Consider the following 54,232-nt stretch of genomic DNA (forward strand, 5'->3'; position numbering starts at 1 on the left):
TTCGCCAAGGGCCGCGATCTCGGCATCCGTCGCCTCGGGTTCGAAGGCGACGATCATGTGGTCGAAACGGCGCAGGAAATGATGGGCCGCGTCGCGAAAGATCGGGTCCTGTTTCATGCGGCCCGAAGCCAGGGCCAGCGACGAGCGGTCGCGAATGCCGCCCAGACCAGCCACTGCGCGGCCACGGGCACCCTGGGCGAACTGGCGCCAGATTTCGGGGCGTGCCATATCCGGTTTGAGGTCATCCATATAGATGCCTTCCTGACTGAGCAGGGTCAGCACGTCCTGCGCGGCCTGAATGAGCTGCGCGGCCTTGCGGTCTTTCAATGCGCGGCGCAGCGCGGCGAACCCGTCGGTGTCTTCGGCGGTTTCCGGGAAATTGAGGGCGCGAATGAAATCCTCGGTCGCAAGCGGCGGTGCGAGCGCTTCGGCAGGGGTGCCAAGTTCCAGCGTGGTCTGGCCGTTGGATGATCCGGACTTGACCTGCGTCGCCGGTTTGACCTTTTCGGCTGCCCGCGAGGTCGAGAAGGTTGCCAGCGTGGTTTCGGCCTTTTTCGCCGCTGCGACGATCTGGTCGAGCTTTTTGGTGACAGTCGGTTCCTGAATGATCGCGGCGCGCTGCTGTTGCAGGACATAGGCGTTGCGAATCGCGTCGATCGCGGTTTGCAGGCGCTGGCTTTCCTCGCGCATGATGCGGCTGGCGCGCATGGCGGTTGCCGCGACCCATATCATTGCCACCGGCAGAAAGACCGCCAGCATGACGACCAGCGGCCCGCTGGCGGCTTCGTTGCGGGGCATGACGATGAAGACCACGGCGAAGGCCAGCCAAAGTACACTGAGCACGATGGCCGCAATCTCGATCCCGGTGATGGACTGCTTTTGCGGGCGGTCGTAGATGCCAAGCGAAGTCGGGCGGTCCGATTCCTTTTCCGGTGGGGTGCCCGACATGGCCGTGCCCCCCGTCAGGAATACTGGATGGTCAGAATTTCGTAAGACCTCAGGCCGCCGGGCGTATGGACCTCGACGCTGTCGCCTTCGTCCTTGCCAATCAAGGCACGGGCGATGGGCGATTTGATGTTGAGCAGACCACTTTCGATATTGGCCTCGTGCTCACCCACGATCTGCCAGGTCTTTTCTTCGTCCGTGTCCTCGTCGACCAGCGTGACGCGGGCGCCGAACTTGATGGCGCCGGACAGTCTTTTGGGGTCGATCACGTCGGCCAGAGACAGGACGCCTTCGAGTTCCTTGATGCGGCCCTCGATGAAGGACTGCTTTTCGCGCGCCGAGTGGTATTCGGCGTTTTCGGACAGATCGCCATGCTCGCGGGCTTCGGCAATGGCCTTGATGATGGCGGGACGCTCTTCGGATTTGAGTTTTTTCAACTCGGCCTCAAGCGCGGCGAAGCCCGCAGGCGTCATCGGAATCTTTTCCATCGTTACTGTTCCACGCATAAATTGCGTCGCCCCGCCGCGCAATGCGTCGGGGCGACTGGTAGGTTCAGTCAATACCTGAACCAAATGGACGGCAGAATGCAAGGGGTCAGCACGCGCCGACGCGCGGATTACGGCCTAATCGTAGGCGACCACCTCGAATTCGATGCCGTTGTCATCGTCAAAGTAGAACCGCCGTCCGGGTTCGTAATCGGCGTGGTTGTGGGGTTCGAATCCGGCGGCGCGGACCTTTTGTTCGGTGGCGTCCAGGTCTTCGACAACGACGCCCACGTGATTCAGGCCGCCAACGATGTCATAGCTGCTTTCGCCTGATGGCCTGGGGGATTGGGGTGCATATAGCGCCAGATAGGTATGCGTGTTGCCGACATGAACCGTGTAACCGCCCGCCTTGGCCGAGCCTTCCCAGCGGGTTTTCCAGCCGAACACATCCTGCATCCAGGCGGCGGTCGATTTGGGGTCGCTGACGGTGAAATTCGTGTGTTCCAGTGTTGCAGGCATGATTGCTCCCTTTCGAATTCGGGTCTTGTCACGACTCACCCTAATTTCTAAACCTAACTTTAGGTCAAGGAATTTTTCCGGAGTTGAGAGATGGCGGTGTCAGAGGGGCTTTCCATCGGCGCATTGGCGCGGCGGACCGGTCTGGCGGTGTCGGCGATCCGCTATTACGAAGCGCAGAACCTGATTTCGCCCTGGCGCAATGCGGGTGGGCAGCGGCGGTATCAGCGTGCCGATATCCGGAGGCTGAGTTTCGTGATGATCGCACAGCAATTCGGCCTGTCGTTGCCGGAGATCCGCGAGGTTCTGGCCGACCTGCCGGGAAACCGGACGCCAACACCGCAGGACTGGAAACGGATCAGCAAGGGGTTGCGGGCACATCTGGACAGCCGAATCGATACCCTGATCCGGTTGCGCGACAACCTGGACGGATGCATCGGGTGCGGCTGTCTGAGCTTGCCGAAATGCAGGCTGTACAACCCCGATGACAGGGCAAAATCCCGTGGTAGCGGTCCCAGATACCTCATGGGCGACGCACCAGAGGGCTGAACTGCCGCATTGCAGCGATTTTACGCCGTGTTTCGATTGACCAAGGTCTTTCACAACGGGTAATCACGCGTGAAACAAAATTGCGCAGATCACGCGTTGAGAGCGCCAATTCGGAAAGTCAGCGAAGGAGCCCACGATGGCCGAAATTGAACGCGAAGCGATGGAATATGACGTGGTGATCGTGGGCGCGGGTCCTGCGGGCCTGTCGGCGGCCATCCGTCTGAAGCAGCTGGATGCGGACCTGAACGTCGTCGTTCTGGAAAAAGGCTCGGAAGTGGGCGCTCATATCCTGTCGGGCGCGGTTCTTGACCCTTGCGGTCTGGATGCGCTGATCCCCGACTGGAAGGAAAAGGGTGCGCCGCTGAACACACCGGTGCACGAAGACAACTTCTATATGCTGGGTGAAGCTGGTCAGATCCGCATTCCGAACTTCCCGATGCCGCCGCTGATGAACAACCACGGCAACTACATCGTCTCGATGGGCAATGTCTGTCGCTGGATGGCCGAGCAGGCCGAGGAACTGGGCGTCGAGATCTTCCCCGGCATGTCCTGTTCCGAGCTGGTTTATGGCGACAATGGCGAAGTCAAAGGCGTCGTGGCCGGTGTCTTTGGTCTTGAGGCTGATGGATCTTACGGGCCGAATACCGAGCCGGGCATGGAGCTGCACGGCAAATACGTCTTCCTGTCGGAAGGTGTGCGCGGCTCGCTGTCCAAGGAGGTGATCGCCAAGTACGACCTGCAGGCCGGGAAAGAGCCGCAGAAATACGGCGTCGGCATGAAGGAGATATGGGAGATCGATCCGGCCAAGCACAAGGAAGGCACCGTGACCCACACGATGGGCTGGCCTCTGGGGGGCAACGCAGGCGGTGGGTCGTTCATCTATCACCTTGAAAACAATCAGGTCTATGTCGGTTTCGTGGTTCATCTGAACTACAAGAACCCGCACTTGTACCCCTATATGGAATTCCAGCGCTTCAAGCATCACCCGATGGTGGCCGAGCTGCTGAAGGGCGGCAAGCGCGTGGCCTATGGCGCGCGGGCGATCACCGAAGGCGGTCTGCAATCGATGCCGAAGCTGGTCGCGCCTGGTGTGGCGCTGCTGGGCTGTTCGGCGGGCATGGTCAACGTGCCGCGCATCAAGGGCAACCACAACGCGATGCTGTCGGGCAAGGCAGCCGCCGAGGCGGCCTATGACGCGATCAAGGCAGAGCGTTCGGGCGATGAACTGACCGCTTACGAGGCCGATGTGCGCAATGGCGCGATTGGCAAGGACCTGAAGAAGGTGCGCAACGTCAAGCCGATGTGGTCCAAGTGGGGGATGATCCCCTCGCTGGTGCTGGGTGGTCTGGACATGTGGACCAACACATTGGGCTTTTCGTTCTTTGGTACGCTGGGGCATGGCAAGAACGATGCCCAGTCGACCGAAGAAGCTAGCAAGCACAAGCCCATCGATTATCCCAAGCCCGATGGCACGCTGTCCTTTGACCGGCTGACCAACGTGTCCTTTGCCATGACCAACCACGAGGAAAGCCAGCCCTGCCACCTGCGGCTGGCCGATCCGGATATCCCGGTCAAGGTCAACCTGCCGAAATTCGCCGAACCGGCGCAGCGGTATTGCCCGGCGGGCGTTTACGAGATGGTCGAGGAAGACGGCAAGGAGCCTCGGTTCGTGATCAACTTTCAGAACTGTGTCCACTGTAAGACCTGCGACATCAAGGATCCCAGCCAGAACATCACCTGGACCACGCCGCAGGGCGGGGATGGCCCGAACTATCCCAATATGTAAGCAAGAAACCGGGCAATGGCGGGGACGTGAAAGCTCTGCCATTGCCTCTTTACCGCCGAGGCCCTAGCTTGTGTCCGGAATAACGACAAAAGGCAGGATTGCGGTGTTCTCCTTGGTACGACATGCGGCAGGTGCCGCACTTGCGGTTGCGATGGCCCTACCAACGACGGCATTGGCCGACTCGGGGGCCGGGGCGTATCTGGCAGGGCGCCAATCGGTGTATCGCAACGATTATGAAGCGGCGGCGCGGTATTTTGTTCAGGCGCTTGCCATCGATCCGGCCAATCCCGCTTTGATGGAAAACGTGGTTCTGGCGCAGTTGTCGCTGGGGGACCTGAAACGCGCCTATGCCGTTGCGCAAGAAATGGAGGCGCAGGGTTTGCGCAGCCAGGTCGCGCATATGGTGGTCGTGGCCAACCTGATCTCGGAAGGGCGGTACAAGGAGATACTGGAGCGGGACCCCGAAACCATGGGGATCGGACCGCTGGTCGATGGCCTGGTGACGGCCTGGGCATATATGGGCGACGGGGCCGTATCCAAGGCGCTGGAACAGTTCGACAAGGTTTCAGAACAGAACGGATTGCGGGACTTTGCCCGTTATCACAAGGCTTTGGCGCTGGCTTCGGTCGGTGATTATGAAGGCGCGGAAGCGATCTTTGCCGCCGATGAGGGACGGGTATCGCGGATGTCGCGCCGCGCGGTTCTGGCGCGCGCCGAAGTTCTTTCGCAACTGGACCGCAATGAGCAGGCACTGGCAAATCTGGCCGAGGTGTTCGCGGGGCGTGCCGACCCTGCGTTGCAAGCCGTGTCGGAACAGCTTGAGGCCGGTGAGAAGCTGCCATTCACCCATGCGCGCTCAGCGGCTGACGGGATGGCCGAGGTATTCTTTTCCATCGGTACGGCGCTCAATAACGAGGCGGCGCATGATTACGTTCTGGTCTATTCCCGCACCGCAACTTTCCTGCGCCCCGATCACATCGATGCGCTGCTGTTGAGTGCCGAGTTGCTGGATGGGTTGGGTCAGTATGATCTGGCGGTTGCGACCTATAAGATGGTGCCACCCGACGGGCCGGATTATCATGCGGCGGAACTGGGGCGGGCCGAGGCCTTGCGCCGGTCGGCCAAGCCCGATGCCGCCATCGAGGTGCTGGAGCAACTGGCGCAGCACTATCCCAACCTTCCGGTTGTCCACAGCGCGCTGGGTGATTTGCAGCGGCAGCAGGAAAAGTACTCCGAAGCCGTGGCCGCGTATGACAAGGCGCTTGAACTGTTGGAAGAGGGGTCGGGCGGTCAATGGTTCCTGCACTATGCGCGCGGAATAAGCCATGAGCGCCTGAAACATTGGGATGCGGCCGAAGCCGATTTCCGCGCGGCGCTGGAGCTAAGCCCGGATCAGCCGCAAGTGTTGAACTATCTGGGCTATTCGCTGGTCGAGCGGCGGGAAAAGCTGGACGAAGCGCTGGAGATGATCCAGCGCGCGGTGCTGGCGCAGCCTGACAGCGGCTATATCGTGGACAGTCTGGGCTGGGTCCTGTTCCGGCTTGGGCGCTATGACGAGGCGGTCGGGCATATGGAGCGCGCGGTTGAGTTGATGCCCATCGACCCGGTCGTGAACGACCACCTGGGTGATGTGTACTGGGCCGTCAGCCGCGCGCGCGAGGCCGAGTTCCAGTGGAAACGCGCCCTGTCGTTCATAGATCCCGAAGACACCGATGGCGAGGCCGACCCCGAACGCATTCGCCGCAAGCTGGATATCGGTCTGGATGCGGTGTTGCAGGAAGAGGGCGCGGACCCCTTGCAGGTGGCCAATGATGGTTGAGGCCTTTGCGCCCGCCAAGATCAACCTGACCCTTCATGTCACCGGCCGACGCGACGATGGCTATCACCTGCTGGATTCGCTGGTGGTGTTTGCCGATATCGGAGATCGCCTGGAGTTTTCCGCTGGGTCTGACTTGTCGATGGACGTCACTGGCGAACATGCAGAGGGCGTCCCGGTCGACAGTCGCAATCTGGTCTGGCAAGCGGCCGAGGCGATGGGATGGCGCGGCCATGTTCGCCTGAACAAGGTTCTGCCGCACGGTGCCGGGATCGGGGGCGGTTCGTCGGATGCGGCGGCGACGCTTTGGGCCTTGTCCGGACAGGGTATCGAAATCCCCGAGGGACTGGCGCTGTCATTGGGGGCTGACGTGCCTGTTTGCTTGTCCGCGCGCGCGGCACGGATGCAGGGGATTGGCGAGCAGGTTTCACCGGTCGACCTGCCCCACCTGCCGGCGCTTTTGGTCAATCCCGGTGTGGCGGTGCCGACCGGTGCGGTGTTTGGTGCGCTTGCCTGGCGCGACAATGCCGCGATGCCGGATGACATCCCGGATTTCGGTGAAACCGCCGATTGCGCGGATTGGTTAAGTCAGCAACGGAATGATCTGGAAATTCCGGCCATGGGTGTGGCGCGAGAGATCGAGCGCGTTCTTGACGAACTGAGGATGACGTCACGGGCGCTGCTGGCCCGCATGTCGGGGTCAGGGTCAACCTGTTTTGCGTTGTACCCCACGATGAAGGACGCGCATTTCGCGGCCTACGAGATCGGCGTGGCCTATCCCGATTGGTGGTGCCGCGCGGTGCAGCTTAATTGAGGCGCGAAACCACGTAATCGGCCAGATCGTGCAGCAGGCCGCGAAGTTCGTGATCGGGAAGCACGCCCAGCGCCGCCTTGGCCTTGGCCGCCCAACGGAGGGCATCGGCGCGGGTTTCGTCCAGCGTCCGGTATTTGTGCATGAGCTTCAGGGCGTGTTCCAGATCGCCGTCCTGCTGGCGACCCTTTTCGATCGTGCGCTGCCAGAAGGCGTGTTCGTCCGTCGTCGCCTGCGCTACCGCCTTGATGACCGGCAGCGTCAGCTTGCGTTCGCGGAAATCGTCGCCCACGTTCTTGCCTGTGGCCGCGCTGTCGCCTTGATAATCGAGCAGGTCGTCGGCGATCTGAAAGGCGATGCCCAGTGCATCGCCATAATCGTAAAGCGCGCGCACCTGTTCCTCGGTCGCGCCTGCGATGACGCCGCCGACCTCGGTTGCCGCCGAAAACAGGGCCGCCGTCTTGCCGCGCGCCACTTGCAGATACACGCTTTCGTCGGTGCGCAGGTCGGTCGCGGCGGTCATTTGCAGCACCTCGCCCTCGGCAATCGTGGCCGAGGCATTGGCGAGAATGTCCAGCACCCGAAGCGAGCCGGTTTCGACCATCAGCTGGAAACTGCGGGAAAACAGGTAGTCGCCGACCAGAACAGAGCTTTTGTTGTCCCACAGCAGGTTGGCTGTGGGGCGCCCACGCCGCTGGGCGCTTTCGTCGACCACGTCGTCATGCAGAAGAGTGGCGGTGTGGATGAATTCGACCGTGGCGGCGAGGCGGATGTGATGGTCGCCGGAATATCCGAACAGCCGTGCCGCAGCCAGCGTCAGCATCGGGCGCAGGCGCTTGCCGCCTGCTTCGACCAGATGGGCGGTCACCTCGGGGATGCGCGGCGCGTGTTTCGAGGCCATGCGAACGCGGATCAACTCGTTCACGGCGTCCATCTCGGCGGCCAGCAGCTCCGCCAGCCTTTCATGCGGTTTCGAAACTGTGCTGATGTCCATCACACTCCTGATACAAGGCTCGACTTTCGCCCTACCTTGCCCTTACATCCATCCCCATGAAAGAACTTCTGCGCACCACCGATCCGACCATCATGGCTTTTGCTTCCGCTCTTCTTAGGGGCGAGGATATAGACTGCTTTGAGATGGACGTAAATATGAGCGTACTTGAAGGCGGGATCGGGATATTCCCGCGCCGACTGATGGTGCGGGTCGATGATTTCGACCGGGCCGTCCGGGCGATGAAAGACAACGAGATCCCGTTGGGCCGATGACGGGGTTCGCGGAACACGATCTGACCCGCAACGATTTTCTTGGCGGACGTGTCCGCCTGTGGCAGCCGCACAAGGGATATCGGGCCGGTGTCGATCCGGTTTATCTGGCGGCATCGGTTCCGGCGCGGGCGGGCCAATCGGTGCTGGAGCTTGGGTGCGGAGCAGGGGCGGCTATCCTGTGCCTGGCAGCACGGGTGGGCGGGATGACCCTGACCGGTGTGGAGCTGCAACCAGCTTATGCGGAACTGGCGCATCGCAATGGCGAGGAGAACGGCGTCGGCCTGGACGTCGTGGAGGCGGATCTTGCCGAGTTGCCCATTGATCTGCGCCAGCGCCAGTTCGACCATGTCATTGCGAACCCCCCGTATTTCCGTGCTGGCGCGCACAGCCCTTCGAAAGATGCGGGGCGGCATGTCGCCATGGGTGAGCGGACGCCGTTGGATACGTGGATCGCGGTTGCGGCAAAACGTCTGGCGCCGCGCGGCTATTTGCACATGATCCAGCGTGCCGACCGCCTGCCGGAAATGCTGGCCGCCTGTACGGGGCGGTTGGGGTCGGTCGAGGTCCTGCCCCTGTCGCCACGTCTGGGCAGGGCACCGGAGTTGTTGATCCTGCGGGCGCAAAAGGGTGGTCGGGCGGCGTTTGTTCTGCACGCGCCGGTGATTCTTCACATGGGTGAGAAACACCTGCGCGACGAGGATCATTACACGCCCGAAATCGCTGCGGTTCAGCGCGAAGGGGCACCTATGCAATGGCCCAAGACACGATAAGCGGCCAATGGCCGAAATTGAAGAATTTGTGACAGATTCGGTGCTGATCCCGCGTGACAGTCAGAATACGATATGCTCAACTTGAATTGTACAAATCACTGACAAGGAGGATCGCCATGAGCGTGAGCGCACATCTGACCGAACTGAAACGGAAGCATGCTAACCTCAGTGTCGAAGTAGAAGAAGCCCAGCGCTCCCCAGGTATCGATGATCTTCACATCGCTCAACTCAAGAAGCAGAAACTCAAACTGAAAGAAGAGATCGAACGTCTTTCAAGCTAAGATTTGAGGCTGGCGCGTGCCGCGATGGCGGCACCGCTGGTTATCAGCAGAGCTGCGATCGCCAGCACCCAGGAGGGTGCGGCGATACCGGCCAGAACCAGCACTAAGGTAGATAACAGCGGCGCAGCATAAGAACTGGTGCCGAGCATCTGAATGTCGCCGTGTTTTACCCCGATATCCCAGACATAGAAGGCCAGCCCGACGGGGCCGATACCGAGTGCCACAGACGAGGCCCAGGCCAGTGTCGTTTGCGGCCAGACCGTTTCTTCGACCGCGAAATGCAGACCCCATGACGCAAACGCAGTCAGAACGCAGAAAACCGCAACCGAACTTGTGGGCACCTTGCCCAATCGCCTGGACAGAACCGAATAGCCCGACCAGGTGAGTGCGCAGAGCAGGGCCAGCAGATAGCCGGGAAGGTACTGAGCCTGAAACCCGGCGCTTCCACCGCCGGTGATGATCAGCGCCGCGCCGGAAAAGCCAAGAACGGCGCCGATCAGGTGACCAGCGTGCAGGCGCTCTCCGGGCAGCAATCCCGAAAACAGGACGATGAGCAGGGGCCAGAGATAGGCAATCAGACCAGCCTCGGCGGCTGGGGCCATGCGCAGCGCCGAAAAATACAGTGCGTGATAGCCGAACAACCCCATCGCGCCGAACAGAAAAACCGTCCAGCGTACATCCTTCAGTTGCGACAGCCCGCCGGTCCGTGCCGTCCAGATCAGGCCCAGCGTGCCGCCGATGCTGAAACAGATCGCGTTGAGCAGCAGCGGCGGCGTCGGGGTCGAACCCACGGTGAACAGGGCGAGCAGTGCCCAAAGGAGGACAGCGACAAAGCCGATTGTCGTGGCGCGATTGCGGGTCATTTCGGGGGAATATCCTCGACCGGTATGATTTCGAATTCGTCCGAGATATGCGCGGTCTTTTCGATCTCTGCAAGAAACCAGTCCCGGAATGCTGCGATTTGAGGGCGGGTTTCGGCGCCTTTGAGGCATAGGAACCGAAATCGGGCTCTGGTCTCGATGGCAATCTTGAAAGGGGCGACCAACCGGCCCTCGAGCATGTCCTTGAGGATCATTGGCCGCCGCCCCAGCGCGACACCGACACCCGCCACAGCCGCGTCTATGGCGTGATCGGCGTGCGAAAAATGGGCGCCATGGGTCGGGGTGAAATCGATTCCGACGGCGCGAAACCATGTGGGCCAGTCGCAGGGCGGTTTCAGAAAGCCGATCGAATCGTCATGGATCAGCGGTGCCTGCGTCAGGCTTTGTGGTGTCGGGAACCGTTCGGCCAGATCAGGGGTCATGACCGGTGTCAGCCACTCCTTTCTGACCGGAACCGAGTACAGCTCGTCGTCTTGTACATAGCCAAAGCGGATCGCGACGTCGACGTCGTCCCGGTTCAGGTCCAGATTGCGCAGGGTGGCCGAAAACCGCAGATCGATTTCGGGATGCGCGCGGGCGAATTCGTATAGGCGGGGCGCGAGCCATTTGGCGGTCAGGGCTGGCCCTGCGGTCACCGTGAGCGTCGTGTTGTCCAGCAGGCGGCGGGTGGATGTCCACGCGGATTGCAGGGTGGCGAACCCATCGGCCGCGCCGGGGGCCAGCGCCTTGCCCGCGTTGGTCAGTTCGACGGCACGGTTGAGGCGGCGAAACAGCGGCCGGCCCAAGTGGTCTTCGAGCGATTTTATCTGAAAGGACAGGGCGGCCGGGGTGACATTCAACTCGTCTGCGGCCTTGGCGAAAGACATGTGACGCGCGGCGGCATCAAAGGCGCGCAAGGCGGTCAGAGGGGGAAGGCGGTCACTCATACTCAGTTAAGTAAAACTAAATCGAAGAGTTGAAAAGTCTCGTTTGTGGAAGATGAAACAGTGCCGCATGCTGATAGCAAGTCAAAGTATAATGAATCGAAAGGATGCCAGACATGATCGAGATGACAGCTATGGCCGCGACCCGGTGTGCGTTTCGACGCGCGCATGAAGAGCGAGGCAAAACGGTCAGACGGGTTATTGCATGGTTCATGGGTTCCCGCTGAACGCAGCGCGCGCGTTCTTACGGGATAAAAAAGGGCCGGTCCGTTGGGACCGGCCCGATTTCATTTCCGGTGCTCGTGTTCAGACGAAGAACTGCGCGCCGTTGGCCGAGATGGTCGAGCCATTGATGAACTGCGAATCGTCGGATGCCAGGAACGTCACGCAGCGTGCGATTTCTTCGGGTTCACCCAGACGGCCTGCGGGGATCTGGCCGATGATCGCCTCGCGCACCTTCTCTGGCACGGCCATCACCATTTCGGTGGCGATATAGCCGGGGCAGATCGCGTTGGCGGTGATGCCTGCGCGTGCGCCTTCCTGAGCCAGAGATTTGACGATACCCAGATCGCCGGCCTTGGTGGCGGCATAGTTCACCTGTGCGAACTGACCTTTTTGACCGTTGATCGAGCTGATCACGATGATGCGGCCGAACTTGCGTTCGCGCATGCCGGGCCAGATCGGGTGCACGGTGTTGAACACGCCGGTCAGGTTCGTGTCGATCACCTGGTGCCACTGTTCCGGGGTCATCTTGTGGAACGGCGCATCGCGGGTAATGCCGGCGTTGGCGACCACGATGTCGATCGGGCCGACCTCGGCCTCGACCTTGGCGATGCCCGCCTTGGATTCATCGTAATCGGCGACATTCCACTTGTAGGTGGCGATGCCGGTTTCTTCGGTGAACTTTGCCGCAGCTTCGTCATTGCCTGCATAGGTGGCTGCGACGTTGTACCCTTCGGCTTTGAGCGCCTTGGAAATTGCTGCGCCGATACCGCGGGAGCCGCCGGTGACGAGTGCTGTACGTGCCATAGAGAATTCCTCCGATTAGAGTTGTCTTGGTAATCTTGCTACAAACTATGCCGCAGATGCGCAATATTGTTTCGCGAAGAAATTCAGGGCTTTCGTGCAAATATTGTCGCAGGTGCAGCAAAAAATCGCGGTGTCAAAGAAAAAGGCGCCCGAAAGCGCCTTTGACTATTTGCGGTGACAGAGCACTCAGTCGCGCTCCACGCACAGGGCAACGCCCATGCCGCCGCCGATGCAGAGGGTCGCAAGACCTTTCTTGGCGTCGCGGCGCTTCATCTCGAACAGCAGCGTATTCAGAACGCGACAGCCCGAAGCGCCGATCGGGTGGCCGATGGCAATTGCGCCGCCGTTGACATTCACGATGGCCGGATCCCAGCCCATGTCCTTGTTCACGGCGCAGGCCTGCGCGGCAAAGGCTTCGTTCGCCTCGACCAGATCCAGATCGTCAACCGACCAGCCGGCTTTCTCCAGCGCCTTGCGCGAGGCATAGATCGGGCCGACGCCCATGATCGACGGGTCCAGTCCGGCGGTCGCATAAGAGGCGATACGGGCCAGAGGCTGGATGCCGCGCTTTTCGGCGTTTTCAGCCGACATCAGCAGCGTGGCCGCAGCGCCGTCGTTCAGACCCGAAGCGTTTGCGGCTGTGACCGAGCCGTCCTTGGTAAAGGCGGGGCGCAGCTTTGCCATGGCTTCCATCGTTGCGCCGTGACGAATGTATTCGTCGCTGTCCATCACGATGTCGCCCTTGCGGGTCTTGATGGTAAACGGCGTGATTTCGTCCTTGAATTTGCCTGCCTTCTGCGCCGCTTCGGCCTTGTTTTGCGAGGCGACGGCGAACTCGTCCTGCATGTCGCGGCTGATCTGCCATTTTTCCGCAACATTCTCGGCGGTCTGGCCCATGTGATAGCCGTTGAAGGCATCCCACAGACCATCGCGGATCATGGTGTCGATGTATTTCATGTCGCCCATCTTGTGACCGGCGCGCAGAGCGGCGGCGTGAGGCGAAAGGGTCATGTTTTCCTGGCCGCCTGCACAGACGATTTCGGCATCGCCCAGCATGATGTGCTGCGCGCCCAGCGCCACGGCGCGCAGACCCGAGCCGCACACCTGGTTGATGCCCCAGGCGGCGCTTTCCTGTGGCAGGCCAGCGTTGATGTGGGCCTGGCGGGCAGGGTTCTGGCCTTGGGCGGCGGTCAGGACCTGACCCATGATGGTTTCGCTGATTTCGCCCTTGTCGACACCGGCGCGTTCAACGACCGCTTCGAGAACGGCTGCGCCAAGGTCATGTGCGGGGGTGTTCGCAAATGAGCCGCCAAAACTGCCGACGCCGGTCCGTGCGGCGGATGCGATTACTACGTTGGTCATTCAGTCAATCCTTTACCGTCATAGTCTTTCGGGAAATTTGACGGCGCAGGTCATCGGGACGGCATCCCTCAGAATGCAGAGCGCCTCGTTATCCCCCGCTCTAACACCCATTGCCATAGCGCAATGCTGCAGTTGCAGCAACGGTCAGCTTGTCTCAGTTCGATATTTCAGGCGGTGTTTCGCTGTTGCGGCAAGGCCTTAAGCGCTGGCCCGTTCATCATTTTTTGTCTTCCAGGGCGGTGCGACGGAGGGGGCGCCATACAGGAATCCCTGCAGGCAATCGACACCGTGGCGCACCAGAAACTCGGCCTCTTCCCGGGTTTCGACCGATTCGGCCGTGACGAGTATGTCGAATTCGCGGGCGACGGCGATCAAAGCCCGGATCAGGGTTTGATTGTCAGGATTCTGGTCGACGCCGCGAACGAATTGGCCATCGATTTTGGCCGCGTCGAACAGGAAGTCGCGGAAATGGCGAAAGCTGAAAGTGCTGGACCCGTAGTCGTCCAGTGCAAAGGCAATCCCACGGGCCTGCAACCGATCCATGAAATCGATGACCAGTTCGGGAACCTGCATGGCTGATTTTTCCGTGATTTCCAGAATCAGCCGCTCACCCAGCGTCGGGTTCTTGGTCAGGAATCTATCCAGCACCGCAGACCAACGGGAATACCCGATTGAGCGGGCCGACATGTTGATCGACAGCCGAATATCGGGATTGTGCGCCATCTGGCGCAGCCCGATTTCCAGCGCGATACAGTCCAGTTCCCGGCCAACTTCGGTGTCTTCGACCTGTGGCATGAACTCCTTTGCCGGGATGATCCGGCCGGTTTCGTCCAGAACCCTTATGAATGCTTCGTAAAACGCCGGTGTATTGGGCGGCGTGGCCTGAACGGCGGGCTGATAGGCGAGCATGCATTGCTTGTGCTTGACCGCCTCGGTCACCATTTGCAGAACCGACCGGTCCCGACCCGCCACCGCTGCACTCAGGGGGGTTTCCGTCCCGTCGGATACCGCCTTTTTGAACCTGCGTTTTTGCATTCCGCCAACCGAATCCTGCCAACACACGGCAGCAGTCTCGGGGCCGAGTGGTGAAGTATCGGTTAACTTTCGCTTTTTATGAAAATGTTGTGGAGGTTCAGCGCGTCGACAGGTGCGCCAGAACCGCGCTCGTCACCGCTCCGAGGGTTCCGAGGCTTATCAGGCCGTACCCGGCGAGGATAATTGCGGCAGGGAAAGCGCCCAGAGCGGCGATCATTGTCAGGGCCAGCCCGATCAGCCCGATTGCGACCGAAAAAACCAATACTCTGCTCATACTCGACTCCGACGGGCACCTGAACTGCATCGCCTTCATATGGGGGTTTGGCGGTCCGGATTTCAAGCACGGCCGCAAGCGACCCCCGGTCAGGAAGCCTGCTGTGAGCCGGAAATGGCTGGGTCGCCGGACCCTTCAAATCCCGGCGTGCCCTGCAAGTGGGGATGGCGGGCAAGGTGCTTTGCCTTGATCCGGTCCGAGGTGTCGCGGCTGCCGTCATGGCTGTAGCCCGGGGGGCCAAAGGCATAGGCCAGGCGTTGCCGCAGATTCAGCCCAGGTTGTGCGATGTCCCGGAATATGGCCACCCATTCGTGAAAGGCCACGCGAAGGGGATTGAAGGTGCCAATGTTGTGGACCAGCCCATAGTCCACCTTTTCGCTCGCCTGTTCGGGGACAAAGGTGCCGAACATCCGGTCCCATATGATGAACACGCCGGCATAGTTGCAATCCAGATAGCGCGCGTTGCGCCCGTGATGCACCCGGTGATGGCTGGGGGTGTTCATCACCGCCTCGAACCAGCGGGGCATCTTGCCGATGGCCTCGGTGTGGATCCAGAACTGATAGATCAGGTTCAGGCCGCCGCAGAACAGCACCATCGCCGGGTGAAAGCCCAGCAGGATGAGCGGCGCGCGTACCACCATCATGAAGGTGAACGTATAGGTCCAGGTCTGTCGCAGGGCGGTGGTGAGATTGTAGTGCTGCGAGCTGTGGTGGTTCACATGGCTGGCCCAGACCCATCGGATGCGGTGGCCGAAGCGGTGCACCCAATAGTAGCGCAGGTCGTCGAGGACAAAGCACAATAGAACAACAGGGAGGGAGGCACCCAGATCAAGCGGGGTCAGGCGCCACAGCCACATGAAGAAAGCCCAGGCGATGAAGCCCAGCAAAAGCCCCGAGGCGACATTGCCCGCCCCCATGATCAGCGAGGTCACGGCGTCGCGGGTTTCATACCGCCCGCCCCGGCCTTTGAGGGCGGTCCACAGAAACTCGACCATGATCGCGGCGATGAAGAACGGCACCGCCCATTGGACGACATCGGGATAGGTGATCTGGTCTGTCATGGCTGTCTCAACAGGTTTTTCCAGTGCGGGCGTTCGGTTTCGTCCAGCCGGACGAGGGTCTGTGGCGCGCCGAAATCGTGGAAGAAGAAATGCACCCCTTGCGGATGATCCAGCCAGTCAAAGTCAAAAAGGCGCCGGCCCACCGTGTCGGCCCCGAAGGACCACAGCAGCCCGGGGCCCGTGTCGGTGCGCACCAGCGCGGCGTGGCCGCAATGGTTGAGCGTTGCGTCGATGATGCGGTCTTCGGGAAAGTGGCGCGCCCATTCCGCGCGTACGCTGTCGGGTGTCAGAACGCGCAGGTTCGAGCGACCCGACAGGTGCAGAACCACGGCGATCCCTGCGATGCCGCCAACGACCAAGAGTAACAGTATTTCCAGCGGCATCGGTGCCTCCCGGCGACAATCTGCAAAGGCGGCGGGAAACTGTCAAAGGTGGCGTGGCGTCAGCTTGGCTGCATCCGGTTCAGAACCTCGTGCCGGACGACGCGTTCGACGAACGGCCCGAGCCCGCTTGGCCCCGAGGCACGGTCCTTGAGGTGGATGGAGATGTCGGGACGCCGCGATGCGATGATCCCGACAAGGGCACCGCGTGTGGCATCGTCAAGCCCGGCCCCCATGATTGCGCAGGCAATGCGGGGTTCGGTTTCCAACTGACGGATCACTTCGGCCTGATCATGGGCGCCCAGCCATTCGATGGGCAGATGTTCCAGTTGACGCGCCACGTCGCCGATCACGTTCGGCAGGCGTCCTATCAGCAAAACCACGGGTTTCATCGCTACCTCCTTTCCCCGGCTGCACGCAAAAACCGGCTCGGATGGAGCCGGTTTCAGTTTAGCACAAAACAGGAAAGAAGTGTTCTTAGTTGGAAATTGTGAAGGTTCCCGATTCACCCTTGCCCTTGTTGCGCGTAAAAGTGACCTGATTGCCGTCGATTGAAACCTTTTGGCAATCCTCGGGAAGGGCCTTGTCGCCAACCACTACATTTCGGCACCAGTAGCGTTTGTTCCACACCCAGGCACCCACGACCTTGGCATTGTCTTTGCCAACGCCCGAGATCTTTCCGTCTGCCGATACCATTACCCAAGTGTTCCCGCTGACAAGTTTCTTGCCAACGACCGCATCCATGAATTGTTGCTTCTTTTTGATCTCCTTGGCGTTGGCGCCAGTCGCCGCAAACAGAACGATGCTGGCCGCAACGGCCAAGTGCGAAACAATTCTCATAGCTATTCTCCTTTAAAAAAACGCTCGGAGAATAAAACGATTCGGTCGTTTTTGGCCTGATTGTTTAGCTATTGGCGCCAATCAACTCGGAAACGATCGCCTTGGCGCTGTCTGAATTCCATTCGGCGTCACCGATCAGGCGGGCGATCTCGTTGCCTTCGGGATCGAGAATCACCGTGATCGGCAATCCGATGACGCCCATCTCGCGTGCGACCGCCTGTTTCGGATCCTGATGGCGCGGAAGGTTGGTGATGCCATTTTCTTCGAAAAATTTCTTGATGCCCGCGGGCGAATTGCGACCCGTGGCAAGTGTCAGGACCTCGAACTTGTCGCCGCCGAATTCTTCCTGCAACTCGGCGATCTGGGGCATTTCCTTGCGGCAGGGCGCGCACCAGGTGGCCCAGAAGTTCAGCAGGACATATTTGCCGCGATAATCGGCGATTGAGCCGGTACCCTTGTCATCCTCCAGCTGGAATTCGACCACCTCGACCGGTTTGGGCTGGGAATGCACGATCAGACGCTTGAGGCTGCCGTCGCGCAGCGCTTCGAGCGTTGCGACATCCGCGCCCATTGCGGTGTTTGCACCCAGCGCGAGGGCCATATAAAGGGGGATCAGACGAAATAGGCGCATATCAACTCCGGGTTTTCCAGCATGACCGATCAATCCTCGAACCAGATGTGGGGCGGCCGCTTTGCCGCCGGTCCTGACGCGATCATGGAAGCAATCAATGCTTCGATCGGGTTCGACAAGCGGATGGCGGCGCAAGACATTGCCGGTTCTCGGGCCCATGCCGCCATGCTGGCCGCGACGGGCGTAATTAGTGATAGTGACGCCAAGGCCATTCGGGAAGGGCTGCTCACCGTTTTGTCAGAAATTCAGGACGGAGAGTTTCAGTTTTCCACCGCGCTGGAAGACATTCACATGAATGTCGAGGCGCGGCTGAAGGAGATCATCGGCGAACCGGCGGGTCGTTTGCACACGGGTCGCTCGCGCAATGACCAGGTGGCGACAGATTTCAAACTCTGGGTTCGGGACCAGCTGGATGCCGCCGAATCCGGTCTTCTGGCCCTGATCCGCGCGCTTTTGGCGCAGGCCGAGGCCGGGGCCGATTGGGTCATGCCCGGCTTCACCCACCTGCAAACCGCACAGCCGGTGACATGGGGTCATCACATGATGGCCTATGTCGAGATGTTTGGCCGTGACCTGAGCCGCGTCCGCGATGCCCGCGCGCGGATGAACGAATCGCCGTTGGGAGCAGCGGCGCTGGCGGGTACCTCTTTCCCGATTGATCGGCACATGACGGCCGAGGCGTTGGGCTTTGACCGTCCCGCCGCGAATTCGCTGGATGCCGTCAGCGATCGTGACTTTGCGCTGGAATTCCTGTCGGTGGCTTCGATCAGCGCCGTGCATCTGTCGCGGTTTGCCGAGGAACTGGTGATCTGGTCGTCGGCCCAGTTCCGCTTTGTGATCCTCAGCGACCGGTTCTCGACCGGGTCGTCGATCATGCCGCAGAAAAAGAACCCCGACGCAGCCGAGCTGATCCGGGCCAAGGTGGGCCGGATATTTGGCGCCAACACCGCGCTGATGATGGTGATGAAGGGGCTGCCACTGGCCTATTCCAAGGACATGCAGGAAGACAAGGAACAGGTCTTTGATGCCGCCGACAACTGGATGCTGGCGCTTGCGGCGATGGAGGGCATGGTCAGGGACATGACAGCCAACCGCGATAGTCTTGCGGCTGCTGCCGGGTCGGGATTTTCGACGGCCACCGATCTTGCCGACTGGCTGGTGCGGGTGCTGGGCCTGCCGTTCCGCGATGCCCACCACGTCACCGGCGCGTTGGTGGCCCAGGCGGAAAAGAAAGGCTGCGACTTGCCGGACCTGTCGCTGGACGAGATGCAGTCGGCCCATGCCGGGATCACCGGCGACGTCTATTCTGTCCTTGGCGTGGAAAATTCGGTAAACTCGCGTCAGTCCTATGGCGGCACCGCTCCGTCGCAGGTGCGTAGCCAGATCGAACGGTGGAAGGCGGCAATTGCATGACCCTGATCCGAACCATTCCGTTGCTCGTTTTGACGTTGCTTTTCGCAGGCTGCGGTGCGGATGGTGAACCGGTGCAGCCGACACTGAACGCGGGCGTGGGCATTTCGAACAGCGGAATCTATACAGCGGGGGCTGTCGGCCTGCAGAAGGGGCCGGTCAGCGTTCTGTTCGGGTTCTGAAGACGTTATGAAATTCATCGCTCTGATCATGTCACTTCTTGCTCTGGCTGCGTGTGAGCCGAGCACGGCATCAAAACCGCCCTCGACGTCTCAGGCGCAGGGGGAACCGTCGCAACCAGGCATCCGGATATCCGGCTATGCGCGGGTCGGCGGCTCGCACAGGTTCTGAGGCGAGCTTTAAGCGGAATCATTTGATCCTTATGCCTCTTTTGGTCTAAGCGCGGGCACATGGATCACTTTCTGTACCGCGACGGCGCGCTTTACGCCGAGGACGTTCCGATAACCGAAATCGCCGCTTCGGTGGGTACCCCGTTCTATGTCTATTCGACGGCCACGCTGCTGCGGCATTTCCGGCTGTTCGATGAGGCGCTGGGGGGCACCGACCACCTTGTCTGCTATGCGATGAAGGCAGCCAGCAATCAGGCGATCCTGAAAACGCTGGCGCAGGCGGGCGCGGGGATGGACGTGGTTTCAGTCGGTGAATACCTGCGTGCCAAAGCGGCTGGTGTGCCGGGTGAGCGGATCGTGTTTTCGGGCGTCGGCAAGACAGCGGACGAGATCCGGATCGCGCTGAGCGGTGGCATTCGACAATTCAATGTCGAGTCCGAGCCCGAGATGGAGGTGATCAACGCGATTGCGCTGGAGCTTGGCAAGGTTGCGCCGATCACCGTGCGGGTGAATCCGGACGTGGACGCCAAGACCCATGCCAAGATTGCGACCGGCAAGTCCGAGAACAAGTTCGGCATACCGATTTCGCGTGCGTCCGAAGTTTATGCCCATGCCGCCGGATTGCCCGGTCTGGAAGTGGTTGGCATTGACGTTCACATCGGCTCGCAGCTGACCGATCTGGAACCGTTTGCACAGGCCTATCAGAAAGTGGCAGAGCTGACCGAGCGCCTGCGCGGCGAGGGGCATGATATCCGGCGGCTGGACCTGGGCGGCGGGCTTGGCATTCCCTATACCCGTTCGAACGCGGCACCGCCGCTGCCGTTGGAATACGGCGCGCTGATCAAGGAAAAACTGGGCCATCTGGGTTGTGAGATCGAGATCGAGCCCGGTCGCCTGATCGCGGGCAATGCCGGGTTGATGGTCAGCAAGGTCATCTATGTAAAGTCCGGAGAGGGGCGCGATTTCCTGATCATCGACGGTGCAATGAACGATTTGATCCGCCCCGCGATGTACGAGGCGCATCACGATATCGATCCGGTGTCGGAGCCTGAGCCGGGTTTGGAAAAACAGCGATATGACATCGTCGGGCCAGTCTGCGAAACCGGCGATACATTTGCCAAGCAACGCGATCTTCCGCCGCTGTCTCCGGGTGACCTGATCGCGTTTCGCAGCGCCGGGGCTTATGGGGCGGTGATGGCGAGCGAGTACAACACGCGCCCATTGATCCCGGAGGTTATGGTCAATGGGGATCAATTCGCGGTTATTCGTGCGCGTCCGACCTTTGACGAAATCATAAACCGCGATACCATACCCGAGTGGCTTTGACGCGATGACCGCGCGGGCCCTGGCAGGAGGCCCGTCGTGAACGCCAGAACTCCATTACCGGTTCCCAGACTGACCCTGTGGCTGACGCGCGGGGGCATGGTGGCCGAACAGGTGTTGCGGTCGTTCTGGCCGGCGATTTCCATCGTGATGGCCGCGCTTGCGTTTCTGATGCTGGGTATTCATGACCTTGTATCGACCGAGACGGTGTGGGTCGCGGCTGCGATTGCCGGTCTGGGCTTGTTGGTTGCGCTGGTACTGGGGATCAGGCGGTTTTGCTGGCCGCGATACGTCGATGTCCTAAGCCGGTTGGACGAAACGCTTCCGGGCCGCCCGATTCAGGCGCTTTTGGATGATCAGGCGATCGGGACACTTGATCGGGCTTCGGTCGTGTTGTGGCGTGCCCATCAGGAGAGGATGGCAGCACGCGCGTCGCGGGCGGCGCCGGTCAGGCCTGATCTGAATCTGGCCGCGCGCGACCCTTATGCCCTGAGATACTCGGCGCTGGTGGCCCTGGTGGTTGCGGTGCTGTTCGGGTCGCTTTGGCGTGCCGGCTCGATCGCCGAAATGACGCCGGGCGCGGCGACGGCGGCGCAAGGGCCGACCTGGGAAGGCTGGATCGAGCCGCCGCGCTATACCGGGCGGCCGACGCTCTATCTGGCTGATCTGCCGAAGGAAGCAGTCGAAGTGCCCGAAGGAAGCCGCGTGACATTGCGGTTTTACGGGCAGGTCGGAGTGCTGTCTTTGACCGAGACGGTGTCGGAGACGGGGACGCAGGATGCAAGCGAACCCGAACAGGAGTTTCTTTCGAACCGATCCGGTGTTTTGAAGGTTGAGGGGCCGGGTGGCCGGGAATGGGTCATCGACGTGGTGCCGGACCGGGCCCCCTGGATCAAGGTGACGGGCGCTGCCGAGTCGGAAGCCGGCGGGCAGATGATCCTGCCTTTTGCCGCCAAGGATGATTTTGGCGTCACTGGCGGTGAGGCCGTGATCGAGCTTGATCTGGCCGCGGTCGACCGCCGATACGGATTGAGCGCCGATCCCGAACCACGGGACAGGATAACGGTGCAGTTGCCCTTGCCGATAGCCGGGGATCGCAGCGATTTCGAAGAAGACCTGATCGAAGACTTCTCGCAACATCCTTGGGCCCATCTGCCGGTGAAGATCACACTTTCGGCGCAGGATGCATCAGAACAGCAAACCACTGCCGTGCCATATTCGACCGATCTGCCCGCCCGCCGCTTTTTCGATCCGTTGGCGGCAGCGGTGATCGAACAACGGCGGGATTTGTTGTGGGCAAAGTCCAATGCCACGCGGGTGGCGCAATTATTGCGTGCGATCTCACACCGGCCCGAGGATATTTTCCGTTCCGAGACTGCCTATCTGCGTTTGCGGGTGGTGCTGCGACGGCTTGAAACCTTTACCAAGTTCGGCTTGCAGCCCGAGCAGCAGGCCGAGATTGCACAGGCATTGTGGGATCTGGCGATCCTCATCGAGGAAGGCACGCTGAGCGACGCGCTCGAGCGGATGCGCCGCGCACAGGAGCGTTTGTCAGAAGCGATGAAAAACGGCGCGTCTGATCAGGAAATTGCGGAATTGATGCAAGAACTGCGCGAGGCCACGGATGACTATCTGCGTCAGTTGCAGCGGCAGGCGCAGCAGGATGGCACTCAACCTCCACAGGGTCAAAATGGCGAAACCTTGCAGATGACGCAGGATGACCTGCAACGCATGATGGATCGCATTCAGGAGTTGATGGAACAGGGCCGCATGGCCGAGGCGCAGCAGGCGTTGCAGGAATTCCAGCAGATGATGGAAAACATGCGCGTCACTCAAAGTCAGGGCCAGAACGGACAATCCGAGGGGCAGCAGGCGATGGAGGGGCTGGCAGAGACCCTGCGCAACCAACAGGGGCTGAGCGATCAGGCGTTCCGTGATTTGCAGGAGCAGTTCAACCCCGGCGCCCAGTCCGGCGAAAGCCAGAACAATCAGGGCCAGTCAGGCGGGCAGGGGCGTGGTCAAAGCCACGAAGGCCAAGGTGGTCAAGGGCAGGGTGACCAGGCCGGAGAAGGCCAGCCGGGTCAGGGTTCGCTGGCAGACCGGCAGCAGGCCTTGCGCGATGAGTTGCGTCGGCAAGAGCAGAACCTGCCAGGCCTTGGGACCCCCGAAGGTGACGAGGCGCGGGATGCGCTGGGGCGCGCTGGGCGCGCGATGGAAGAGGCCGAAGAGGCGCTGCGAAACGACGAGTTTGCCGATGCGATCGACAACCAGTCCGAGGCAATCGACGCATTGCGCGAGGGCATGCGAGCCTTGGGTGAGGCATTGGCGCAGGAACAGCAGGGTCAGCCGGGCCAAGGCACCGAAGCTGGCGAGATGCAGGCCCGCAGACGGGATCCACTGGGGCGCAATCAGGGCGCGGGTGGATCGATTTCGACCGAAGAAAACCTGCTGCATGGTGATGACGTCTATCGCCGCGCCCGTGAGCTGCTGGATGAGATCCGCAGACGCAGTGGGGAAACCGACCGTCCGAAAATCGAACTGGACTATCTCAAGCGGTTGCTGGAACGATTCTGAGCCCGGATTGAAGCGGGCTCAGGGCTGAATGGCTGCGGCCTTGCCCTCAAGCCAAATGCGTGCCTGATCGACCATGGTCACATAAGCCTGCAACATTGGGTCGGCTTGGGGAATGGATTGTGATATCTGTCTGGCGTTGCCATAGACCATCATCATCCCCACACCCAGAATGACAATCAGGGCAAAGCCGCGTAAGAAACCCGTTGACCCACGGTTGCTGGTGCCTGTCCCAGAGGTTGTTCCGCTGGTTCTGTCGCTTTCACTGCTGCGGAGCGATGAATTGATTTCCTCGACATCAGGCAACGCGCTGCTGCGTGGCATCGGGGGTGCAGGTTTTTTCGATTCGGTTTTTGGCGGTCGGCTGCTGACAGTTGTTTCAAGCCCAAGTTCTGTCTGAGTCTCCAGCGCCTCGGCCTCTTTGGCGCGAAGCTCTGATTCCCGAGCCGCCTCTTGCCGGAGGATGTCGGCAACGGCAGGGTCCAGGCTGCGCTCACGCTTTGGCTCGGGTTCAGTAGTGGCCGTAGCACTTCGTTCGGCTTGCGGCGCCTGGGGTTTTTCGGGAGCTGGTCCTTTGGTCTCTCGCAAGGCGGTTTCTACCGGCGATGGGGTCGAGGGTTCCTGTCTCGCCGGTTCCGGTGAGCCACCGGGAATTTCAACCCTGGGATGATCCGGATGATTCTGAAACCAGATCTCGTCGCAATTCGAGCATTGCACGTCACGACCGTTGGTCGGGATAACCTCGTCCGGCACCTCATATTTGGCACTGCATTTCGGACATGTAAGACGCATACTGCCTCCAGGCCTTGCTCGTGGCGTGTGTGTGGTTTTTTGCTGAATGATAGTCATTTACAACCTGTAGGCAAAGGGCGTTTTCAGATTCATTCCGCAACTGAACCAAATCCTAACCGGTACGGGCATTGAAACCAACACCTGCCTGAGGCAAGAAGGCCAAAATATTAACGGGAGCGGGTCTTGATCGAGCTTGAAGATGTAAGCTACGGCTACGGTGGCCGCGAATTACTGCGCGAAGTTTCCGTGCAGCTATCGCCGGGCTCGTTTCATTTTCTGACCGGCCCTTCCGGTTCGGGGAAAACGACATTTCTGAAACTTTGCTATGGGGCGCTAATTCCGACCGCCGGGTCATTGAGCGTTTTCGGACAGAACATCCGCAATCTGGACCGCGATCAGATGGCGGTCTTGCGCAGGCGGGTCGGCGTGGTGCATCAGGACTGCCGGTTTCTGGATCATTTGTCGGTAAGCGAGAATGTCTCGCTTCCGTTGCTGGTGTCCGGTCAGGATCCTAAGGCAGACGAAACCAACTTGCGCGAATTGCTGCATTGGGTCGGGTTGGGGGAACACGCGGATGCCCACCCTCCGGAGCTGTCGGGAGGTGAGCGGCAGCGGGTGGCCCTGGCGCGGGCGGTAATCATGTCTCCCGACGTGGTGCTGGCTGATGAGCCAACCGGCAACGTCGATTGGGACATGTCCCAACGATTGCTGCACCTGTTGGTCGAGCTGAACCGGATGGGCAAGACCGTGGTCATCGCGACCCACGATCTGAGCCTGATCCGCGCGGCAAAGAAACAGATTCAGGCGCGCGTATTGCGGATTTCCAAACGACGACTGCAACTTGCGGGGGCGGATCTGTGAGCAAGGGAACGATCCGAAACATGCTGCGCGGCGACAAGCGCGCTGACCGCGTTGTACCGCCGACCGGCATTACCGCGAGGCTGACGGTGTTTGTCTCTGCCGCAATGGCCTTTCTGGCGGTGTTCGCACTGGCGTTGTCGCTGGCGGCCGGGCGGCTGGCCGACCGCTGGGCTTCGGAACTGGCGAGTGCAGCCACTCTGCGCATCAACGCTCCGTCAGAGCAACGAGCAGCGCAGACCGAAATGGCGCTGAAAGTGCTGCGGCAGACGCCCGGCGTCGGCTCGGCGCGGGCATTGTCGGCCGAGGAACAAACCGCGCTGTTGTCACCCTGGTTCGGGCCTGACCTGCCGCTGGATAGCCTGCCGGTTCCACAACTGATAGAGATACTGAAGGACGAAAACGGCTATGATGCGGCCGGATTGCGCCTGAGGCTCAGCGCTGAAGTGCCCGGCGCCGTGCTGGACGATCACACACGCTGGCGGGAACCCCTGGTGGATGCGGCAAATGCGCTGCGTCGGCTTGCACTGGTTTCCGTTTTGTTGATTGGCGGGGCGACCGCAGCGATGATCACGCTGGCGGCAAATGCGGCACTTTCGGCCAATGCTCAGGTGATCGAGGTCCTGCGTCTGATCGGGGCCCGTGACCGGTTCATCGCGGGTGCTTTCGTGCGCCGCTTCGCTGTTCGCGCCTTGATCGGATCGACTGCCGGTGTTCTTCTGGGCATTAGTGGTGTGCTGCTTTTGCCCGATGCCTCCGATGCCGGTGGGTTTCTTACGGGTCTGGGCTTTCGTGGGGTTGACTGGTTATTGCCCTTGCTGATCCCGCTTATGGGGGCGATTGTCGCCTTTGTCGCCACCTGGGCCGCGGCGCATCGCAGGTTGAAGGAGCTTTCGTAGTGGCATTTGCGTTCCAATGGCTTCGCTCTTTGATCTTTGTGATCGTGATCTATGCCTGGATGGGGATTCTGGGCATTCTCTTTTCGCCTTATGCCCTGTTCTCAAAAAGAGGGGCGTTGAGGGCCTGCAAGCTCTATGCGCGTTCGACAATCTGGATGTCGCGCTGGATGGTGGGTTTGCGCGGCGAAGTGCGTGGCATGGTGCCGACCGGTGAGGTGATGATCGCCGCCAAGCACCAGTCCTTTTTCGACATCCTGCTGATCTTCGACGCGGTTCCACATGCAAAATTCATCATGAAACGCGAGTTGCTGTGGACGCCAGTGATCGGCCTTTATGCAAAAAGGCTGGGTTGCATTCCGGTAAACCGGGGAAAGAAGGGTGCCGCAATTGCCAGGATGGTCAAGGATGTCGCCAAAGAGTTCGAAGAGCCCGGGCAGCTGATCATCTATCCGCAGGGCACCCGCGTGGCACCCGGCGTGCACAAGCCCTACAAGGTGGGTACGGCGGTGCTGTATGAGGGACTGAACAATCCTTGCGTGCCTGCGGCGACCAATGTGGGTGTGTTCTGGCCGCGCACGGGCATCCTGCGCAAACCTGGCCATGCGATCGTGGAGTTTCTCACTCCGATCCAACCCGGTGTCGAACGTGGTGATTTCATGGCTCAGCTGGAAGAGGCCATCGAAAGCCGGTCGAACGCATTGATGCGCGAAGTGGGGTTTGATCCAGATGGAGTTCATTGAGGATATTGCGGCGCTCGAGGCGCTTTACGGCACTCCCGCCGCTCCGTCGCTGCGAAAGGTGGCGCGCCAGATGACGCCGCTTTATCGCAAGTGGATCATGGCTTCGCGCCTGTGTGTGCTCAGTACGGTGGGCCTGGATGGAACCGATGGCAGTCCGCGTGGGGATGACGGCCCGGTGGCAATGGAATTGGACCCCGGTACGCTGGCGATGCCCGATTGGCGCGGCAACAACCGTTTGGATTCGTTGCGCAACATCGTAACGGACCCGCGCGTGTCGCTGATGTTTCTGGTTCCCGGTTCGAACAACGTGGTGCGCGTGAACGGCCATGCTCGCGTGACCTCGGATGAGGCGCTGCGGGCGCGGTTCGAAAAGAAGGGAATCCTGCCTGCGACAGTCATCGTTATCGAAATTAGTGAAATATATACCCAGTGCGCCCGCGCCCTGATGCGCGCGAGAACCTGGACTGGCGGCGACGAAAGCGGCGCGTTGCCGACCATGGGTGACATCCTGGCCGAAATGACAAACGGTGAGGAGGGGGGCACACCCTACGATTCCGCATGGAAAACGCGGGCAGAGCGAACATTGTGGTAGCTGCGCATGTCGCCTTGAATTGGTCACGTGAATTTCACGCTGGTGGACAATTTGAAGATCATGGATAGACTAACAAAAACCAGAGGCGTCGATGCAGCAGTTGAAATCCTTTCTGGGGTCATTTCTGGACCATGCAGGTAACGTCGCCCTGTTTCCTTTGGATCCAGGCAACCGCATCTATTTCGTCTATCTGGCGAGTTCAGCCCTGATTGCGTTTCTGGTCTATACTTTGAAGCGGCGGACCACTTTGGAAGTCGAGGGCGAACGCAGCTTTCTAAGGTTTCTTTTTCCAAAAAAGGTATGGAATCACCCTTCGGCCTGGCTGGATGTCCGGTACTTTTTCTTTCACCAGTTGATCGGGCATTTCCTGATGCTTGGGCTGTTCGCCGGAGCGGCGGCCATGGCGTATCACTGGACAATCGGTGATGTGAATGCACTGGACCCGACCTCCGTCCAGCCGCTTGAGGGATGGAAAGGCGTTGCGGCAACCATCGTCTATATGACGGTGTTTTTTCTGGTTGTGGATTTCATCGGCTTCTACATTCATTACCTTCAGCACAAGATTCCGGTCTTGTGGCAGTTCCACAAGGTGCATCACAGTGCCGAGGTCATGCACCCGCTGTCCAATTTTCGCGAACATCCGGTTGACAACTTTTTCTACAAGATCGCGATTGGTTTGGGCAGTGGTGCTGTTACCGGGTTCTGTTTCAACTTTTTGGGCTATACACCGAGCCTGCCAACATTGCTGGGTGTGCCGCTTTTGATGTTCCTTTTCAATATCGTGGGGTACAATCTGCGCCATTCTCATATCTGGCTGCGGTGGCCCGGAGTGTGGTCGAAAGTGTTCCCGTCACCGGCGCACCATCACGTGCACCACAGTTGTCATCCCGATCATCTCGACAAGAACTTCGCTTTCATGTTTCCGGTCTGGGATGTTCTGTTCGGCACCTATGTGATGCCCGAAGACAACAGAGATGTGAAATTCGGGGTCACCGACAAGGATCGCGGGCACGAGTTGGACACGTGTATGAAGCTTTATTTCGTGCCGTTCAAAGATGCCTGGCGTGTCATGAACCGCAAGAAACGACAAACTGCCGGTTCGGATCAGGCAGATCGGCACCCTGCCGAATAGTTGTTGTCTGGCCGGTGCAGGCGACCCGGCGCAACACGGGTCGCCCAAGGTCAGGTTCAGCTATGTATAGGCCCGTCGCCGCAGGCAAGGGCGGCCTCGCGCACGGCTTCTGAATAGGTCGGGTGCGCGTGGCAGGTCAGCGCCAGATCCTCGGCGGATGCGCCGAATTCCATCGCGACGCAGACCTCGTGGATCAATTCACCGGCCGCCGGTCCCATGATATGGGCGCCGAGGATTCGGTCGGTTTCCTTGTCGGCAAGGATTTTTACGAACCCGTCGCTGGCAAAGTTCGCCTTGGCGCGGCCATTGCCCATGAACATGAACTTGCCGACCTTATAAGCGCGACCCTGTTCCTTGAGCGTTTCTTCGGTTTCGCCGACGCTGGCGACCTCGGGGGTGGTATAGATCACGCCCGGAATGACGCCATAGTTGACGTGCCCATGCTTGCCCGCAACCTGCTCGGCGGCGGCCATGCCTTCATCCTCGGCCTTGTGCGCCAGCATCGGGCCTTCGATGGCGTCGCCAATGGCGTAGATGCCCTTGATGTTGGTCTGCCAGTCCTTGCCCACCTTGATCTGGCCGCGCGGCGTCATTTCGATGCCCAGCGTGTCGAGCCCCAGTCCCTCGGTAAAGGGTTTGCGCCCGGTCGCGACCAGCACGGTGTCGGCCTCGATGACATGCTCGCTGTCATCCTTTCGCAGCTTGTAGGTAACCTTGGCCTTGGTCTTGGTGGCTTCGGTCTTTTGCACCGCGGCGCCCATGACGAATTTCAGCCCCTGTTTCTTGAGCGTGCGCTGGAAGGTTTTCTGGATCTCGCCATCCATGCCCGGGGTGACCACGTTGAGGAATTCGATCACCGTGACCTCGGCCCCCAGACGCTGATAGACCGAGCCGAGTTCCAGCCCAATTACACCTGCGCCTATCACCACCATCTTTTTCGGGATCTTGCCCAGTTCCAGCGCGCCGGTCGAGGTCACGACGACCTTTTCATCCACCTCGACACCGGGTAGCGAAGACGGCTCGGACCCGGATGCGATGATGATGTTCCTGGCTTCGTGAACGTCGTCGCCAACCTTGACCTTGCCGGCCTCGGGAATGCTGCCCCAGCCTTTCAGCCAGTCGATCTTGTTCTTCTTGAACAGAAACTCGATACCCTTGGTGTTGCCGTCGATGACCTCTTGCTTGTAGGCCAGCATCTGTTTCCAGTCGACGGACGGGCTTTTGCCCTTCAGCCCCATCTTGGCGAAGTTGTGCTGCGCCTCGTGCAGGCTGTGACTGGCGTGCAAAAGCGCCTTGGAGGGGATGCAGCCAACGTTCAGGCACGTGCCGCCGAGGGTTTCACGTCCTTCGACCACGGCGGTTTTCAGCCCCAGCTGCGCGCAGCGGATGGCGCAGACATATCCGCCGGGTCCGGCGCCGATTACGATGACGTCATAGTTTGCCATTACATTCTCCTAATTCGACCGGGTGCTCCCGGTGTTCGCCCGGCTCGCCAAGGCGGGCCGCTGCGTGAAAATTCAAACCGGTTCCAACAGCTTGACCGTGATATGCGCGATGCCGCCGCGTTCGTGGTGCATGGCCAGTTCCTCGGACTCGAAGAAAGCCCTGGCCTTGTCCAGATTGGTGACCTCGAACAAAGCGACCGCATGATCCTTTTGTTCGGGGTCGCGCCAGACATGCAGGTCACGGATGCCCGCCGATTTACGCATCGCCTTGTCCTCGCGGAACACCTTGAGCCAGGCGTCGAAATTGGCGACATCCGCCTGCCAGAGTACGTGCGTTGCCATGATTACAGATCCATCAGCAAGCGGCGCGGGTCCTCCAGCGCCTCCTTCACCCGCACAAGGAAGGTCACCGCGCCCTTGCCGTCGACGATCCGGTGGTCATAGGACAGGGCCAGATACATCATCGGGCGGATCTTGATCTCACCATTGATCACCATTGGGCGGTCCTGGATCTTGTGCATGCCCAGAATGCCCGATTGTGGGGGATTCAGAATGGGCGAGGACATCAGCGAGCCATAGACGCCACCGTTCGAGATGGTAAAGGTGCCGCCCTGCATCTCGGCCATGCTCAGCTTGCCGTCGCGGGCGCGCTTGCCCTTTTCGGCAATTGCCTTTTCGATGGCGGCGAAGGACATGGTATCAGCGTCCCGGATCACCGGCACCACCAGACCCTGCGGCGTGCCTGCAGCCACGCCCATATGAACATAGTTCTTGTAGACGATGTCGTTGCCGTCGATTTCGGCGTTCACTTCCGGCACTTCTTTCAGGGCATGGCAACACGCCTTGGTGAAAAAGGACATGAAGCCCAAGCGTGCGCCGTGTTTCTTTTCGAACTCGTCTTTATACTGGTTCCGCAGGGCCATCACTTCGGTCATGTCCACCTCGTTATAGGTGGTCAGGATCGCGGCGGTGTTTTGGGCATCCTTCAGGCGCTTGGCGATGGTCTGGCGCAGACGGGTCATGCGCACGCGTTCTTCGCGCACCGCATCCTCGGCGGCCACAGGCGCGCGTGGGGCTGGTGCCGCCGGAGCAGGTGCGTCCGCCGCAGGCGCCGGGGCGGCGGCCGCTGCCACCGCACGGGCCACATCCTCTTTCATTATGCGTCCGTCACGGCCGGTTCCCTGAACCTGACCGGCGGTCAATCCGGCCTCGGACATGGCTTTTTCGGCCGAAGGCGCGTTGGCCACGTCCTTTGATCCGCTTGTCGCAACCGCCGGGGTGACTGCTGCTGCCGGGGCGGCGGGTGCGCGCGATGTGCCCGAGGCCGCGCTGGAGATTACCGCCAGCTTGGCCGAGGCTTCGACGGTGGAGCCTTCGGGAGCAACAATCTCTGCAAGCACACCCGAGGTAGGGGCAGGAACCTCGACCGACACCTTGTCGGTTTCCAGTTCGCACAGCATTTCATCCTGTGCGACGGTATCGCCGACCTTCTTGAACCAGGTGGAAACCGTCGCCTCGGTCACGGATTCACCCAGCGTCGGCACCATCACATCAACGCCGCCACCCGAAGCTGCAGGGGCCTCTGCGGGTTCTGCCGCCGCGGCAGGCGCCGGGGCCGCACCTTCACCGGACGCAAGGGTCGCCAGCAGGGCGTTCACGCCAACGGTTTCGCCTTCGGCGGCCACGATCTCTCCCAACACGCCGGCCGAGGGCGACGGTACTTCGACGGTCACCTTGTCGGTTTCCAGTTCGCACAGCATCTCGTCCACTGCCACGGCATCGCCAGGTTTCTTGAACCAGGTGGCAACGGTGGCTTCGGTCACGGATTCGCCAAGCGTGGGTACTCGAACTTCAATCGTCATCGCTTACTTTCCTTCGATGCTCAGCGCTTCGTTCACGAGCGCCTCTTGTTGGGCTTTGTGTTGGCTGGCCAGACCGGTCGCGGGCGAGGCCGAGGTTGCGCGGCCCACATAGGCCGGTCGGGGGTGTTTCGCGCCAATGCGGGTCAGGACCCATTCGATATTGGGTTCAATAAAGGTCCATGCGCCCTGGTTCTTGGGTTCTTCCTGGCACCAGACCATTTCGGCCTGCTTGAACCGCTCCAGTTCGTTGATCAGCGAATGGGCGGGGAAGGGATAGAACTGTTCGATCCGCATTAGATAAACGTCGTCGATGCCGCGCGCGTCGCGCTCTTCCAGCAGGTCGAAATAGACCTTGCCCGAACACATGACAACCCGCTTGATCTTGTCGTCGGCGACCAGTTTGGTGTCCGAGTTGCCTTTTTGCGCGTCATCCCACAGCACCCGGTGAAAGCTGGAACCGGTGGTGAAATCCTCGGCTTCGCTGATCGCCAGCTTGTGGCGCAACAGGGATTTCGGCGTCACCAGGATCAGCGGTTTGCGGAAGGTGCGGTGCAACTGGCGGCGCAGGATGTGGAAATAGTTCGCGGGCGTGGTGCAGTTGGCCACGATCCAGTTGTCCTGGCCGCACATCTGCAGATACCGCTCGAGCCGCGCGGACGAGTGTTCGGGGCCTTGACCCTCGAAGCCGTGTGGCAGCAGGCAGACCAGACCGGACATGCGCAGCCATTTGCTTTCGCCTGAGCTGATGAACTGGTCGAACATGATTTGCGCACCGTTTGCGAAATCGCCGAACTGGGCCTCCCACAGGACCAGCGCGTTGGGTTCGGCCAGCGAATAGCCATACTCGAAGCCCAGCACGGCGTATTCGCTGAGCATCGAGTCGATCACATCGTATTGCGCTTGTCCCGTCCGGATGTTGTTCAGCGGGTAATAACGTTCTTCGGTTTCCTGGTGGATGAAGCCCGAATGGCGCTGGCTGAAGGTGCCGCGCGTTGCGTCCTGACCGGCCAGACGTACCGGGTAGCCCTCGGTCAGCAACGAGCCGAATGCCAGCGCCTCGCCGGTGGCCCAGTCGAACCCCTTGCCGGTCTCGAACATCTGCGCCTTGGCTTCCAGAAGACGCCCGACTGTCTTGTGTAGCGCGTAACCTTCGGGCGCACGGGTCAGCGCCGCGCCGACCTCGGCAAGAGTTTCTGGGGAAATGGCCGTTTCGCCACGGACATAGTCATCCTTGTTCTTGTCCAGATGCGACCAGCGCCCATCCAGCCAGTCGGCCTTGTTGGGTTTGTAATCTTTGCCCGATTCAAACTCGTCGTTCAGATGCGCCTGGAAGGCGGCCTTCATGTCCTCGATCTCGCCCTCGGGGATCAGGCCGTCCTTGACCAACCGCTCTGTGTAAAGGCTGAGAGTGGTCTTATGCGTCTTGATCTTCTTGTACATGATCGGGTTGGTGAACATGGGCTCGTCGCCCTCGTTGTGACCGAACCGGCGATAGCAGAAGATGTCGATGACCACGTCCTTGTGGAATTTTTGCCGGAACTCGGTCGCCACCTTGGCCGCATGCACAACCGCCTCGGGGTCGTCGCCGTTGACGTGAAAGATCGGCGCCTCGACCATCAGCGCGATGTCGGTCGGATAGGGGCTGGATCGCGAGAAGTGCGGCGCGGTGGTGAACCCGATCTGGTTGTTGACAATGATATGCATGGTGCCGCCGGTTCGGTGCCCCTTGAGCCCGGAAAGGCCGAAGCCCTCGGCCACGACCCCCTGACCGGCAAAGGCAGCATCGCCGTGCAGCAATATGCCCATGACCTTGGTGCGTTCGACATCGCCCAATTGATCCTGTTTGGCGCGGACCTTGCCCAGCACCACCGGGTTCACCGCCTCGAGGTGCGATGGGTTGGCGGTCAGCGACAGGTGTACGGTGTTGCCGTCGAACTCGCGGTCGCTGGACGCGCCCAGATGGTATTTCACGTCGCCCGAGCCGTCGACGTCCTCGGGCTTGAAACTGCCGCCCTGGAACTCGTTGAAGATCGCGCGATAGGGCTTGCCCATCACGTTGGCCAGAATGTTCAGGCGGCCACGGTGCGGCATGCCGATGACGATGTCGCTGAGGCCAAGGGCACCACCACGCTTGATGATCTGCTCCATCGCCGGGATCAGGCTTTCGCCGCCGTCCAGACCGAACCGCTTGGTGCCCATGTATTTGACGTGCAGGAATTTTTCGAACCCTTCGGCTTCGACCATCTTGTTGAGGATGGCCTTGCGCCCTTCGCGGGTGAACGAGATTTCCTTGCCATACCCTTCGATCCGCTCTTTCAGCCATGCGGCCTGCGCCGGGTCGGATATATGCATGTACTGCATCGCGAAGGTGCCGCAATAGGTACGCTTTACGATTTCAACGATCTGCCGCATCGAGGCCATTTGCAGGCCCAGTACGTTGTCGATGAAAATCGGCCGGTCCATGTCGGCATCTGTGAACCCATAGGTCTTGGGATCAAGCTCGGGATGCGGGGTGTTGGCGCGCATGCCCAGCGGGTCCAGATCAGCCACGAGATGGCCCCGGATGCGATAGGCCCGGATCAGCATCAGCGCCCGGATCGAATCCAGCACCGCACGTTTGATCTGGTCTTCGCTGACCTCAACGCCGGTGGCGACGGCCTTGTCCTTGATCTTGTTGCCCGCCGCCTTGGCGTCGATCTCGGCCCATTCGCCCGTCAACGCGCCGGTCAGGTCGTCGGCAGGCATCGGCGGCCAGTCTGTTCGCGCCCAGGAGGGGCCTTGCGCCTCTTTCTTCACGTCCAGATCGGCGTCGCCCATCTGACGAAAGAACTCGCCCCAGGCCGCGTCCACGGCACCGGGGTCGTTGGCGTATTGGGCATAGAGCTGCTCCAGATATTCCGCATTGTGCCCCTGCATGAAACTGGAGGCGTGAAAGACGTCGTTGGGCGTATGTTCGGTCATGGGGCTACCTCATATGGGTTGGGACCGTATTGATTGGTGCCTGGCTGGCTGGGGCGGGTCAACCACCACAGGACCAGGAGGGGCGACACAACCAGAACCAGCAGTGTCGGAAGAACGATGAGCAGGGTTGCCCGCGTGAACAGGATATCCAGCGTGCCGCCGTGGAACTGGCTGGCTAGGCCGATACCAAAAACCAGAACGGCCAGCGCACCGAGGATCAGCAGGATTGGCAGCAAAGCATAAAGCCCACTGCGTCCGGTATCATGCATGCGTCGCCACACGACGGCCAGATGCGGGAAAAAGATGATCAAGCTGACCATGGTCTGCACCGGACCTGTTGAGATGGCCGTGACGGATTTGGAAGTCTCGGTTTCAGTCACTACAACCTGAGTGAAGAACTGCCAGTCGATGATCCCGGCGATCATGTTCCAGATCATGATGAACAGGAAAAAGAACCAGTATTCGGGTCGCGAGGCACGACCCGAGAAGGTGAAGAACTTGGAGAAACAGGTGCGGATGGCGTCGGAGAAGGTCATTCTGACTTCTCCATGTGTTTTGAGGTGAACGTTGAGTAAACAGTTGCAACATCTATGTGAGATTCTGACACTGTTGAAATACGCTCTGTGTTCAGGATGGCCCCATTAAGACTTCGTTTGAGTCCGTTGCCCTCGGATGATTGCGGGCGAAGATGGTAGACAGGTGGAAGCGTTTGTGGATCCCGCCCAGTGTCTCCCAGCAATTGCTGAAATGTAAATGGAGAGTCTTCATCTTTGAGCGCGAGCAGGCAGGATAATTGACCGTGGACTTCGTGCTCGAAACTGTCGACACGCAAGACGCTACCGGATTGTTCCCGAACAAACCAACGATCTTTCTTTTGCGAGGTTTCGATCTGCTTTAGATTGCGTACACCGGCCGCATTCTTGATTGCTTGCTCCCATGTGCTCGCAATTCGGGGGTTCGGAACGTCCCCGAAGCCAAGATGATTATACAAAAAAGTCGCCGCATATGACCGTATCGCGCGGTCATCGAGATCCGCGGGCGCGCTAACGATCCAGCCGAGTTTTGTGAGGGTGTCGGTCAAACTTGCCAAATCAGTGGTCGACTGGCAGGCGGCGATGGTTTCCGATGCAAAGTTTTTTTCATTCGCAGCCGCAGGGACGGTTGTGGCCGCCAAGATGGCAGCCACAAGGCCAAACAGAAATTTCCCGCCCCAAGTCACAGCTTACCCAATCGCTTCCAGCACAGCCTCACCCAGCTGCGCCGGGCTTTCGGCCACGACGATCCCGGCCGAGCGCATGGCTTCGATCTTGTCCTCGGCACCGCCCTTGCCGCCGGCGACAATCGCGCCCGCGTGGCCCATGCGGCGGCCCGGAGGGGCCGTGCGGCCTGCGATGAAACCGGCGACCGGCTTTTTGCGGCCCTTCCTGGCCTCATCTGCCAGGAACTGTGCGGCTTCTTCCTCGGCCGAGCCGCCGATTTCGCCGATCATGATGATCGAAGTGGTTTCGTCATCGGCCAGGAACCATTCCAGCACGTCGATATGTTCGGTGCCCTTGATCGGGTCGCCGCCAATGCCCACACAGGTGGATTGGCCCAGTCCTACGTCAGTTGTCTGTTTCACAGCTTCATAAGTAAGCGTACCCGAGCGGGAAACGACACCCACGCTCCCGCGTTTGTGAATGTGGCCGGGCATGATGCCGATCTTGCAGGCGTCAGGCGTGATGACACCGGGGCAGTTCGGCCCGATCAGGCGCGACTTGCTGCCTTCCAGCGCGCGCTTCACCTTCATCATGTCCAGAACCGGGATGCCTTCGGTGATGCAGACGATCACTTCCATCTCGGCATCAATCGCTTCGAGGATCGAGTCGGCCGCAAAAGGCGGCGGGACATAGATCACGCTGGCATTGGCTTCGGTCACATGCTTGGCCTCGTGGACCGAGTTGAACACGGGCAAACCCAGGTGTTCCATCCCGCCTTTGCCGGGGGTCACGCCGCCGACCATCTTGGTGCCATAGGCGATGGCCTGTTCAGAGTGGAATGTGCCCTGCGAGCCGGTAAAGCCCTGACAGATCACTTTGGTATTTTCGTCGATGAGGACTGCCATTTTAGGTGTCTCCTTGTCTTGATCCTAGGATGGGACCACCTGTTTTGGAGGTGGTCCTATCCTGCTGGGTGTTCCGGAAGGGAATGTCCGTTGGCGCAATCGTGCTACCTGTTGAACTGTAGAATGATGACGTTTCCCTGGTTGCTGGTTGCATATTTCGTGTAGGCAGCAAACTCGGTGCCGCCGTTGACCAAAAAGTCGATCTTGCGGCCATTCTGAAAATGCCGCGTCTCTCTCTTGAAGCCGCGTTTGGACCATGTGGAGTCGGCTATGTCACGAAAAGCGTAAATGTTGTTCGAAGACATTCCCCCAATGTTCACGCTACATTCGGACGTTCCGACAGTGCGTACGGAAACGTAATTGCGCTGAAGAAGGAAACTTGGCCTGCCAAGGTCTTTGGTCCAGCCGAACATGGTTTTTTTAAAACCTCTATCGGTCAAAGACGACAGAGGTGTTCCTTTCAGAAAGAAAGACGCACAAGCATTTGCACCCGCGGCAACGAACTCTTTTGCCAACGGTATTTCATCAGCAATGGCTGATGCCACTGTCGGCTGTTCTTCCCATGCTTTCTGCGCACTGCTTGTTTCGTTCGTAGTTTGGCAAGCAGTCGCAAAAAGCAAAGCAAAGAGAGCCGATGTTAGTCGAGCCTTCATCCGTCTCAGCCCTTCACCGCCTTAACGATCTTCTCGGCACCGTCTTTCAGGTTGTCCGCCGCGATCACGTCCAGGCCAGAGGTGTTGATGATCTCTTTGCCTTTCTCGACATTCGTGCCTTCCAGACGCACGACCAGCGGAACCTGCAGGCCGACCTCTTTCACCGCGGCGACAACGCCCTCGGCGATGACGTCACAGCGCATGATGCCGCCGAAGATGTTGACCAGGATGCCTTTGACGTTCGGGTCCGAGGTGATGATCTTGAACGCCTCGGTCACTTTCTCTTTGGTCGCACCGCCGCCCACGTCGAGGAAGTTGGCAGGCTCGGCCCCGTAGAGCTTGATGATGTCCATGGTGGCCATGGCCAGACCGGCACCGTTCACCATGCAGCCGATCTCACCATCCAGCGCGATGTAGTTGAGGTCGTACTTGGAGGCTTCCAGTTCCTTGGGGTCTTCCTCGGTCGTGTCGCGCAGTTCGGCGATGTCGGGGTGGCGATAGACAGCGTTGCCGTCAAAGCCCATCTTTGCGTCGAGGCATTTCAGATCGCCCGCGTCGGTCACGATCAGCGGGTTGATTTCCAGCATCTCCATGTCTTTGTCGACGAACATCTTGTACAGCGTACCCATCAGCGCGACACACTGTTTCACCTGTTTGCCTTCGAGGCCCAGCATGAATGCGATGCGGCGTCCATGATAGGGCTGATAGCCGGTTGCCGGGTCGACCGAGAAGGACAGGATCTTTTCAGGTGTCTCGGCGGCGACCTCTTCGATGTCCATACCGCCCTCGGTCGAGCAGACAAAGGAAATGCGGCTGGTGCCACGGTCCACCAGCAGGGCCAGGTACATCTCTGTCTGAATGCCCGAGCCGTCCTCGATATAGATGCGGTTCACCTGCTTGCCGACCGGGCCGGTCTGATGCGTCACCAGAGTGCGGCCCAGCATCTTCTTGGCTTCCTCGGCAGCTTCCTCGACCGACTTGGTCAGGCGCACGCCCCCCTTTTCGCCGGCGTCGGATTCTTTGAAGTGCCCTTTGCCGCGCCCGCCTGCGTGAATCTGGGCTTTTACCACCCACATCGGGCCGTCGAGCGCACCGGCGGCGGTTTTCGCCTCTTCCGCGCGCAGAACGACACGCCCGTCGGAAACCGGCGCACCGTAACTGCGAAGAAGAGCCTTGGCTTGGTATTCGTGAATGTTCATCGAAACTGTCCCGTGTGACTGCGATTTCACCGATATAGGCGTGTTCGGCATCCGGATTTAAAGGGTTTTTTGCCGAAATGGGGGATTTTCACGAAGATTTTTATGTTTTGTGATCACAGGTTTTTTAGGTGTGATCACATACGGAAATGGTTGGCTTGGGAAACAGCGCTCTGTGCGACTCGGCTTGGCTGTCTTGCAAACGATGGTGTTGAGAGAGATCCCGACCTGTGCAATGTCGGGGTAAGACAAACAAGGCCGGATTCCAAGGCCGGAGCTTCATACTGGTGGATCATGCCTCTTGCGCGGATATCTCAATCTATACTGTTTTTTGTGCACATTCCCAAAACGGGTGGGACCAGCATTGAGAGATATCTGGCGCTGAAAGGCCCGCTTGCCCTGCGGCATGGTCGTAGAATGGGATGGTCAGCCACGGTTGCTCAGCACATGGATTCGCATATTCACTCCAAATTGGTTCCGCGCGAGTTTTATGATCACTCCTTTGCCGTATTCCGCGACCCGGTGTCCCGGATAGTCAGCGAGTATAGATACCGTGCCGCAGGCAAGGCGAACCCGAAGCCCTTTGATGATTGGGTCAAGGCGGCTTTTGACCGGTATGGACGGGATGAATACACGTTCGACAACCATATCAAACCTCAGGCCGACTTCGTCGTGCCTGATACAAAGCTGTTCAGGTTCGAGGATGGTTTGGCGCAGGTATTTGATTGGGTTGACGAGGCAACCGGCACCGAACCGGCCGACCACGGTATCTGGGAAAACAGATCGGCGAAACTGAAGGTTGCGGTATCGGACGCGATCCGGGGGGACATCGAACGCTTCTATGCTGTTGACTACCGTATGATCGAAACGTGGGAACGCCAGCAAGAAGCTGAAAACCGACTCTAATATCAACCGGCCGGGTCGTGCGGCCTTGCAATGTCGCCGATTGCGGGTGGTGACATCAGCAAAGGATCGGCCCGATACGAGCCGATCCTGATTTTGCGGAATGCGACTCGTCAGGCCAGCGAGCCGTCGATGCCCTTGCACGCTTCGATCAAGCCCTTGACGGCGTTGACCGAATTGTCGAAGCCTTCCTGTTCGACAGCGTTGAGCTTGATGTTCACGATCTTCTCGATGCCGCCTGCGCCGATCACGGTCGGAACACCGACATACATGCCGCTCACGCCCAGTTCGCCATCGCAATAGGCGGCACAGGGCAGGACGCGTTTTTGGTCCTTGAGGTAAGCTTCGGCCATTTCGATGGCGCTGGTGGCGGGCGCATAGTAGGCCGAACCGGTCTTCAGCAGGCCGACGATCTCGGCGCCACCGTCGCGGGTGCGCTGCACGATGGCATCAAGGCGCTCTTGCGTGGTCCAGCCCATTTCAACCAGATCGGGCAGCGGAATGCCGGCGACAGTCGAATAGCGCACCGAAGGCACCATCGTGTCACCGTGGCCGCCCAGAACAAATGCGGTCACGTCTTTCATCGACACGTTGAACTCTTCCGCCAGGAAGTGGCGGAAGCGGGCCGAATCCAGCACCCCGGCCATGCCGCAGACCTTGTTGTGGGGCAGGCCCGAGAACTCGCGCAGCGCCCAGACCATGGCGTCGAGCGGGTTGGTGATGCAGATCACGAATGCGTCGGGCGCATTGGCGGCGATGCCTTCGCCAACCGATTTCATGACCTTGAGGTTGATGCCCAGCAGGTCGTCGCGGCTCATGCCCGGCTTGCGGGGCACACCGGCGGTGACGATGCAGACGTCCGCGCCTGCGATATCCTCGTAGGACTGGGTACCTTTGAGTTTGGCGTCGAATCCTTCGGCCGGGCCGGATTCAGCGATGTCCAATGCCTTGCCTTCGGGGATACCCTCGGCAATGTCAAAGAGAACGACGTCGCCGAGTTCTTTCAGTGCGACGAGGTGGGCGAGCGTGCCGCCGATCTGACCTGCGCCGATCAGCGCGATCTTGGGTCTGGCCATTTGGAATATCTCCGGTCGGGTTTGAAATCGCGGTTTTGCTAGTCGTTAAAACGGCATCGCGCAAGGGTTCTGCAACGCGGCATGCGACCGCATACAGATTGCGCACGGCCTTCTGATTGCGCTAAAGGACTTGGGGAACAGGGGTTTCGGGGGCGCTGACGTGTTGGAAATCAACGTCTTGTTTTTCGTCGTTGCGATCCCGGCGGTGGTCTTTGCAGGCATTTCCAAGGGCGGTTTCGGTTCAGGCGTGGCCTTTGCATCAGCCTCGATTCTGGCGCTGATACTGGAACCGGGCCAGGCGCTTGCGCTGATGCTGCCGCTTTTGATGTTGATCGATCTGGCGACCTTGCGCCCCTATTGGAAGCGGTGGAGCCTGCCAGATGCCAGGTTGCTGATCCTCGGAGGCCTGCCCGGCGTCGCATTGGGGGCCTGCCTGTATCAGGTCACCGATGCAGATGTGCTGCGCCTGCTGATCGGCGGGATTTCGGTACTTTTCGTGATATGGCACCTTGGCCAGTCGCGGGGTTGGGCGCCATCACTTGCCAACCGGCTGCCTGCTTCGGTCGGGTTGCTGTCGGGCGTGGTTGCCGGGTTCACCAGCTTTGTCAGCCATGCCGGAGGCCCGCCTGCGGCCGTCTATCTGCTGTCACAACGGCTTTCGAAGACGCAGTTTCAGGCGACGACAGTTCTTGTTTTCTGGGCCATCAACATTGCCAAATTCGTCCCGTATGCTTTTCTTGGGATGTTCACACTCCAGACCGCAGTGGCGGATCTGCTGTTGGCCCCTTTCGCGTTGCTGGGCGCATGGCTTGGCGTCCGCGCGCATTGGATGGTGTCCGAGCGGGTGTTTTTCGGCATCGCCTATGTTTTGTTGATGGTCACGGGATGCAAATTGATCTGGGACGCCCTGACCTAGGCGTCCTGTCCGGATGCGGGCAGGTTGTCGGCCAGGGCTTCATAAGATTGACCCGATGCCACCAGACAGGTCACACCGTTGGGCAACGTGACGGTGATTGTCCAGGAACCGGTCTCGTCCGAGGCAAAAACCTCCATCACCACCCCCTGCTGGGCCAACCCGATCCCTCGACGGGTTTCACCAAAGGTTTCCGAAAGTCTTTCCAGAACCGCTTCACGCGGCGCACAGTTTTGCCCCTGTGCCTGCAACTGCTGAGCCGCCAGCGCCAGTATACCAAAGCTCATCGCCAATGCTATTTTGTTCATCGTATCACCCTTGCATGTTTGTAAGGAAAGGCTGCGTCAGAGAGGCTGACAGAGTGATGAAATGCGCGCGCGGTGCGTTGCTACGCGGCGATAATGCTGCAATGCGGCGTTTTAGCTCTTGAACTTTCCGGAAAAAAGGGGGCAGTTTTGCGCAACTTTATTTCTTGAGGGAAAACCATGGATCAACGCCTGCGCCCCTATCGCTCAGTACTTTACATTCCGGGATCCCGGGAGCGGGCTCTGGAAAAGGCCAGAACCTTGCCTGTCGATGCCATCATCTTTGATCTCGAGGATGCGGTTGCCGCGAATGAAAAGGACAACGCCCGCGAGACGCTCAAGGCGGCTCTGGCGGCGGGCGGTTATGGCGATCGGGTGCGGATCGTGCGAATCAACGGCCTCGACACCCCTTGGGGGCGGGCCGATGCCGAAGCAGTGCGCGAGATGGCGGCGGATGTCGTTCTGTTGCCCAAGGTGAACAGCGCCGCGGATGTAGAGGCGCTCGCTGCGATCACCGGCGATCTGCCGATTTGGGCGATGATGGAAACACCGCGCGGCATGCTGAACGCGGCGGAAATCGCGGCGCATCCGCTGATGGCGGGCTTCGTCATGGGCACGAACGACCTTGCCAAGGAGCTTCAGACCCGTTTCCGCCCTGACCGCACGCCCCTGATGACCTCACTGGGCCTGTGTGTTCTGGCGGCCAAGGCCGAGGGCCTGATCATCATCGACGGCGTCTACAACGCCTTCAAGGATGTCGAGGGGCTGGCCTCCGAATGTGAACAGGGCCGGGATATGGGTTTTGATGGCAAGACCCTGATCCACCCGGCGCAGGTGGATATCGCCAACGCCGCCTTTGCTCCGTCGGATAGCGAAGTCGACCTGGCCCGTCGCCAGATTGCCGCTTTCGAAGAAGTCACAGCGCGGGGGCAGGGGGTTGCCGTGGTGGATGGCAAGATCGTCGAAAATCTTCACGTTGCAACGGCCCGCGAAATTCTGGCAAAAGCAGAGGCGATTTTGATTTTGCAAGCGGGGTAGGCCGGCAATGGGCTTCGTTCTTCTGATCTTGGGTGTGGCGCTTTGGTGGGCCGCCCATCTGTTCAAACGTATTATGCCCGAGCGACGCGCCGCGATGGGCGAGTCTGGCAAAGGGTCGGTTGCCGCAGCACTGCTGGTGTCCATCGTTTTGATGGTCATCGGCTATCGCATGACCGATTTCATCCATGTCTGGTCACCGCCGACCTTCATGGTGCATATCAACAACCTGCTGGTGTTGATCGCGATCTGGATGATGAGCCCTGCGGGCACCAAGGGCCTGATCCTGAACAAAATGCGCCATCCGATGCTGGCGGGTTTCCGGGCATGGGCCGTGGCGCATCTGCTGGTAAACGGCGATCTTGCGTCGATCATCCTGTTCGGTGGCCTCTTCCTGTGGGGTATGGTCGAGGTTGTCGCGATCAACCGGGCAGAGCCAAACTGGACCCCGTCGCAGCCGGGCACGCTGGGCAAGGACGGTATGTTCTTTGTGGCCTCGATCGTTCTGCTGGTCGTCATCGGCTATGTTCATGGGCTCGTCGGCCCGTCACCCTTCCCGACATAAGGAAACAGCATGTCGAAGCTCTATCGCCTCCTGACCGAGGAGGACACGTCAGCATTCTGTCACAAGGTTTCGGATGCATTGGCCAAGGGGTGGGAATTGCATGGGTCTCCATCCTATGCCTTTGACCCTGCAAACAACGTCATGCGTTGCGCGCAGGCCGTAACCAAGGATGTCGAGGCCGACTATTCTCCGGCAATGAAACTGGGGCAGCAATGATGGCGAAGACCAACCCGGGCCGCTTTTTCGAGGATTATTCCGTCGGGCAAACCCTGATCCACGCGGTTCCACGCACGGTATCGGGGGGGGAGCGCGCATTGTACCACGCGCTTTACCCAGCACGCCACGCGCTTTACTCGTCGGACACATTTGCACAGTCCTGCGGTCTGCCGCAAAGCCCGATCGATGATCTGGCGGCGTTCCATGTGGTTTTTGGCAAGACAGTACCAGATGTGTCGCTGAACGCGGTCGCCAATCTGGGATATGCCGAGGGGCGTTGGCTGAAACCGGTCTGGCCCGGCGACACGCTGCGTTCTGTGTCCGAAGTGATCGGGCTCAAGCAGAACTCGAACGGCAAAACCGGGGTAGTTTGGGTGCGCACGCGCGGGCTGAACCAGCGCGACGAGGTGGTCATGGAATATGTCCGCTGGGTGATGGTGCGCAAATCGAACCTTGACGCCCCCGCACCGGATACCGTGGTACCGGAGCTTGACAAGGTCGTGCCTGCCGACCGGCTGGTGATCCCAGAAGGGCTGGATTTCTCGACCTACGATTTCGACCTGGCGGGCGAACCGCATCGCTGGGGCGACTATGAAGTCGGGGAAAAAATCGACCATGTTGATGGCGTGACCATCGAAGAAGCCGAACACATGATCGCCACCCGGTTGTGGCAGAACACCGCCAAGGTGCATTTTGACCTGACTTTCCGTCCCGAAGGCCGCCTGATTTATGGCGGTCACGTCATCTCGATGGCGCGCGCCTTGTCTTTCAACGGTCTGGCCAATGCCCAGATGATTGTGGGTCTGAACGGCGGCGCGCACGCCAATCCGTGTTTTGCCGGGGACACGGTAAAAGCCTGGACCGAAGTTCTGGACAAGGCGGACACTGGCGCGCCCGGCGTTGGTGCAATCCGTCTGCGGCTGGTGGCGACCAAGGGTGGCGAGGCGTTTGCGCTGAAAACCGACGAGGGTAAATACCGCCCCGAGGTGCTGTTGGATCTGGACTATTGGGCGTTGATGCCAAAGTAACATCGGGAACCTGACAGTCATGTGATCCCAACGCGGATTTTCCGTGCTAGGCTGGGGGCATGAACGTTCTGCGCTGCATTGCTTTCAGTGTTGTTCTGGCGCCGCCAGCGCCGCCAGCGGCGGCCTGCGATCTGGCGTTGGCCTTGGCTGTGGATGTTTCTGGTTCCGTTGATTCTCGGGAATACCGCCTTCAGATGGACGGCTTGGCCGAAGGCTTGCGCGACCCGGTAGTGTCCGAGGCGCTGGTGCGGGCCGAGGCGCAACTGATGCTGATCCAGTGGACAGGCGCGTCCCGCCAGCAGGTCACGATCCCCTGGACCAGCGTTGACAGTTTCGAAGCCCTTGAGGCGTTTGCGCGGAATGTGGAAAACGATCCCCGCATCTGGCGAAATTTTTCGACCGCGATCGGTGAGGCGCTGGAAGCGACGATGGCGACCTTTGCCGAAGTTCGGGATTGCTCGCGGCTGTTGATTGATGTTTCGGGGGATGGGGTTTCCAACGAAGGGATTGAACCGACAAAAACGCATGAGGGTTTGCGCGAATTGGGCATTACGGTCAATGCAATTGCCATTGAGGAAAGCGAGCCAGACTTGACCGCTTACTTTTACGAAAACGTCATTATTGGCGAAGGTGCTTTTGTCGTCACAGCCGGGGGCTTTCGGGATTATCCCGAGCGCATCCGGAAGAAATTGCTGCGCGAAGTTACCCAACAAACCGCGTTTCGGTGACAAGACAAGATTCGTGATCACAATGGCGGTTGCTTGATATCGCTCACATTCCCGCTCCGGCGGGGGCAACGTGATCACACAGATTGTCCGCGTGATCACAAACATGCAATATCCGCAGAATTGATCGCTTTTTCTGATCTTTTTGCACCTGCAGCGCGTGACAGATTCGGAAAATCGGGTAAAAACTCTCTCAACCAACCTGAAAGGAGCCACAATGGCCGATGTCAATCGGGGCAACCGCCCGCTTTCACCGCACCTGAGCATTTACCGGCCGCAGCTGACGTCGGTGACGTCCATTCTGACGCGCATCACCGGAAACGCACTCATCGTTGCGGCGCTGCTGATCGTCTGGTGGTTCCTCGCCGCCGCGACCTCGCCCGAGTACTACGCATTCGCCAATGCCGTGATCACGTCTTTGCTGGGTGACATAGTCATGGCGCTGTCGCTTTGGGGGCTGTGGTATCACACTCTGGCCGGCGTCCGGCATCTGGTTTGGGACAACGCAATCGGCCTGGACATCCCGACCGCCTACAAGCTGGGATGGGCTGTGGTGATCGGCTCGTTCGTCCTGACCATCCTGACCCTTCTGGTCATCGCATAACGGAGGCCGATGATGCGTTATCTTACCGACCGCAAACGTGCCGTTGGCATGGGGGCCGCGAAAGCCGGAACCGCTCATTTCTGGGCCATGAAAGTCAGCTCGGTGGCTCTGCTGATCCTTGTGCCACTGTTCGTCTTTACCTTTGGCCCGATGTTGGGTCAGCCACATGATGCAGTGCTGGACTACTTCTCGCGCCCGTTCCCGGCCATCGTCGCGGCGTTGACGCTGCTCGTCGGCTTCAAGCACTTTGCTGACGGCGCGCAGGTGATGCTTGAAGATTACGTCCATGGCCTGACGCAGAAAATTCTGATCATCGGCGTGATCTGCTTGTCCTATGCCGCCGCCGCGACCGGCCTTTTTGCTATCGCGCGCATCGCCCTCTAACGACCGGAGCTGAAAGAACATGGCTGCTTACGAATACGAAACGCATGAATATGACGTGGTCGTTGTCGGCGCTGGCGGTGCCGGTCTGCGGGCGACGCTGGGCATGGCCGAACAGGGCCTGCGCACCGCCTGTGTGACCAAGGTTTTCCCGACCCGCTCGCACACGGTTGCCGCACAAGGTGGGATCGCCGCTTCGCTGTCGAACATGGGGCCGGACAACTGGCAATGGCACATGTACGACACCGTCAAAGGGTCGGACTGGTTGGGCGATACCGACGCGATGGAATACCTGGCCCGCCACGCGCCCAAGGCGGTTTATGAGCTGGAGCATTACGGCGTACCCTTCAGCCGCACTGAAGAGGGCAAGATCTATCAGCGCCCCTTTGGCGGTCACACGACCGAGTTCGGCGAGGGCCCCGCGGTGCAACGGACTTGTGCCGCCGCCGACCGGACCGGCCACGCCATCCTGCACACGCTCTATGGCCAGAGCCTCAAGAACAACGCCGAGTTCTACATCGAGTATTTCGCCATCGATCTGATCATGTCCGATGACGGGCAATGTCAGGGGGTTGTCTGCTGGAAGCTGGACGACGGCACCATGCATGTCTTCAATGCCAAGATGGTGGTGCTGGCGACCGGCGGTTATGGGCGCGCCTACTTCTCGGCCACTTCGGCGCATACCTGCACCGGTGACGGCGGCGGCATGGTGGCACGTGCTGGACTGGCCCTGCAGGATATGGAGTTCGTACAGTTCCATCCGACCGGCATTTACGGTTCGGGCTGCCTGATCACCGAAGGTGCTCGGGGCGAAGGTGGATACCTGACCAACTCCGAAGGCGAGCGGTTCATGGAGCGTTACGCGCCTCAGTACAAGGACCTCGCGCCGCGTGACTATGTCAGCCGCTCGATGACCATGGAAATCCGCGAAGGCCGCGGCGTGGGCAAGGATGGCGATCACATCCACCTGAATCTTTCCCACCTGCCGCCCGAGGCTCTGGCAGAGCGTCTGCCAGGTATCTCGGAATCGGCCAAGATCTTTGCCGGAGTGGACGTGACCAAGGAACCGATCCCGGTTCTGCCGACCGTGCACTACAACATGGGCGGCATTCCGACCAACTATTGGGGCGAAGTGCTGAACCCGACCTCCGACAATCCGACCGCCGTCGTGCCTGGCCTGATGGCCGTGGGCGAGGCGGGTTGCGCTTCGGTACATGGCGCCAATCGCCTGGGTTCGAACTCGCTGATCGACCTGGTGGTCTTTGGCCGTGCCGCCGCGATTCGCGCTGGCACGGTCGTCGATGCCGAGGCGCCGAACCCGGTGTTGAACCAGACGTCGGTCGACAAGGCGTTTGATCGGTTCGACGGGCTGCGAAATGCCAGCGGAGGCGTCGCAACCGCCGACCTGCGGCTTGAGATGCAAAAGACCATGCAGGCGGACGCGGCAGTGTTCCGCACCTCGAAAACCATGGCCGAAGGCGTCGAGAAGATGACCGCCATCGCAGCCAAGTTGGACGACCTGAAAGTCACCGACCGGTCGTTGGTCTGGAACAGCGACCTGATGGAAACGCTGGAACTCACCAACCTGATGCCCAACGCGCTGGCCACCATCGTCGGTGCCGAGGCGCGCAAGGAAAGCCGCGGCGCGCATGCGCACGAGGATTTCACCACGCGCGACGACGAGAACTGGCGGGTGCATACAGTCAGCCGGGTTGAAGGCAACCAGGTCGACCTCAGCTATCGTCCCGTCATCGTTGATCCGCTGACCACCGAAGAAGAAGGCGGCATCAGCCTCAAGAAAATCGCGCCCAAGGCGCGGACGTTCTAAGGAGACAGATCATGGTTCAATTCAGCCTCCCCAAGAACTCCAGGATCACCACGGGCAAGACGTGGCCCAAGCCTCAAGGCGCGACCAATGTGCGGAAATTCCAGATCTATCGCTGGAATCCGGATGACGGTCAAAACCCGCGCGTGGATACCTATTTCGTCGATATGGACGAATGCGGCCCGATGGTTCTGGACGCACTGATCAAGATCAAGAATGAGATCGATCCGACGCTGACTTTCCGCCGGTCATGCCGTGAAGGCATCTGCGGCTCGTGCGCGATGAATATCGACGGGATAAACACTCTGGCCTGCATCTATGGCATGGATGAGATCAAGGGCGATGTGAAGATCTATCCGCTGCCGCATATGCCGGTGGTCAAGGACCTGATCCCGGATCTGACGCATTTCTATGCCCAGCACGCTTCAATCATGCCGTGGCTGGAAACCAAGACCAACCGTCCGGCCAAGGAGTGGAAGCAGTCGATAGAGGACCGCAAGAAACTGGACGGGCTGTATGAATGCGTGATGTGCGCCAGCTGCTCGACCTCGTGCCCCAGCTATTGGTGGAACGGTGATCGTTATCTTGGCCCCGCCGCGCTTTTGCACGCCTATCGTTGGATCATCGACAGCCGGGATGAGGCAACGGGGGAGCGTCTGGATGAGTTGGAAGATCCATTCAAGCTTTACCGCTGCCATACGATCATGAACTGCGCAAAGACTTGTCCCAAGGGTCTGAACCCGGCCAAGGCGATTGCGGAGATCAAGAAAATGATGGTGGAACGCACCGTTTGAGATGCCTAGTGTCAGCGGTATGACGCCGCTGACATACGCATTGTTGCTTTCCCTTTTTGCTGGCCTCGCGATGCCTTTGGGCGGAGCTTTGGCGCGCTATGAACATATCAGCGATCTGCAGCTGAAAGACCGGGTTCTGCATGGCATCACGGCCTTTGGAGGTGGTGCTTTGCTATCGGCGGTTGCGCTTGTACTGGTGCCGAAAGGGTCGCAAGCTTTGCCCGTCTTTTTTGCCGTTCCGCTTCTGTTGGGCGGTGGGCTGACCTTCTATGCAGTCGACAAGCACCTTGAGCGGCAGGGGGGGACCGGTGCCTTGTTGCTGGCGATGCTGCTCGACTTCCTGCCCGAAGCGATGGCGCTGGGCGCTTTGCTGACCGTCGAGGCGGCAACGGCCAAGCTGCTGGCGGCGATGATCTTCCTTCAAAACCTGCCCGAGGGGTTTTCGGCATTTCGCGACATCTGGAAAAACAGTCATGTGTCGAGCGTGCAGATTATCGTTATTTTTCTGGGCCTTGCGGTATTGGGGCCGGTATGTGCGGCAGTTGGTTTCCACTTTCTGTCCAACGATCCGGAAACTCTGGGCGCGATCATGATCTTTGCCGCTGGCGGTATTCTGTACCTGCTGTTTCAGGACATCGCACCAGAGGCGAGAAGCAAGGGAAGCTGGTCGCCGGCCCTTGGTGGCGTGATGGGTTTCGCGCTGGGTCTTGCGGGCGATATGCTGATCCATTGAGGTCAGCCTTGCGGTCTGTGCATGTCCAGAATGCAAAGAGATGGGGTGATTTGCGCCGTTCGCGGGCCTAATGTCGAAGCGGGGAGGGATGGTTGACCTTGAGAAGGACGACACCCATGAAAGCCGTTGAAGAAAAAAGAAAATTCCCGGCAGACGAGGCCCTGAAACTGTTGGAGCAGGCATGGGCATATTACACTCCGGAAAAGGAAATCCCGCCCGTTTCGCGTGAGCCCGATCTGTTCGAATACGCAAACGCCGCGTAACCTAAGGCTTGCGTTCCGGCGAGGCCCCGGGCAGATGTCCGGGGTATGCCGGTTCTGCTATTGCTTCTTGCCCTTGGGGTATTTGCCTATTTCGTCTGGCGGGCGCGTACAACTTCGCTGACGCGTGATTGCCGATGGCGGCAGCACCGGGCCGAAGGGTGCTGGACCTGCGCGTTTTGCGGGGCGCGCGTGGCGGGTCAGGATGCGCCCAAGGCGTGTTTGCGGACGCGTGACTAGGCCTCGAACTGTCCGAATTGTACCGGTTTCAAAGGGGTCATGTTCCGTTTTGTACAAATGCGTTGCCGGGGCGACAAGGAATTTGCGGGCGCGGCAAAAAATTATTTTGGACCCGATCTTTTTTCTTGCAATGAGTTCGCAAGACTCCGATATGGCGATTAAAGACGCCAACGCACGCGCCTCTGTCGTAAGGGCTGCTCCCTATGGTTACGTAGCGACGGTAACGTCTCCACCTTAGCTTCGCGGTCACCGCGCCGCGCCTGTTGGAGATGACCATGAACGCTCTCGTAACCGGGCTTTTTGCCCGTGGCGATGCGACTCTGTCGCGCGCTGAATCCTTCATTCTGACCAACCGATTTGACCGTCCGACGCTGGTGATCGACACCGATGCGGTTGCCCGTCAGTTCGCGGCGCTGGCGCAGGGTTTGGGCAGGGCCTGGATCCACTATGCGGTCAAGGCCAATCCGCATCCAGCGATCCTGGAAACGCTTGCCCGCGCAGGAAGCAATTTTGACGCCGCTTCGCGTGCCGAGATCGAAATGTGCTTTGCTGCCGGTGCAGGGCCTGAGCGGATTTCGTTCGGCAACACCGTCAAGAAGCCGACCGACATCGCGTGGGCACATGACGCGGGTATCACCCTGTTTGCTGCCGACGCCGAAGACGAACTGGACAAGATCGCCGAGCATGCGCCCGGCGCGCGGGTCTATATCCGCATGATCGTCGAGGCGACGCAGGCCGATTGGCCGCTAAGCCGCAAGTTCGGCTGTGCACCCGACAAGGCGATTGCGGTGCTGGACCATGCGCGCGCGCTTGGTCTGGATGCGATTGGTCTGTCGTTCCATGTCGGGTCGCAAACCCGCCGGGCCGAAATGTGGGTGCCGGTTCTGGATCAGGTCGCCGCCGTCTGGCACGCCGCCCGCGCGGCGGGTCACGACCTGAGCCTGCTCAATATCGGCGGCGGCTTTCCGGCCTATTACGGCACCGAGGTGGATGCGCCCGAGCTGTACGCCGCCGAGGTCATCAAGCTGGTGACCGAGCGTTTTGGCGAGGTTCCGCATCTCATGGCGGAGCCGGGCCGGGGCATGGTGGCCGAGGCAGGTGCGATTGCCGCCGAGGTGCTGCTGGTTGCGCGCAAGTCGGACAACGATCTGCACCGATGGGTCTATCTGGATATCGGCAAGTTCTCGGGTCTGGCCGAGACCATGGACGAGGCGATCTGTTATCAGTTCCTGACCGAGCGGGATCACGAGCCCACCGGGCCTTGTGTTCTGGCCGGGCCGTCCTGCGACAGCGCCGACGTGATGTATGAAAAGAAACTGGTGCATCTGCCGCTGGGCCTGCGTGGCGGTGACCGGATCACGATCCGCAATTGCGGCGCCTATACCTCGACCTATGCGTCGGTCGGGTTCAACGGGTTTCCACCGCTGGATGTGATTGCGATCTGAATTTTCGGACCTGGAGCCGGGGGCCGTCTTGCCTCTGGGGTCTGACTGGGGCTTTATGTGCGGAAAACCCGTGACAGGTGCCCCATGACGAATGCCCCTTCTGATGCCGTTGCCCGCCGCGCCGTGGCGCCGGTGATCTGCTATCCGCCCGAAACATTGCCCGCGCCCGATCTGGATCTTTACCGGGCGGCGCGGGCGACGGCGACCAAGACGGCCGAGGTGGTGGTGCCGCCGCGCGATGCCGCCTGTTTCGAAGTGCCTGCCGGGCATTTCTTTCGCATCACCTCGATCGAGGGGCCGCAGGTGGGGGATTTCAACCTGTGGAATCTGCACGATCTGTCCGAGCGGTTTTTTTCGGGCAAGACCCGCGCGTTGCACGGCACCCATGTCACCACCGGAGAGCGGTTGTGGTCGAGCCTGCCCCATATGCGTCCGATGGCCACCATCATCGAGGACACGCTGGATTGGTACGGAATCGACGCATTCGGCGGTTCGGTGCATGACGTGATCGGCACGCGCTGCGATCCCTATACCGGCAATCTGCTGGCCGGGACGCAGTATCACCATTGCTGTCATTCCAACCTGACACGGGCGCTGGCCGATCATCTGGGCATACCGCTGGCCGAGGCCGAACTGCATGTTCACGACGTGCTGAACGTGTTCATGTGCACCGGGTTCACCCGCGATACCGGGCAGTATTTCATGAAGGCCTCGCCGGTGCGGCCCGGCGATTACCTGGAGTTTTTTGCCGAGATCGATGTGCTGGGCAATCTGAGCGCCTGTCCGGGTGGCGATTGTTCGTCAGAGCATTCCTCGGACACTGCCGCCTGCTATCCGATGCTGGTCGAGGTATTCGCGCCTGCAGATGGCGCGCTGGCGGGATGGCAGAGCCCCGGCCTGAACGGGTATGACCGCAGCCACGGCAGATAGGCGGGATTATCTGGGCGGGCTGTGCAGTTTACGCAGCGCGCGCCGGAGATCGCCGAGGAGTGTTTCGAAGGGCTGGGTGCCGGTCTCGTTGGCGCGGCCGATGAGGACGTAGTCCCAGCCCGGACGCCCGGTTTCGGGCAGCACCGCGCGCGCCGCTTCGCGCAGGCGTCGCTTGGCGCGGTTGCGGGCCACGGCGTTGCCCACCTTCTTGGAGCAGGTGAAGCCCACGCGAATGCCCTCGCCGCCTTCGTCGGGGCTGCGTTTGCGGGCCTGCACCATCATGGTCGAGGTGCCCTGCCTGCGGGCGCCGGCTGCTTTGAGGAAATCGGATCTGTTGCGCAGCACGGTCAGGGTGACGGGCGCGCAAACGGACGCCGCCGGGGGCGTTTCCCCGGGGTGGTCGATGCCATCCTCAGGGGCCTCCGGCGGCGTCATGTGCGTCAGAACGTCGGTCGTTGAGGGCTTATGCGCTCAGCGACTTGCGGCCACGCGCGCGGCGTGCGTTCAGAATCTTGCGGCCTGCCTTGGTGGCCATGCGTGCGCGGAAACCGTGGCGGCGTTTGCGAACCAGGTTCGAAGGCTGATAGGTGCGTTTCATCGCTCCGTCTCCAATCTTTGGCGGTCGGGGTGCGGCGCGGATTCGCCTGCCCGGGTGTTCGAAGCCTGTCCTCTACTGGCAAGTCGGGGGCAAGTCAAACCCCTTGGGCGGTGTTTTCGACCTCTTTTGCAACAAAATCAGCGGCGACCGGTGCGGGAGGTTTCAAAAACAGCGAACAAGGCCCGAAACACTCACATTTGCCGCCATAAAGTTCAAGGCGGCGTGAGGCCCCTGTTGCTTTTCACTTTCGCAGCGCATGTTGGGGGCGAATGAAAAAAGGCAAAAACAATCAGATGAGTGATGCAACCCAGATGCCCCGGCGCGGGCTGGTGCGGCATGTGCCGCTATTGGTGATTCTCGCCGTGGCCGTCATCGGCTTTTTCGCGCTGGGCGATTTCCTGACCTTCGAGACGTTGCGCGACAACCGCGAGGCGCTGCTGGCGTGGCGCGATGCGAATTACTGGGCCTTGGTGGCGTCGTTCATGGCGGCCTATGTCCTGATCGTGGCATTTTCGCTGCCGGGGGCGGCGGTGGCGTCGATGACCGGCGGGTTCCTGTTCGGGCTGTTTGCCGGGACGGTTTACAATGTCGTTGCGGCGACGATTGGCGCCTCGGCCATCTTTCTGGCGGCCCGGTGGGGGCTGGGGCAGGCGCTGACCGCGCGGCTGGAGGCATCCGAAGGCACCGTCAGAAAGCTCAAGGACGGGTTGCGGGAAAACGAGATCCCGGTGCTGTTCCTGTTGCGGCTGGTTCCGGTGGTGCCGTTTTTCGTGGCCAACCTGGTGCCGGCGCTGGTGGGCGTGAAGTTCCGCAATTTCCTGTTGACCACGGCGCTGGGCATCATCCCCGGCGGGATCGTCTATACTTGGATCGGCGTCGGGCTGGGGGGTGTCTTTGACCGGGGCGGCACGCCGGATATCTCGCTGTTGTGGGAGCCGTTCGTGATCGGGCCGATTCTGGGACTGTGCGCGCTGGCGGCGCTGCCCATCGTGTTCAGGGCCGTCCGTGGCCGCAAAGAGGTCTGAGGCATGAACAGGATCAAGACCGACTTGCTGGTCATTGGCGCAGGGTCGGGCGGGTTGTCGGTGGCGGCAGGCGCGGCGCAGATGGGGGCCGATGTGGTGCTG

Annotated in this window: 62 protein-coding genes (2 of these 62 cut by a window edge); 33 read left to right on the top strand and 29 right to left on the bottom strand. The window is 60.2% G+C overall.

The window, feature by feature from the left end; translation table 11 throughout:
* The 3 genes from AC2FMY_RS11280 to AC2FMY_RS11290 all read right to left on the bottom strand — a co-directional run.
* On the bottom strand, positions 1-948 hold the 5' portion of the coding sequence (locus AC2FMY_RS11280) for a hypothetical protein (protein WP_496807399.1). It extends 57 nt beyond the left edge of the window; 948 of the gene's 1,005 nt are visible here — the first part of the coding sequence; its start codon is at positions 946-948; the stop codon falls past the left edge of the window.
* Between the two features lie 14 nt (positions 949-962).
* Entirely contained in the window at positions 963-1,433 is a 471-nt protein-coding gene (greA, locus tag AC2FMY_RS11285; protein WP_480748692.1) for a transcription elongation factor GreA, read from the bottom strand.
* A gap of 135 nt (positions 1,434-1,568) precedes the next feature.
* Positions 1,569-1,949: a VOC family protein gene (locus tag AC2FMY_RS11290; protein ID WP_480748693.1), complete on the bottom strand. Its 381-nt coding sequence runs from the start codon at positions 1,947-1,949 to the stop codon at positions 1,569-1,571.
* A 90-nt stretch (positions 1,950-2,039) separates the two neighbouring features.
* Between AC2FMY_RS11290 and soxR the strand changes: the two genes are divergently transcribed.
* The 4 genes from soxR to AC2FMY_RS11310 all read left to right on the top strand — a co-directional run bounded on the left by soxR (position 2,040) and on the right by AC2FMY_RS11310 (position 6,911).
* Positions 2,040-2,495, top strand: coding sequence for a redox-sensitive transcriptional activator SoxR (soxR, locus tag AC2FMY_RS11295; RefSeq protein ID WP_480748694.1), 456 nt, complete (start codon positions 2,040-2,042; stop codon positions 2,493-2,495).
* Between the two features lie 136 nt (positions 2,496-2,631).
* Positions 2,632-4,281: an electron transfer flavoprotein-ubiquinone oxidoreductase gene (locus AC2FMY_RS11300; protein WP_480748695.1), complete on the top strand. Its 1,650-nt coding sequence runs from the start codon at positions 2,632-2,634 to the stop codon at positions 4,279-4,281.
* Between the two features lie 151 nt (positions 4,282-4,432).
* Positions 4,433-6,100 carry a tetratricopeptide repeat protein gene (locus AC2FMY_RS11305; RefSeq protein ID WP_496807422.1) on the top strand — a complete coding sequence of 556 codons (1,668 nt, stop codon included), beginning with the start codon at positions 4,433-4,435 and terminating at the stop codon, positions 6,098-6,100.
* Entirely contained in the window at positions 6,090-6,911 is an 822-nt protein-coding gene (locus tag AC2FMY_RS11310) for a 4-(cytidine 5'-diphospho)-2-C-methyl-D-erythritol kinase (protein ID WP_496807400.1), read from the top strand. The genes AC2FMY_RS11305 and AC2FMY_RS11310 overlap by 11 nt, the downstream gene beginning before the upstream one ends.
* On the opposite strand, the gene AC2FMY_RS11315 is transcribed toward AC2FMY_RS11310, so the two are convergent.
* A complete protein-coding gene (locus AC2FMY_RS11315; RefSeq protein ID WP_496807401.1) occupies positions 6,904-7,902 on the bottom strand; it encodes a polyprenyl synthetase family protein in 999 nt (332 codons plus the stop codon). The genes AC2FMY_RS11310 and AC2FMY_RS11315 overlap by 8 nt on opposite strands.
* A gap of 56 nt (positions 7,903-7,958) precedes the next feature.
* Here AC2FMY_RS11315 and AC2FMY_RS11320 point away from each other — a divergent pair, with 56 nt between their 5' ends.
* The 3 genes from AC2FMY_RS11320 (at position 7,959) to AC2FMY_RS11330 (ending at position 9,225) form a co-directional block, all read left to right on the top strand.
* A complete protein-coding gene (locus AC2FMY_RS11320) occupies positions 7,959-8,174 on the top strand; it encodes a putative signal transducing protein (RefSeq protein ID WP_496807402.1) in 216 nt (71 codons plus the stop codon).
* Entirely contained in the window at positions 8,171-8,944 is a 774-nt protein-coding gene (locus AC2FMY_RS11325) for a tRNA1(Val) (adenine(37)-N6)-methyltransferase (protein ID WP_496807403.1), read from the top strand. Before AC2FMY_RS11320 ends, AC2FMY_RS11325 begins: the two co-directional genes overlap by 4 nt.
* Positions 8,945-9,060: 116 nt before the next feature.
* On the top strand, positions 9,061-9,225 hold the full coding sequence (locus AC2FMY_RS11330; protein ID WP_480748700.1) for a YdcH family protein: 165 nt from the start codon (positions 9,061-9,063) through the stop codon (positions 9,223-9,225).
* Here the strand turns inward: AC2FMY_RS11330 and yddG are convergent.
* From yddG to AC2FMY_RS11385, 11 genes are all read right to left on the bottom strand, one after another.
* Positions 9,222-10,088, bottom strand: coding sequence for an aromatic amino acid exporter YddG (gene yddG / locus AC2FMY_RS11335; protein ID WP_496807404.1), 867 nt, complete (start codon positions 10,086-10,088; stop codon positions 9,222-9,224). The two genes, AC2FMY_RS11330 and yddG, sit on opposite strands and share 4 nt — an antisense overlap.
* Positions 10,085-11,032: a transcriptional regulator GcvA gene (locus AC2FMY_RS11340; protein ID WP_496807405.1), complete on the bottom strand. Its 948-nt coding sequence runs from the start codon at positions 11,030-11,032 to the stop codon at positions 10,085-10,087. The genes yddG and AC2FMY_RS11340 overlap by 4 nt, the downstream gene beginning before the upstream one ends.
* Positions 11,033-11,335: 303 nt before the next feature.
* On the bottom strand, positions 11,336-12,058 hold the full coding sequence (phbB, locus tag AC2FMY_RS11345) for an acetoacetyl-CoA reductase (RefSeq protein ID WP_480748703.1): 723 nt from the start codon (positions 12,056-12,058) through the stop codon (positions 11,336-11,338).
* A gap of 186 nt (positions 12,059-12,244) precedes the next feature.
* Positions 12,245-13,420 carry an acetyl-CoA C-acetyltransferase gene (locus AC2FMY_RS11350; protein WP_480748704.1) on the bottom strand — a complete coding sequence of 392 codons (1,176 nt, stop codon included), beginning with the start codon at positions 13,418-13,420 and terminating at the stop codon, positions 12,245-12,247.
* 198 nt (positions 13,421-13,618) lie between these two features.
* Entirely contained in the window at positions 13,619-14,455 is an 837-nt protein-coding gene (locus tag AC2FMY_RS11355; RefSeq protein ID WP_496744532.1) for an EAL domain-containing protein, read from the bottom strand.
* Between the two features lie 97 nt (positions 14,456-14,552).
* Positions 14,553-14,729 (bottom strand): hypothetical protein, encoded by a 177-nt coding sequence (locus AC2FMY_RS11360; protein WP_496744531.1) that lies wholly within the window; start codon positions 14,727-14,729, stop codon positions 14,553-14,555.
* A gap of 89 nt (positions 14,730-14,818) precedes the next feature.
* Positions 14,819-15,790 (bottom strand): sterol desaturase family protein, encoded by a 972-nt coding sequence (locus AC2FMY_RS11365; protein ID WP_496744529.1) that lies wholly within the window; start codon positions 15,788-15,790, stop codon positions 14,819-14,821.
* Complete coding sequence (locus AC2FMY_RS11370; protein ID WP_480748708.1) at positions 15,787-16,173, bottom strand: hypothetical protein; 387 nt, start codon at positions 16,171-16,173, stop codon at positions 15,787-15,789. The genes AC2FMY_RS11365 and AC2FMY_RS11370 overlap by 4 nt, the downstream gene beginning before the upstream one ends.
* 59 nt (positions 16,174-16,232) lie before the next feature.
* A complete protein-coding gene (locus tag AC2FMY_RS11375; protein ID WP_480748709.1) occupies positions 16,233-16,562 on the bottom strand; it encodes a hypothetical protein in 330 nt (109 codons plus the stop codon).
* Positions 16,563-16,647: 85 nt separating this feature from the next.
* Entirely contained in the window at positions 16,648-17,010 is a 363-nt protein-coding gene (locus tag AC2FMY_RS11380; protein ID WP_480748710.1) for a hypothetical protein, read from the bottom strand.
* Positions 17,011-17,074: 64 nt separating this feature from the next.
* Entirely contained in the window at positions 17,075-17,641 is a 567-nt protein-coding gene (locus AC2FMY_RS11385) for a TlpA disulfide reductase family protein (RefSeq protein WP_480748711.1), read from the bottom strand.
* A 21-nt stretch (positions 17,642-17,662) separates the two neighbouring features.
* Here AC2FMY_RS11385 and argH point away from each other — a divergent pair, with 21 nt between their 5' ends.
* From argH to AC2FMY_RS11405, 4 genes are all read left to right on the top strand, one after another.
* Complete coding sequence (gene argH / locus AC2FMY_RS11390; RefSeq protein ID WP_496744526.1) at positions 17,663-19,054, top strand: argininosuccinate lyase; 1,392 nt, start codon at positions 17,663-17,665, stop codon at positions 19,052-19,054.
* On the top strand, positions 19,051-19,233 hold the full coding sequence (locus AC2FMY_RS11395; RefSeq protein ID WP_480748713.1) for a hypothetical protein: 183 nt from the start codon (positions 19,051-19,053) through the stop codon (positions 19,231-19,233). Before argH ends, AC2FMY_RS11395 begins: the two co-directional genes overlap by 4 nt.
* Before the next feature lie 228 nt (positions 19,234-19,461).
* Positions 19,462-20,727, top strand: a complete 1,266-nt coding sequence (gene lysA / locus AC2FMY_RS11400) for a diaminopimelate decarboxylase (protein WP_496744524.1) — start codon at positions 19,462-19,464, stop codon at positions 20,725-20,727.
* Between the two features lie 36 nt (positions 20,728-20,763).
* A complete protein-coding gene (locus AC2FMY_RS11405) occupies positions 20,764-23,298 on the top strand; it encodes a TIGR02302 family protein (protein ID WP_496744522.1) in 2,535 nt (844 codons plus the stop codon).
* A gap of 18 nt (positions 23,299-23,316) precedes the next feature.
* Here the strand turns inward: AC2FMY_RS11405 and AC2FMY_RS11410 are convergent, their stop codons facing one another.
* Positions 23,317-24,087 (bottom strand): zinc-ribbon domain-containing protein, encoded by a 771-nt coding sequence (locus tag AC2FMY_RS11410; protein WP_496744520.1) that lies wholly within the window; start codon positions 24,085-24,087, stop codon positions 23,317-23,319.
* Positions 24,088-24,270: 183 nt separating this feature from the next.
* Here AC2FMY_RS11410 and AC2FMY_RS11415 point away from each other — a divergent pair, with 183 nt between their 5' ends.
* From AC2FMY_RS11415 to AC2FMY_RS11435, 5 genes are all read left to right on the top strand, one after another.
* Positions 24,271-24,948, top strand: a complete 678-nt coding sequence (locus tag AC2FMY_RS11415; protein ID WP_496744518.1) for a cell division ATP-binding protein FtsE — start codon at positions 24,271-24,273, stop codon at positions 24,946-24,948.
* A 20-nt stretch (positions 24,949-24,968) separates the two neighbouring features.
* Positions 24,969-25,844, top strand: coding sequence for a cell division protein FtsX (locus AC2FMY_RS11420; protein ID WP_496744560.1), 876 nt, complete (start codon positions 24,969-24,971; stop codon positions 25,842-25,844).
* Complete coding sequence (locus AC2FMY_RS11425; protein ID WP_496744516.1) at positions 25,844-26,584, top strand: lysophospholipid acyltransferase family protein; 741 nt, start codon at positions 25,844-25,846, stop codon at positions 26,582-26,584. The genes AC2FMY_RS11420 and AC2FMY_RS11425 overlap by 1 nt, the downstream gene beginning before the upstream one ends.
* On the top strand, positions 26,571-27,176 hold the full coding sequence (locus tag AC2FMY_RS11430) for a pyridoxamine 5'-phosphate oxidase family protein (protein WP_480748720.1): 606 nt from the start codon (positions 26,571-26,573) through the stop codon (positions 27,174-27,176). The genes AC2FMY_RS11425 and AC2FMY_RS11430 overlap by 14 nt, the downstream gene beginning before the upstream one ends.
* Positions 27,177-27,267: 91 nt before the next feature.
* Positions 27,268-28,308, top strand: a complete 1,041-nt coding sequence (locus AC2FMY_RS11435) for a sterol desaturase family protein (protein WP_496744514.1) — start codon at positions 27,268-27,270, stop codon at positions 28,306-28,308.
* A gap of 56 nt (positions 28,309-28,364) precedes the next feature.
* On the opposite strand, the gene lpdA is transcribed toward AC2FMY_RS11435, so the two are convergent.
* From lpdA to sucC, 9 genes are all read right to left on the bottom strand, one after another.
* The gene (gene lpdA, locus AC2FMY_RS11440; RefSeq protein WP_496744513.1) at positions 28,365-29,753 is read right to left on the bottom strand and encodes a dihydrolipoyl dehydrogenase; all 1,389 of its coding nucleotides are present in this window, start codon (positions 29,751-29,753) and stop codon (positions 28,365-28,367) included.
* A gap of 72 nt (positions 29,754-29,825) precedes the next feature.
* Positions 29,826-30,095: a hypothetical protein gene (locus AC2FMY_RS11445; protein WP_480748723.1), complete on the bottom strand. Its 270-nt coding sequence runs from the start codon at positions 30,093-30,095 to the stop codon at positions 29,826-29,828.
* Positions 30,096-30,097: 2 nt separating this feature from the next.
* Complete coding sequence (odhB, locus tag AC2FMY_RS11450) at positions 30,098-31,615, bottom strand: 2-oxoglutarate dehydrogenase complex dihydrolipoyllysine-residue succinyltransferase (protein ID WP_496744511.1); 1,518 nt, start codon at positions 31,613-31,615, stop codon at positions 30,098-30,100.
* 3 nt (positions 31,616-31,618) lie between these two features.
* On the bottom strand, positions 31,619-34,576 hold the full coding sequence (locus AC2FMY_RS11455) for a 2-oxoglutarate dehydrogenase E1 component (RefSeq protein ID WP_480748725.1): 2,958 nt from the start codon (positions 34,574-34,576) through the stop codon (positions 31,619-31,621).
* The gene (locus AC2FMY_RS11460; RefSeq protein WP_496744510.1) at positions 34,573-35,112 is read right to left on the bottom strand and encodes a DUF805 domain-containing protein; all 540 of its coding nucleotides are present in this window, start codon (positions 35,110-35,112) and stop codon (positions 34,573-34,575) included. The genes AC2FMY_RS11455 and AC2FMY_RS11460 overlap by 4 nt, the downstream gene beginning before the upstream one ends.
* Complete coding sequence (locus AC2FMY_RS11465) at positions 35,109-35,750, bottom strand: hypothetical protein (protein ID WP_496807406.1); 642 nt, start codon at positions 35,748-35,750, stop codon at positions 35,109-35,111. Before AC2FMY_RS11465 ends, AC2FMY_RS11460 begins: the two co-directional genes overlap by 4 nt.
* Positions 35,751-35,798: 48 nt before the next feature.
* On the bottom strand, positions 35,799-36,680 hold the full coding sequence (sucD, locus tag AC2FMY_RS11470; RefSeq protein WP_496744506.1) for a succinate--CoA ligase subunit alpha: 882 nt from the start codon (positions 36,678-36,680) through the stop codon (positions 35,799-35,801).
* Between the two features lie 104 nt (positions 36,681-36,784).
* Entirely contained in the window at positions 36,785-37,333 is a 549-nt protein-coding gene (locus AC2FMY_RS11475; protein ID WP_496807407.1) for a hypothetical protein, read from the bottom strand.
* A 5-nt stretch (positions 37,334-37,338) separates the two neighbouring features.
* A complete protein-coding gene (gene sucC / locus AC2FMY_RS11480; RefSeq protein ID WP_480748729.1) occupies positions 37,339-38,532 on the bottom strand; it encodes an ADP-forming succinate--CoA ligase subunit beta in 1,194 nt (397 codons plus the stop codon).
* A 291-nt stretch (positions 38,533-38,823) separates the two neighbouring features.
* On the opposite strand from sucC, the gene AC2FMY_RS11485 reads away from it, so the two are divergent.
* Positions 38,824-39,435 (top strand): sulfotransferase family 2 domain-containing protein, encoded by a 612-nt coding sequence (locus AC2FMY_RS11485; protein WP_496807423.1) that lies wholly within the window; start codon positions 38,824-38,826, stop codon positions 39,433-39,435.
* 110 nt (positions 39,436-39,545) lie between these two features.
* Here AC2FMY_RS11485 and mdh read toward each other — a convergent pair whose 3' ends face one another.
* Positions 39,546-40,508 carry a malate dehydrogenase gene (gene mdh, locus AC2FMY_RS11490; protein WP_480748730.1) on the bottom strand — a complete coding sequence of 321 codons (963 nt, stop codon included), beginning with the start codon at positions 40,506-40,508 and terminating at the stop codon, positions 39,546-39,548.
* Between the two features lie 160 nt (positions 40,509-40,668).
* Between mdh and AC2FMY_RS11495 the strand changes: the two genes are divergently transcribed.
* The gene (locus tag AC2FMY_RS11495; protein ID WP_496744501.1) at positions 40,669-41,424 is read left to right on the top strand and encodes a sulfite exporter TauE/SafE family protein; all 756 of its coding nucleotides are present in this window, start codon (positions 40,669-40,671) and stop codon (positions 41,422-41,424) included.
* Here the strand turns inward: AC2FMY_RS11495 and AC2FMY_RS11500 are convergent.
* A complete protein-coding gene (locus tag AC2FMY_RS11500) occupies positions 41,421-41,729 on the bottom strand; it encodes a hypothetical protein (RefSeq protein WP_496744499.1) in 309 nt (102 codons plus the stop codon). The genes AC2FMY_RS11495 and AC2FMY_RS11500 overlap by 4 nt on opposite strands.
* 177 nt (positions 41,730-41,906) lie before the next feature.
* On the opposite strand from AC2FMY_RS11500, the gene AC2FMY_RS11505 reads away from it, so the two are divergent.
* The 13 genes from AC2FMY_RS11505 (at position 41,907) to AC2FMY_RS11565 (ending at position 52,507) form a co-directional block, all read left to right on the top strand.
* Positions 41,907-42,764 carry an HpcH/HpaI aldolase/citrate lyase family protein gene (locus AC2FMY_RS11505; protein WP_496744498.1) on the top strand — a complete coding sequence of 286 codons (858 nt, stop codon included), beginning with the start codon at positions 41,907-41,909 and terminating at the stop codon, positions 42,762-42,764.
* Positions 42,765-42,771: 7 nt separating this feature from the next.
* Positions 42,772-43,326, top strand: coding sequence for an NnrU family protein (locus tag AC2FMY_RS11510; RefSeq protein WP_496807408.1), 555 nt, complete (start codon positions 42,772-42,774; stop codon positions 43,324-43,326).
* 9 nt (positions 43,327-43,335) lie between these two features.
* Positions 43,336-43,542, top strand: a complete 207-nt coding sequence (locus AC2FMY_RS11515) for a DUF1737 domain-containing protein (RefSeq protein ID WP_480748735.1) — start codon at positions 43,336-43,338, stop codon at positions 43,540-43,542.
* Complete coding sequence (locus tag AC2FMY_RS11520; protein ID WP_480748736.1) at positions 43,542-44,570, top strand: MaoC family dehydratase; 1,029 nt, start codon at positions 43,542-43,544, stop codon at positions 44,568-44,570. The genes AC2FMY_RS11515 and AC2FMY_RS11520 overlap by 1 nt, the downstream gene beginning before the upstream one ends.
* Positions 44,571-44,629: 59 nt before the next feature.
* Positions 44,630-45,298 carry a DUF1194 domain-containing protein gene (locus AC2FMY_RS11525; RefSeq protein ID WP_496807409.1) on the top strand — a complete coding sequence of 223 codons (669 nt, stop codon included), beginning with the start codon at positions 44,630-44,632 and terminating at the stop codon, positions 45,296-45,298.
* 214 nt (positions 45,299-45,512) lie between these two features.
* Positions 45,513-45,899, top strand: a complete 387-nt coding sequence (gene sdhC / locus AC2FMY_RS11530; RefSeq protein WP_480748738.1) for a succinate dehydrogenase, cytochrome b556 subunit — start codon at positions 45,513-45,515, stop codon at positions 45,897-45,899.
* Positions 45,900-45,911: 12 nt separating this feature from the next.
* Positions 45,912-46,283 carry a succinate dehydrogenase, hydrophobic membrane anchor protein gene (sdhD, locus tag AC2FMY_RS11535; RefSeq protein ID WP_480748739.1) on the top strand — a complete coding sequence of 124 codons (372 nt, stop codon included), beginning with the start codon at positions 45,912-45,914 and terminating at the stop codon, positions 46,281-46,283.
* 19 nt (positions 46,284-46,302) lie between these two features.
* Entirely contained in the window at positions 46,303-48,108 is a 1,806-nt protein-coding gene (gene sdhA, locus AC2FMY_RS11540; protein WP_496744492.1) for a succinate dehydrogenase flavoprotein subunit, read from the top strand.
* Positions 48,109-48,119: 11 nt separating this feature from the next.
* The gene (locus AC2FMY_RS11545; protein ID WP_480748741.1) at positions 48,120-48,899 is read left to right on the top strand and encodes a succinate dehydrogenase iron-sulfur subunit; all 780 of its coding nucleotides are present in this window, start codon (positions 48,120-48,122) and stop codon (positions 48,897-48,899) included.
* 19 nt (positions 48,900-48,918) lie between these two features.
* A complete protein-coding gene (locus tag AC2FMY_RS11550; protein ID WP_496807410.1) occupies positions 48,919-49,632 on the top strand; it encodes a ZIP family metal transporter in 714 nt (237 codons plus the stop codon).
* A gap of 116 nt (positions 49,633-49,748) precedes the next feature.
* Complete coding sequence (locus AC2FMY_RS11555) at positions 49,749-49,895, top strand: hypothetical protein (RefSeq protein ID WP_480748743.1); 147 nt, start codon at positions 49,749-49,751, stop codon at positions 49,893-49,895.
* Between the two features lie 512 nt (positions 49,896-50,407).
* Positions 50,408-51,577 carry a type III PLP-dependent enzyme gene (locus AC2FMY_RS11560; RefSeq protein ID WP_496807411.1) on the top strand — a complete coding sequence of 390 codons (1,170 nt, stop codon included), beginning with the start codon at positions 50,408-50,410 and terminating at the stop codon, positions 51,575-51,577.
* A gap of 84 nt (positions 51,578-51,661) precedes the next feature.
* Positions 51,662-52,507 (top strand): urea carboxylase-associated family protein, encoded by an 846-nt coding sequence (locus AC2FMY_RS11565; RefSeq protein ID WP_480748745.1) that lies wholly within the window; start codon positions 51,662-51,664, stop codon positions 52,505-52,507.
* A 6-nt stretch (positions 52,508-52,513) separates the two neighbouring features.
* On the opposite strand, the gene rnpA is transcribed toward AC2FMY_RS11565, so the two are convergent.
* Both rnpA and rpmH read right to left on the bottom strand, forming a co-directional pair.
* Entirely contained in the window at positions 52,514-52,942 is a 429-nt protein-coding gene (gene rnpA, locus AC2FMY_RS11570; RefSeq protein ID WP_480748746.1) for a ribonuclease P protein component, read from the bottom strand.
* 28 nt (positions 52,943-52,970) lie between these two features.
* Positions 52,971-53,105, bottom strand: a complete 135-nt coding sequence (gene rpmH / locus AC2FMY_RS11575) for a 50S ribosomal protein L34 (RefSeq protein ID WP_005980833.1) — start codon at positions 53,103-53,105, stop codon at positions 52,971-52,973.
* Between the two features lie 293 nt (positions 53,106-53,398).
* Here rpmH and AC2FMY_RS11580 point away from each other — a divergent pair, with 293 nt between their 5' ends.
* Positions 53,399-54,130: a TVP38/TMEM64 family protein gene (locus tag AC2FMY_RS11580; RefSeq protein ID WP_480748747.1), complete on the top strand. Its 732-nt coding sequence runs from the start codon at positions 53,399-53,401 to the stop codon at positions 54,128-54,130.
* 3 nt (positions 54,131-54,133) lie between these two features.
* Positions 54,134-54,232 carry the beginning of a dihydrolipoyl dehydrogenase family protein gene (locus AC2FMY_RS11585; protein WP_496807412.1) on the top strand. The gene runs 1,320 nt beyond the window's last position, so only the first 99 of its 1,419 coding nucleotides appear in the window; its start codon is at positions 54,134-54,136; the stop codon falls past the right edge of the window.

This window comes from Ruegeria sp. YKSE079 (genome assembly GCF_059612845.1).

Excerpts from the sequence above, each read along its gene's own strand:
- greA (WP_480748692.1), bottom strand. The coding sequence starts at position 1,433 with ATGGAAAAGATTCCGATGACGCCTGCGGGCTTCGCCGCGCTTGAGGCC.
- odhB (WP_496744511.1), bottom strand. The coding sequence starts at position 31,615 with ATGACGATTGAAGTTCGAGTACCCACGCTTGGCGAATCCGTGACCGAA.
- AC2FMY_RS11435 (WP_496744514.1), top strand. The coding sequence starts at position 27,268 with ATGCAGCAGTTGAAATCCTTTCTGGGGTCATTTCTGGACCATGCAGGT.
- AC2FMY_RS11395 (WP_480748713.1), top strand. The coding sequence starts at position 19,051 with ATGACCCTGATCCGAACCATTCCGTTGCTCGTTTTGACGTTGCTTTTC.
- sdhA (WP_496744492.1), top strand. The coding sequence starts at position 46,303 with ATGGCTGCTTACGAATACGAAACGCATGAATATGACGTGGTCGTTGTC.
- sdhD (WP_480748739.1), top strand. The coding sequence starts at position 45,912 with ATGCGTTATCTTACCGACCGCAAACGTGCCGTTGGCATGGGGGCCGCG.
- AC2FMY_RS11430 (WP_480748720.1), top strand. The coding sequence starts at position 26,571 with ATGGAGTTCATTGAGGATATTGCGGCGCTCGAGGCGCTTTACGGCACT.
- AC2FMY_RS11485 (WP_496807423.1), top strand. The coding sequence starts at position 38,824 with ATGCCTCTTGCGCGGATATCTCAATCTATACTGTTTTTTGTGCACATT.
- argH (WP_496744526.1), top strand. The coding sequence starts at position 17,663 with ATGACCGATCAATCCTCGAACCAGATGTGGGGCGGCCGCTTTGCCGCC.
- AC2FMY_RS11550 (WP_496807410.1), top strand. The coding sequence starts at position 48,919 with ATGACGCCGCTGACATACGCATTGTTGCTTTCCCTTTTTGCTGGCCTC.
- AC2FMY_RS11350 (WP_480748704.1), bottom strand. The coding sequence starts at position 13,420 with ATGACCAACGTAGTAATCGCATCCGCCGCACGGACCGGCGTCGGCAGT.
- AC2FMY_RS11315 (WP_496807401.1), bottom strand. The coding sequence starts at position 7,902 with ATGGACATCAGCACAGTTTCGAAACCGCATGAAAGGCTGGCGGAGCTG.
- AC2FMY_RS11370 (WP_480748708.1), bottom strand. The coding sequence starts at position 16,173 with ATGCCGCTGGAAATACTGTTACTCTTGGTCGTTGGCGGCATCGCAGGG.
- AC2FMY_RS11340 (WP_496807405.1), bottom strand. The coding sequence starts at position 11,032 with ATGAGTGACCGCCTTCCCCCTCTGACCGCCTTGCGCGCCTTTGATGCC.
- AC2FMY_RS11325 (WP_496807403.1), top strand. The coding sequence starts at position 8,171 with ATGACGGGGTTCGCGGAACACGATCTGACCCGCAACGATTTTCTTGGC.
- AC2FMY_RS11300 (WP_480748695.1), top strand. The coding sequence starts at position 2,632 with ATGGCCGAAATTGAACGCGAAGCGATGGAATATGACGTGGTGATCGTG.
- AC2FMY_RS11460 (WP_496744510.1), bottom strand. The coding sequence starts at position 35,112 with ATGACCTTCTCCGACGCCATCCGCACCTGTTTCTCCAAGTTCTTCACC.
- rpmH (WP_005980833.1), bottom strand. The coding sequence starts at position 53,105 with ATGAAACGCACCTATCAGCCTTCGAACCTGGTTCGCAAACGCCGCCAC.
- AC2FMY_RS11380 (WP_480748710.1), bottom strand. The coding sequence starts at position 17,010 with ATGAGAATTGTTTCGCACTTGGCCGTTGCGGCCAGCATCGTTCTGTTT.
- AC2FMY_RS11510 (WP_496807408.1), top strand. The coding sequence starts at position 42,772 with ATGGGCTTCGTTCTTCTGATCTTGGGTGTGGCGCTTTGGTGGGCCGCC.
- AC2FMY_RS11565 (WP_480748745.1), top strand. The coding sequence starts at position 51,662 with ATGACGAATGCCCCTTCTGATGCCGTTGCCCGCCGCGCCGTGGCGCCG.
- AC2FMY_RS11525 (WP_496807409.1), top strand. The coding sequence starts at position 44,630 with ATGAACGTTCTGCGCTGCATTGCTTTCAGTGTTGTTCTGGCGCCGCCA.
- sdhC (WP_480748738.1), top strand. The coding sequence starts at position 45,513 with ATGGCCGATGTCAATCGGGGCAACCGCCCGCTTTCACCGCACCTGAGC.
- AC2FMY_RS11290 (WP_480748693.1), bottom strand. The coding sequence starts at position 1,949 with ATGCCTGCAACACTGGAACACACGAATTTCACCGTCAGCGACCCCAAA.
- lpdA (WP_496744513.1), bottom strand. The coding sequence starts at position 29,753 with ATGGCAAACTATGACGTCATCGTAATCGGCGCCGGACCCGGCGGATAT.
- AC2FMY_RS11355 (WP_496744532.1), bottom strand. The coding sequence starts at position 14,455 with ATGCAAAAACGCAGGTTCAAAAAGGCGGTATCCGACGGGACGGAAACC.
- sucD (WP_496744506.1), bottom strand. The coding sequence starts at position 36,680 with ATGGCAGTCCTCATCGACGAAAATACCAAAGTGATCTGTCAGGGCTTT.
- phbB (WP_480748703.1), bottom strand. The coding sequence starts at position 12,058 with ATGGCACGTACAGCACTCGTCACCGGCGGCTCCCGCGGTATCGGCGCA.
- AC2FMY_RS11555 (WP_480748743.1), top strand. The coding sequence starts at position 49,749 with ATGAAAGCCGTTGAAGAAAAAAGAAAATTCCCGGCAGACGAGGCCCTG.
- AC2FMY_RS11330 (WP_480748700.1), top strand. The coding sequence starts at position 9,061 with ATGAGCGTGAGCGCACATCTGACCGAACTGAAACGGAAGCATGCTAAC.
- rnpA (WP_480748746.1), bottom strand. The coding sequence starts at position 52,942 with ATGACGCCGCCGGAGGCCCCTGAGGATGGCATCGACCACCCCGGGGAA.
- AC2FMY_RS11560 (WP_496807411.1), top strand. The coding sequence starts at position 50,408 with ATGAACGCTCTCGTAACCGGGCTTTTTGCCCGTGGCGATGCGACTCTG.
- AC2FMY_RS11310 (WP_496807400.1), top strand. The coding sequence starts at position 6,090 with ATGATGGTTGAGGCCTTTGCGCCCGCCAAGATCAACCTGACCCTTCAT.
- sucC (WP_480748729.1), bottom strand. The coding sequence starts at position 38,532 with ATGAACATTCACGAATACCAAGCCAAGGCTCTTCTTCGCAGTTACGGT.
- AC2FMY_RS11385 (WP_480748711.1), bottom strand. The coding sequence starts at position 17,641 with ATGCGCCTATTTCGTCTGATCCCCCTTTATATGGCCCTCGCGCTGGGT.
- AC2FMY_RS11360 (WP_496744531.1), bottom strand. The coding sequence starts at position 14,729 with ATGAGCAGAGTATTGGTTTTTTCGGTCGCAATCGGGCTGATCGGGCTG.
- AC2FMY_RS11305 (WP_496807422.1), top strand. The coding sequence starts at position 4,433 with ATGGCCCTACCAACGACGGCATTGGCCGACTCGGGGGCCGGGGCGTAT.
- AC2FMY_RS11505 (WP_496744498.1), top strand. The coding sequence starts at position 41,907 with ATGGATCAACGCCTGCGCCCCTATCGCTCAGTACTTTACATTCCGGGA.
- yddG (WP_496807404.1), bottom strand. The coding sequence starts at position 10,088 with ATGACCCGCAATCGCGCCACGACAATCGGCTTTGTCGCTGTCCTCCTT.
- AC2FMY_RS11410 (WP_496744520.1), bottom strand. The coding sequence starts at position 24,087 with ATGCGTCTTACATGTCCGAAATGCAGTGCCAAATATGAGGTGCCGGAC.
- soxR (WP_480748694.1), top strand. The coding sequence starts at position 2,040 with ATGGCGGTGTCAGAGGGGCTTTCCATCGGCGCATTGGCGCGGCGGACC.
- AC2FMY_RS11455 (WP_480748725.1), bottom strand. The coding sequence starts at position 34,576 with ATGACCGAACATACGCCCAACGACGTCTTTCACGCCTCCAGTTTCATG.
- AC2FMY_RS11475 (WP_496807407.1), bottom strand. The coding sequence starts at position 37,333 with ATGAAGGCTCGACTAACATCGGCTCTCTTTGCTTTGCTTTTTGCGACT.
- AC2FMY_RS11515 (WP_480748735.1), top strand. The coding sequence starts at position 43,336 with ATGTCGAAGCTCTATCGCCTCCTGACCGAGGAGGACACGTCAGCATTC.
- AC2FMY_RS11320 (WP_496807402.1), top strand. The coding sequence starts at position 7,959 with ATGAAAGAACTTCTGCGCACCACCGATCCGACCATCATGGCTTTTGCT.
- AC2FMY_RS11365 (WP_496744529.1), bottom strand. The coding sequence starts at position 15,790 with ATGACAGACCAGATCACCTATCCCGATGTCGTCCAATGGGCGGTGCCG.
- AC2FMY_RS11500 (WP_496744499.1), bottom strand. The coding sequence starts at position 41,729 with ATGAACAAAATAGCATTGGCGATGAGCTTTGGTATACTGGCGCTGGCG.
- lysA (WP_496744524.1), top strand. The coding sequence starts at position 19,462 with ATGGATCACTTTCTGTACCGCGACGGCGCGCTTTACGCCGAGGACGTT.
- AC2FMY_RS11545 (WP_480748741.1), top strand. The coding sequence starts at position 48,120 with ATGGTTCAATTCAGCCTCCCCAAGAACTCCAGGATCACCACGGGCAAG.
- mdh (WP_480748730.1), bottom strand. The coding sequence starts at position 40,508 with ATGGCCAGACCCAAGATCGCGCTGATCGGCGCAGGTCAGATCGGCGGC.
- AC2FMY_RS11445 (WP_480748723.1), bottom strand. The coding sequence starts at position 30,095 with ATGGCAACGCACGTACTCTGGCAGGCGGATGTCGCCAATTTCGACGCC.
- AC2FMY_RS11580 (WP_480748747.1), top strand. The coding sequence starts at position 53,399 with ATGAGTGATGCAACCCAGATGCCCCGGCGCGGGCTGGTGCGGCATGTG.
- AC2FMY_RS11375 (WP_480748709.1), bottom strand. The coding sequence starts at position 16,562 with ATGAAACCCGTGGTTTTGCTGATAGGACGCCTGCCGAACGTGATCGGC.
- AC2FMY_RS11520 (WP_480748736.1), top strand. The coding sequence starts at position 43,542 with ATGGCGAAGACCAACCCGGGCCGCTTTTTCGAGGATTATTCCGTCGGG.
- AC2FMY_RS11420 (WP_496744560.1), top strand. The coding sequence starts at position 24,969 with ATGCTGCGCGGCGACAAGCGCGCTGACCGCGTTGTACCGCCGACCGGC.